Origin of the sequence: Synechococcus sp. W60.1, from assembly GCF_047461575.1 — a bacterium.
Lineage (GTDB): Bacteria > Cyanobacteriota > Cyanobacteriia > Thermostichales > Thermostichaceae > Thermostichus.
The window spans coordinates 57,077-114,747 of the sequence record NZ_JANSHL010000003.1; the positions used below are offsets into that span (position 1 = coordinate 57,077).

Genomic DNA, 57,671 nt, shown 5'->3' on the forward strand with positions numbered 1-57,671 from the left:
AAAGTGCTCCGCACCGCTGTCGCGACCGATTCTCCAAGTCGTGCAGAGCGCCGCGACACCCTGCACGGTGGGCAGTCCTTCGAGCTAACCCAGGAGCTGGCGGAGATTGCCCGCCGTTTTGCCGACCACTTCAACGGCAGCTTGGTGGATTTGGAAGGGGTGTTGGAGTCTGACGTGACGGGATCCACGGAAGAGCTCTCCTCAATAGAGGCTATAGAAGCCGAGGGATCCCCTGACCTGCTCTCCGGTGAGACCTACGGCTCGCCAACAGGAGCAGAGCCGTCCGCGTCAGCGGGGCGGAGTCCTCATCCCGTAGACTTTCCCAATGCAGTAAGGAATCCGTCCTACCGGCGTGAGCAGTCTTCTCAGCTTGCCGTTCGCCTCAGCGGGACGGAGTCCTCGGAGGAGGAGGTGCCTTTTTAAGCGCTATCTAGCGCTATCTTAAGTTTGATAAAGCCAGCCTCATCTTGCCGACGATGACCTTCCCCATCTCTCCCTTAATTCGCTGCGCTGTGCAGGCTCTGTACTGGGGACTGGTTCTGCCCCTACCCATCCTGCTGGCTCGGCAACAGGCAACACCTCTTGAGCTGGGATCCCTTTGGATTGCTCTGCTGCTGGGATGGGGGGTAGTCCTGGGATCCCTGAGCCAGCAGATTCAGTTGGACGAAGAGGGCATGCAGGCCACCTACCCCAGTTGGGTGCCGCCTTTTGTGCGGCAGGAGTGGCAGATCCGGTGGGCCGATATCGAGCGCATTGAGCCCCGCTCCACCAGCCAGGGTGGTATGGTGTATTACTTGGTCAGCCGAGGGGGGGATCGCGTACTTTTGCCGATGCGGGTGACCAGGTTCAAGCAGCTGTTGGCTGAGATTCGACGGCACGCTCAACTGGAGATTGGCGGGCTGCGCCCCTACGTTCAGCCTTGGATGTACGGGCTCCTAGGATGTTTTGCTCTGCTTCTGTTGCTCTGGGATGGGATGGTCGCCATCTGGGTCTGGGCAAGTCCGGTGGGAACCTAGCGCAACCACAGACGGTTCCGGGTCTAGCCATCCCGACAGGGATCCCAGCTCCAGCGGGCGGTTGCAGTCCAGATCCCGCCCACGCCCTTCTGCGCAAGCGTTGCGGAGCAGCAGGATGGAAATTTGGAGCAGGTTGGAAATGAGCTCCTCCGCTGGGCGACCCCTGGTGGCGGTGGGGGTATCCTGAGAGCAGTGGAACTTAGCCCCCTCTTGCCAGCTCTTCCCCTTCGCGACAGCGGTGCGGAGCACTTTGTCTGGGATCCCTGCTGCCCCTTCTCTGGAGAGGTTAAGTCTTGAGCAGGTCAACCTCTCCGCCTCTTCGCTGGCCCTGCTGGACCATTGCCCCCGCCTGTTTCGCTATGTGTACCTGGAGCGGTTGATCTGGCCCGCTGCCAGTGTTTTTGAGCACGAGCTGGAGCAGAGGCGCGGACGGCAGTTTCACCGTTTGGTGGAGTGGCACAGCCGCGGGCGGCAGGTGGAGCCGCGTTTGTCTGCCCTGGATGAAGTGGTGCAGCAGGGGTGGCAGGTGTTTTTGGCCAGTCCCCATGCCCATCCCCAGGGACGGGTGTTGGCGGAGTTGCCCCTGTGGCAACGGATTGAGGGCTTTAAGTTGATAGCCCGTTTGGATCGGCTGGTGATTATCCCCGGATCCCTGCACATCCTGGACTGGAAAACTGAGCGTCAACGTCCTCGCGATGAACAGTTGGCCCAAGACTGGCAGGTGCGCCTTTACCCTCTGCTGCTCTGCGAGGTGGCCCAGCAGCTGCCCCTGGAAGGCCCTTTTGAGCCGGAGCAGGTGCAACTGACCTTTTGGTATGTGCAACATCCGCAGCAGCCCTTCCACCGGTATTACAGCGCCGCCGCCTATGAGCAAGACCTGGCCCACCTAAGAGCCACTCTGAACCACCTGCGGCAACTGGAGGCGCAAGACTTTCCCATGACCCCCCACACTGAGCGCTGCAACAGTTGTCTGTTTCGCTCCCGCTGCCATGGGCTGCTACCGGAAGGGATCCCCTCTCAAGACCTCACGGATTGGGTCTGGCCAATGCAGGAGCCCGCGACACCTGCGGATCCCATCGCCGATACTTATTGGGAGCAGTAATGGGAGCAGTAAGGACTCCGCCCCGCTGACGCGATTAGATCCGATTAGATCAGGGTAGGGCGGGGCAGGATCTGTTTTGGCAGCAACCCATGCACACCTTTCATGGGGCTGTTCACCACCTGCGTGATGTGGAAGTGGACAGCAATGCTGCAAAGCACATAGGCTTCCTCTCGCCCAATGCCGACAAACCGATGCAGAAAATCGATCATCCGCCTTAGGGCAATCTCAAAGGCCGCATCCAGATCCTCGGCAAAGCCCATGGTAATGAAATCGGTCGGGGTTTCCGCCAGCGGTGCCTCGAGCGGCAGATCTTTGCGCAGGATCAACTGCAAAGTGCCATTCATGGAAGTTTCAATGGCCGTTACATCAACTTCTCCGTCCCCTTGAGCGGAGTGGCCATCCCCCACCGAAAAAAGGGCACCGGGCACAAAGACCGGCAAAAAAACTCGGGATCCCGCCTGCAATTGGCGGTTGTCGATGTTGCCACCATAGTTGCCGGGGGGGATAGAGCTGCGGCTGGTTTCCTCGGTCGCCACCCCCAAGATGCCAAAGAAGGGGCGAATGGGGACGCGGATGCCGCTGCCGGGAGGAAATTCCGCTACCCCCTGGTCTATATCTAGGTCGATGAAGCGCAGTCGCGGCTGATCAAATTCTCCGGGCAAAGCCCCCCATCCGGGACGGATGGCATTGAAACCGATGGGCAAGCGGGGGGTGATCGCTTGCAAGCGCACTTCCAGCACATCTCCAGGTTCAGCTCCCTCAACGTAGATCGGCCCGGTCAACAGATGGGGGCCCGGCCCCACTCGGCGCTCGGCAGGCAAGGTTTGGCAAATTTCGAGGAATTCGGGCGTGAAGAAACGGTCCGGCGCTTTGCCGTAGTGGGCGAACCCCGAGTAGGTTTCCACCTGCACCACATCGCCCGATTGCACATACAAGGCCGGGGGCAGTTGGGAAGAAAAGCCGCCCAAGTGGACGGTATGGGGAGTGGCTTTGAGGGTGTGAACGGGCACGGCCAGGGATCCCTTGCAAAAGACCCATTCAATCTAAAGAAAAATCCCCTCCAATCCTGAATTAGACTGTTCCTCAAGCCGGTATCTCTGGCTACTGTTTGCCCAGGGGTGGCGTGGCGACAATGTTCCCCACATTTGCTATCCTGAAGGGCTGTGGGCAGGGATCCCCGGTTGCAGGGCTTGGCCTGGAACTTGTGCACCGGGTGTGGAGGACAACTGCAATCTTCCCGGAGACCTGCATACTGAGTTCGATAGGTTTGTCAGCGCTGTCAACTGTGATCGCGGGTGTCATCTCCAGTATTTCTACCCTCCGGGATCCCGACTGGGATGTGGAAGTAACCGGCCTCCACAAGCGTTTTGGCGATTTTGTGGCTCTCAATGGCATTGAGCTGAACATCCGGCGGGGGGAGTTTTTCGGCCTGCTGGGCCCTTCCGGCTGCGGCAAGACCACCCTGCTGCGCATCCTGGCCGGCCTAGAGATGGCCGATGCTGGGGAAGTGGTGATTCGAGGTCGCCCGGTAGGCCACCTGCCCGCCCACAAGCGCAACGTCAACACGGTGTTTCAGAGCTATGCCCTTTTCCCTTTTATGACGGTGGAGGACAACATCGCCTTCGGCCTGCGCATGCGGGGTGTGCGGGGAGAAGCTCTGCGCAAGCGGGTAGCGGCTGCTATGGAATTGGTGGAGATTGCAGCTCTGGCCAAGCGGAAGCCCCATGAGCTGTCGGGGGGACAGCAGCAGCGGGTGGCCTTGGCTCGGGCTTTGGTGAACGAGCCGGAAGTGCTCTTGTTGGATGAGCCGCTGTCGGCGTTGGATGCCAAGTTGCGCAAGCAGCTTCAGGTGCAGTTGTGCGAGTTGCAGCGCCGCCTGGGCATGACCTTTATTTTCGTTACCCACGACCAAGAAGAGGCTTTGGTGACCAGCGACCGGGTGGCGGTGATGCGGGCGGGGCGCATTGAGCAAGTGGGCCTTATCGATGAGGTGTACGAGCGCCCGGCGACGGCCTTCGTAGCCGACTTTTTAGGGGCCAGCAACCTGATCGAGGGGATCGCCTGTGGGACGGACTGTGTGGATACGCCCTTGGGAAAGCTGAAGGTCTTGGGGATCCCGGCCAGCTCGGAACCGGTGCAATTGGCTATTCGCCCGGAAAAGATCCAGCTTTCTCGCAGCGGCTGGGATCTGCTGCCCAACCAGGTGCCGGTGCGGGTGGAAAACCTCATCTACACTGGGGCTGAGAACCAATACCTGTTGCGGACAAACCAAGGTCAGCAGCTCAAGGCCACGGCCCTCAACACCGATATTGAGGATGCAGGGTTTGAGATCGGCGCAGCGCTGGTGGCCCACCTACCCCCGAAAAGCCTGATTCGCTTGCGACCGGATCCCTGTCAGGAGGAGACTGGATGTTGAAGCTGCCATCTCCTGTGGGCAAGTGGATCCCTGGCCAAGCCCAGGTGCGATTTGGGGAGCTGCTCACCCCTTGGCAGGAGTTGGGGCGCAGCCTAATTTTTGCTGGGCCAGGGGTGCTGTGGGTGATGTTTTTTCTGGTGCTGCCGGGGCTGTTGCTGTTGGTGTGCAGCTTTCTCAGCCGCGGGGAGTTTGGCCAGATTCAACTGCCCCTGACCCTGGAGAACTATCTGCGCATTCTCGGCTTTGGCCCCTTGGGATGGACGCCCATCTACTGGCAGATCTTGGGCCGCAGCCTGCTGGTGGCGGGGGTGACCACCTTTTTTTGCGTGCTGCTGGCCTACCCATTGGCTTTCTTCATTGCCGCCCACCCACCCCGACAACGGGATCTGTTGCTCACCTTGGTGGTGGTGCCCTTTTGGACGAACCTGGTGATCCGCACCTATGCCTGGATGGTGGTGCTGGCCCCGGAAGGGTGGCCGGCTCGCTTGGCGGCCTGGCTGGGCTGGATCCCACCGCAAACGGCTCTGTATCCCAGTTGGCTGGCGGTTTATCTGGGCATGGTCTACACGTTTTTGCCCTACATGGTCTTGCCCCTGTACACGGCGGTGGAGCGCATCGATTGGCGGCTGGCGGAAGCGGCACGGGATCTGTATGCCAAGGGTTGGCAGGTCTTTTGGTGGGTGCTTCTGCCCCAGACCTTGCCGGGGTTGGCGGCGGGCCTCATTCTGGTGGGGATCCCGGCTTTCGGCATGTTCGTAGTGCCGGATCTGTTGGGGGGCAGCAAAACGCTGTTGATCGGGAATGTGATTCAGTTGCAGTTTGGCTCCAGCCTGGACTATCCTTTCGGGGCGGCCCTCAGCTTTTTGGTCACCGGCCTCACCCTGGGGTTGATCTACGCCTACAGCCGGTATGTTGGCACCCGCAGCCTAGAAAATCTGGTTTGAGGAGCTGCTGTGGGCCTTGAGCAAAGCCGCTAGTTGCTTGCGCATCAGGATCCCGGGCTTATCGGTGAGCATGTGCTGCTCGGCGCTGAGGGTGAGGGGCACGTCGGGATCCGTGGTCTCCAAAATGGCTTTGTCTTCCAAAGTTACAGCCCGGTCAAAGCGGATAACCTCGGCGGCTGGGGTATCGGCTTCGGTGTCGTTGCGCAAACAAAACTGCACCACTTGGGAGGCTCGGTCGTTGATGGGGGTGGGGATGTTGACGATGACATGGCTGCGGCCATTGGGGTAGCGGATGTGAAGGTGGTTGGTGAAGGGCAAATGCCAGGTGGAAGTGGTGGTGCGCTCGGTTTTGGCGGCAGCAATGCCCAGGTTTTTTTGTTGCAGCTCTGGGTTGGCTACACCGAGCACTGTGCGGGTGCGGATCCCGTAGTCCAGCTCCTCGACCTCGAAGTGGCTGGGTACCAAGTCTTCCATACTGCCAAAGGTGTTCTGGTGTACAAAGCTGATGTGGGCGGCATCGAACTCGTTCTCGCAGATGCGCAAGCTGGCACATTCCCAGCGTTCGTAGAACTCGTGGATGAGCCGGTAACTGGGATCCTCGGCTTCTGGGATGACCGGGATCCCCCGTAGAGGCTGGGGATGCAAGCACACCCAAGCATAGCCATAGCGGGCCTGGCAGAGATAGGCGGGAATGCGGTAGCTCTCCGGGATGCGGGCCTGATCCGGCAGTTGCGGCACCTTGACACAGGCTCCCGTGCCATCGAACTCCCACCCATGGTAGGGGCAGCGGATATGGTCATCACAGACGATTCCCTTGGACAATTGCGCCGACCGATGACAGCAGCGATCTGCGGCTGCCTGGGGCTGTCCGGCTTTGTCCAGCCAAAGGACGATCTTTTCCCCCAGCAGCTCGAAAGGTTGCGGGGATCCCTGCTCCAATCGGCTGAGGGGCATCACCGGGTACCAAAAGCGCCGAAAGACAGGATGCTGGGTCACCAACATGGCAAAACCATCTGTGTCGTGTGGCCGGATTCTGTATAGCAAATTCGTGAATTCGGTTCCGTAGCCCGCGCCACAATCTCTATTTGGGGATCTTGCAGATCTGGGCAAACTCATTCCCAGGGGAGCTCAACTCATGGGGAAACCCTAGAACCTCTGGTACGGTAAAGATACTGATCTTGCGTTTGAGTTTCCAGAGGGATCCCTTGACCTCAACTTTGCCTTCTCAGACCCTCTTGCAGGCTCTGTACACCCCTTCCCCTGCTTGGGATGCCATCGTCATCGGTGCTGGGATCGGGGGATTGGTCGCGGCCAGCCAGTTGGCTGCCAAAGGATACCGTGTGCTGGTGCTGGAAAAATACCTCATTCCAGGGGGCAGTGCCGGCTATTTTGAGCGTCCGGATCCCTTAGGCAAGGGGAGCTACCGCTTCGACGTGGGCGCTTCCATGATCTTTGGGTTGGGCACCCAGGGTACCACCAACTTGCTGACCCGCGCCTTGGCAGCCGTGGGCCAATCCCTGGAGTCCATCCCCGATCCGGTGCAGATTGCCTACCACCTGCCCAAGGGGCTGAATCCCCGAGTACACCGGGATTACGAGCAGTTTTTGCAGGAGCTATCCGGCTACTTTCCCCGGGAAGCCGCCGGCATTCGCCGGTTCTACGATAGCCTGTGGCCCATCTTCAACAGCCTCAACGCCATGGAGCTGCTCTCGTTGGAGGAGTGGGGCTATCTATTTCGTTCTTTTGTGAGCAATCCCCTCGGCTGCCTGACCTTGGCGCGCTATTTGCCGGTGAATGTGGGCCAGGTAGCGCGGCGCTGTCTGCGGGATCCGGATTTGCTGCGCTTTGTGGACATGGAGTGCTACTGCTGGTCGGTGGTGCCGGCGGATCGCACGCCCATCATCAATGCCGGGATGGTGTTTTGTGACCGACACTACGGCGGTATTAACTATCCCAAAGGGGGGGTGGGGCAGATCGCCCAAAAGTTGGCCCAGGGGCTAGAGGCCCATGGCGGGCAGATCCGCTACAAAGCACCTGTGCGGCGGATCCTGGAAGAAAGAGGTCGGGCGGTGGGCGTAGAACTGGCCAGCGGGGAAAAGCTCTTTGCCCGCACAATCATCTCCAATGCCACCCGCTGGGACACCTTTGAGCGCCTATGGCCGGGATCCCTGCCCAGGGCGGAGCGGCAGTGGCAAAAACGCTACCAGCAATCCCCTAGCTTTTTAAGCTTGCACCTGGGGGTGCGGGCCGAGGCCCTGGCCGGCGAATGCCATTGTCACCACATTCTCCTGGAAGACTGGGATCAGATGGAGGCTGAGCAGGGCACCCTTTTCGTCTCCGTCCCCACCCTGTTGGATCCCGACCTGGCTCCCCCGGGCCGCCACATTGTTCATGCCTTTACCCCCAGTTGGATGTCCACCTGGCAAGGGTTAAGCCCAAGCCAGTACCAGATCCAAAAACAGCAAGCCGCCGACCGCCTCATCCGCCGCCTGGAGGCCCTTTGGCCCCAACTGGGATCCCACATTGAACTGAAGGAGATAGGCACCCCCCGCACCCACCGCCGCTTTTTGAGCCGCAGCAACGGCACCTATGGGCCCATCCCCAGCCGGGATCCCTGGGGCTTGCTGGGCATGCCCTTCAATCGCACCGCCATCCCCAACTTGTACTGCGTGGGGGATAGCACCTTCCCCGGCCAAGGGCTCAATGCCGTTGCCTTCTCCGGCTTTGCCTGCGCCCACCGGGTGGCAGCGGATTTGGTTTAGGTTGCCCTTATCCTTGCTACTCCCTTCTCCCTCTGGGAGAGGGGCAGGGGATGAGGGTTGAGCGGCGCAGAGGGTTTGGGAGGCAGTTGATGGTCAATTCAAACAACAATGAGACGCTAGCCAGTAAGATAGCGTCCGTTCCCGAAAGCAGGCTGTAGGCCTTTGAATCAGGACATTGTCCAGAATCAACACAGATGTCCTCTTCAAACTCGGTATTCAGTATCTCTCCAGCCACCCCTCAAATCCTTATTGGCTATAGTTGCGGCTGTCCGGAAGTGATAGCAGCAGACTTGCTGGACTTGCCGCGGCTGGAGCTGTACGTGGAAGAGGGGTTTGGGGATCCCTGTGCCCTGCTGCAGCAGAAGGGAGTGCCCGAGCGAATTCACGAGGTGAGAGGGGAGCCAGCCAGTTGGCCTAGTTTTGATGCTGTGGTGTGCACAGCTGAGGACTTGCAGCGGCTGGGGCGGCCTGTGAGGGCTAACTTTGCTTTTGTCTTGGCAGAGGACCACCAACTTCTTTTGGCCAATGCCAGTAAGTTAATGGAAGCAGTGTTGACTGGCTTTGACTTTGGCAAACTCAGGTTTTCGGTAAAGCTCTACCCAGACACCGTTTTTTACGAGAGGACGTATCTTAACTTTCCTGTGTTTCTGTCTAGTCAGGTGCAGACGGTTATCGACATCGGAGCTGGGGTAGGCCTTGGTAGCGTTTGTTTTCGGGGTTTCTGCCCTGAGGCGGCCATTCATTGTTTTGAGGTGGATCCCTTGGCCTTGCACCTGCTGCAGCAGAATGCTCTTGGCCTGGGCAACTGCTTTGTGCATCCGGTGGGGCTGGCGGGGCAGGATAGTTGCAGAACCTGTCGCCTCTGGCCGGAGGATCCTCAAGCGAAGTGGGGAGTGGAGCAGCCGCTCCCTTTCCGGGAAGCTAGGGCAGCTCTCAAGGAGCTGGGTCTGGAGTTCATCGATGTGCTCAGGGTGGCTACAGGTGGAGAGGAGGTGGAGGTGTTGACCAGCTTGCAAGAGCAGCTCGAAGATATCAAGGTCATCTATGTGGAGTTTTGCTCAGAACAAGACCGCAAACAGATTGATCATAGGTATAACCAGCACTTGGCTCCTGACTTTGTCATTATGGATGCACGTAGGGCAGGATAGTGCAAAACTAGCCCTCTTTGTAGCCTGGGCAGAAGCTACACTTTGTCAGCAGCACTGATTAGAAGGACGAGCCATGGAAAATTCCAACAAAGAAACTCTGCAACCGCGAGTTCTCCTGAGCTGGCCAATTCCGCCAGACTACATCCCACCGCCGCAGCTTTCAGATCGGCAAGTAACTGTCTGTCCCAAAGAAAAAGTGGGGGGCTATGGACTAGGCTATGTCAACCGTCGTGAAGGCTTGGTGGAGTGTCCGGAAGGAGATTATGACCTCTATGACTTTGTCCAGCAGTCTGAGCAGATTGTGGATAAAGAGTTTGACTTGGTGATTGTACGAGCTTGCAGCTGCGAATACAGCAACCCCTTCAACACGAAAAAATTTGGCTGTCCAACCGTCTTACTAGCCGGAGATACGCATCATTGGCACTTCCCCATCGAACATCTTTTGGCCTACTGGGCCGTTGAAGCCTTTGATTATGTTGTTACTGCTCACAACCGCCAGCACCTGCACTGGTTTGCCGCGGCGGGCGCGGAAAACCTGGCCTGGCTACCTCTCATCTCCATGCATACGGTTGTCCACAAGTGGGTAGAAGCAAGAGAAAGCCAAGTTGTCTTTATTGGCCATCAGGGATCCGATCATCCCAGACGTTCCCGTCTGGTCGAAGCCATAAAGAGGGCACACTTGCCCATTCTTGCCAAAACTGCCAACCGTCAAGAGGCAGCCCGCCTATTTGCCGAATCGCTGATTTCGTTTAACTGCAGCCTGAACGGGGATCTGAACTTAAGGAACTTGGAAGTGATTTCCGCGGGGGGCTTTCTGCTCACCGACCAGCTCTCCTTCGCCTCAGGATTGGACGAACTTTTGGCGCCCGGCACCTACTGCGACACCTACAACTCCGAAGCCGAACTCCTGGAGAAAATCCGCTACTACCTAGACCATCCCCAGGAGGCCATTCAAATTGCCCGCCGCGCTTACCACACCTTTGATGAAAAGTGGCATCCCCGCCACCGCATCCAAAATCTCCTGGAGTGGGTGTTTGGAGGAGAACTGCCGGAGCCTTTTCGCTACTCCCCTTGCTCCGATGTTCGCTACTTTGTCAGCACCGCCAGCTCGGCTTGGATAGACACACGGCTGGGGATTTACGAGCCCATCCAAGAGCTGCATCGAGTGCAAGAGCGGCTGCAGGTGCTGGTTAGCCAAGGTTGTCCGGAAGTGATAGCAGCAGACTTGCTGGACCTGCCGCGGCTGGAGCTGTATGTGGAAGAGGGGTTTGGGGATCCCTGTGCCCTGCTGCAGCAGAAGGGAGTGCCCGAGCGAGTTCATGAGGTGAGAGGGGAGCCAGCCAGTCGGCCTAGTTTTGATGCTGTGGTGTGCACAGCTGAGGACTTGCAGCGGCTGGGGCGGCCTGTGAGGGCTAACTTTGCTTTTGTCTTGGCAGAGGACCACCAACTTCTTTTGGCCAATGCCAGTAAGTTAATGGAAGCAGTGTTGACTGGCTTTGACTTTGGCAAACTCAGGTTTTCGGTAAAGCTCTACCCAGACACCGTTTTTTACGAGAGGACGTATCTTAACTTTCCTGTGTTTCTGTCTAGTCAGGTGCAGACGGTTATCGACATCGGAGCTGGGGTAGGCCTTGGTAGCGTTTGTTTTCGGGGTTTCTGCCCTGAGGCGGCCATTCATTGTTTTGAGGTGGATCCCTTGGCCTTGCACCTGCTGCAGCAGAATGCTCTTGGCCTGGGCAACTGCTTTGTGCATTCGTTAGCTCTACACCTGCTGCGGCAGAATATTCTCAGCTTGCGCAACTGCTTTGTGCATTCGTTAGCTCTACACCTGCTGCAGCAGAATGCTCTTGGCCTGGGCAACTGCTTTGTGCATCCGGTGGGGCTGGCGGGGCAGAATAGCTGCAGAACTTGTCGGCTCTGGCCGGAGGATCCTCAAGCGAAGTGGGGAGTGGAGCAGCCGCTCCCTTTCCGGGAAGCTAGGGCAGCTCTCAAGGAGCTGGGTCTGGAGTTCATCGATGTGCTCAGGGTGGCTACAGGTGGAGAGGAGGTGGAGGTGTTGACCAGCTTGCAAGAGCAGCTCAAAGACATCAAGGTGATTTACGTGGAGTTTACTTCTGAGCAAGACCGCAAACAGATTGATCAGATGTTGGACCCTACCCATCTCCTCTGGCAGGGAGAAGTTGTAGCAGGCCAAAGAGGAGTCCTTTGCTATCTAAGCAGGGCTTGCTTTGTCGACAACAATTCAAGCCTTGGAGGAGAGACTTAAGGTTATGAACTCAACCATTATCGTTACGGCTGCTGACAGCAAGTTTTTTGAATTGGTTCAGGGGACCATTCTCTCCATCCGAGAGAAACCTCAGGGGCACTCTGTAGATATTGGATTCTTGGATGTAGGCTGTACACCGGAGCAGTTGCAATGGATAGGTCAGTACGTTGACCACATTGTTGAGCCAGATTGGAACTATGATATTCCCGACATTGATAGACAACCCAAGTATCTCAAGGCACTAGTTTGTAGGCCTTTCCTTCCTGAATACTTTCCAGGCTATGAAGTTTATATTTGGATTGATGCAGATGCTTGGGTGCAAGACTGGTCTGCAATTGAGCTTCTTACCCTGGGAGCAAGATACAAAAACCTTGCAGTTGTTCCTGAGTTGCTAAATACTCTCTTCGATCCCTATCCATTTTCGCATCAAGCTTTTCACCTCTCGGGATACATCAAGTACTTTGGAGATGTATATAACCACCTATACATAAGACCAATTCTAAATGATGGTGTATTCTCTGGAAGTAATTCCGGTATTCACTGGGTAGCATGGAAAAACAGACTGAGCCAAGCTATCTCTATGAGCCTCGATCTATCCTTCTCAGATCAGTGTTCTCTAAACCTGGCTATTTATAATGACTTAGGGATAGATAACGTTCAAATTTTACCATTGTTTTGTAACTGGACAGTTCATAGTAAACTACCTCTATGGGATCCAAAAAGAAAGCTCTGGGTTGAGCCTTGGAAGCCTTACATCCCTTTAGGGATTCTACACATTACTACCTATAAAGCTAAGGATAGAAAAACTCATGTAGCTCATACTACCGATGGCTTCAAAGTTGAAGCCAGTCTTTGGTATCCTAGAAGCCATTCTTCTCCAATCAGAAGGTATGACTATGTATCAGCTAATCAAAAGAAAATATATCTCGACTACAACTTCCCTCTAATGACTGCTATCGATCCAGGGCCTCATCCCTGGCCTTATCTACGGAAAGAAGTTCCTCACCTTTGGACTGCGGATTTGCGTCAACCTACTATCGGCTTTGTTAGTCGAGACGAGGCTCATATTCTGTACAATACTGCCCTTAAGCTACAAGGAAAAAACGCCCTAGAGATCGGCTGTTGGCTAGGTTGGTCAACTGCGCACCTGGCGGCAGGAGGAGTTATTCTCGATGTGGTAGATCCTGCTCTGGCCGATCCCCAGATTTATGGAAGTGCGGATCAATCTCTTCGCTCGGCTGGAGTTCGCTCTAATGTCAATCTCTACCCTGGCTATAGCCCAGGGAAGGTGGAGGAGATTGCCCAGCAAGAGGATTGTCGCTGGTCTCTGATTTTCATCGATGGGAATCATGACTCACCAGCCCCCTTGCAGGATGCTCAAGTGGCAGAGCGCTATGCTGCTGAGGATGCCTTGATTCTGTTTCATGATCTAGCCTCGCCGGATGTGGCTGAAGGTTTGAATTACTTGAGAGACAGGGGCTGGAACACGATGATTTACCAGACCATGCAAATCATGGGAGTGGCTTGGCGAGGCAAGGTCAAGCCCGTTGAGCATATTCCAGACCCTGCTGTGAATTGGACATTGCCAGAGCACCTCAAGGACTATCCGGTCTGTAACCTTGAGTTGTCTAGGGTGCTAGAGAAAGTTAAATCTTTTACCTTGCTGGGCTTTGAGCGTCTTTGGAGCCTTTATTCACTGGCTAAGCAGGTTTGTGAAGAAGACATTCCTGGGAACTTTGTAGAATGTGGTGTTTGCAGGGGTGGAAGCTCAGCTTTGCTGGCCTGGGTGATTAAGAACTACAGCCGTCGACCTCGCAGGCTATATGCTTTCGATACCTTCTCAGGTATGCCTGATCCAACAGAGGTGGATCGAGATTATCGAGGAGTTGCTGCCAACGATACGGGTTTTGGATCCGGTGCTTTAGCGGCACCCATTTCGGAGAACTTAGAGGTGATTGCCAGGGAACTAGGGGTCTGGGATCTAATTGTTCCTGTGCCGGGGCTGTTTGCCGACACCTTGCCTATCTATCGAGATCAAGTGAGCGAGGTTGCTCTGCTGCATGCAGATGCTGACTGGTATCAGTCAACGATGGATATTTTTCATCATTTCTATGATCAGGTTCATTCTCAAGGATTCATCCAAATCGATGATTACGGACACTGGCAGGGATGTCGGAAAGCTGTTCATGACTTCGAGCAGGAAATCGGAGCCTTTTTCAGGTTGCATAGCGTCGATTACTCAGGGGTTTGGCTGAGTCCTTCAGAAAACCTGGTAGTGATTAGAGTTAGAGATAGCCTAACAGAAACCTCCAAACCACAAGGGATCCGCCTGAGCAAGATCAACGTGGGCCTTTTCCCCTACTGGGAAATGGAGACAGAGCAGCTTATCCAAGAACTGGAGGGCTTGCTGGAGCCAATTCTGCGCAGTCCTCAGCCAGAAGACTATGCTCTGATCTTCCTAGGGGATCCGGATCCGCAACTGGCCAATCAAACTCTGGAGATAGCTGCAGGCAACATAGCTCTCAGGCTCATGGAAGAGGGGTTAGAGCTCAGTAGAGAGCCGTTCTGTTCAGTGGTAGCTGGCTTGAACCCCTATCAATGGGAGAGACTTATTCCCCAACTCAACTATCGCTATCCCTTGAAGCGGGAGCGCTTTCCCAAGGGATTACGGCCTGCTATTCAAAAGCTACCTGTGTTGCTGTTGGCCTCCTAGGGATCCATCTGTTGTCTTGAGTTACTTGGCTGTCTACAGGGCGTCTGGATCTACCCCTAGCTCTTGTAGCTTCTGGGCCAGGCGCTCTGCCCGTTGTTCGGCCTGCTCAGCCCTTTGCCGCTCCAGTTCGGCCTCGGTGGGTACCAGTTCCCCAGCAGCAGTGGCCCAGCGAATCCAGGTGGCCTCGATGTCCCGAAACCTGCCCTCCCACTTCACTAGGCACAATCCCAAAACCTCGCTCGGCAAGCAACCCTCGGCATCCTCTTGAATTGGCTCATAGCGGTCGCCCCTCAGCCGAAACCCTGCCCAGTCTTCTGGATCAAACGGGTCAAACCAAAAGTACTCCGGCACCCGGATAATCTGCTCATAAAGTTGCTTTTTGCTTGTTTTATCCTCCTGGGCAGTGCTGGGAGAAAGAAGCTCAATCACCACGTCCGGCCCTTTGCCCTGCTCCCAAATCACCCAGCTTTTGCGCTCGCCTTTAGGCACGCCCAACACCACAAAATAATCCGGCCCTTTGAAATTGCGGCCGCTGGTCTGCTCCAAGCTGTAGTAGAGAAACATATTGCCACCGACAAAGCCATCAGGGCGCTGCTGCAACCAGGTTTGGGTAGTGGAGATGAGCAAGTCCATCTGGCACCTGTGCCGCCAGCTTTCCATAGGTTCGCTGTCGTCGTAGGGGAGCTCGTCTTGGGTGGGGGGCAACTCGGGTAGATAAACCGGATCCAGCACCTCAGTAATTGGGTTCGGGTTAGTCATTGCCAGTTCTCCTCTCTTTACCCTTACAAGGTATCGGGATCCACCCCCAGCTCCCGCAGCTTCTGGGCCAGGCGCTCTGCTCGCTGTCGCTCTTGCTCAGCACGTTGGCGCTCGATTCTCTCAGCTTCTTCAGGAGTAGGCACCAGCTCCCCATTGGGGAAAAAGTAGCGCAGTTGTTGGTTATGGATCCCCAGATACAGCTCCAGCATCTCGCTCCAGCGCCAGCCCTGCTCCGTTGGCTCAATCTCCTCGTACTTCTCCCCCCTCAGTCGCAAACCCATAAACTCCTGCGTCTCCGGAGAATAGTAAAAGTACTCCGGTGTCCTGAAAATCCTTTCGTAAAGCTCCCGCTTCTCACCCCGATCCACTTTGGCAGTCGATTCCGAAAGCAGCTCGATGATCAAGTCCGGGTATTTGCCACCTTCTTCCCACACCACCCAAGAAGGGCGGGGGCGGTTTTCTACCCCTTTGACCAAAAACAGATCTGGCCCGCGGAAGTCTTTATTTTTGAGTTGCTCTCGGCTGTAGTAGACGGTGAGGTTCCAGGCGAGGAAGTAGTCGTTGCGGTCTTGCCAGAGGCGGGCGAGGCAGCTGACCAGAATCAAAAGCTGCAGGGCATGCAGGGAGTGTTCCATTTCGGGTTCATCGCTGAGCAGCCCCTGGGCCGAGGGCATGAGCTCCGCCAGTTGCTGGCGGGTGAGGGGAGTAATCTTTTCCTCGGCTTTCTCTTGGAGTTTTTCTTGGGCCAGCATTTTTGCACTCGGGGCAAGTGAATTAGCTGTAGGCTAACCCATCGATAGAACCGCCGGCAGGTGCTCTGCTTCAGGCTGACAGGGTGATAACAGGAGCGTTCTACTAACTGAAAGGCATAATAAGAGATGTAAACTTCTCCTTTTGTCCGCATGTCTTTCTGGAAACTTTTGGTGGTGATAGCGGTGCTGCTTTTCGGCTTGGCAAGCGGGATCCCCACCTTACAAGGGGCCACCCTGGGTGGATCCCCCTACAATCGCGCCCAACAGGAAGTTGTGATTGCAGCTAGCCCAGACCAGGTGTTAAAAGCGGCTGAGCAAGCCTTTCAAGTTTGGAAGCGGGGGGAACTGGTCTCTGTGGATGCTGAGGCGATGGAAGTGAAGGGGATCTCCCGCACCAACTTTTTTAAGTTCGTGGACGATCTAACGGTTTCGCTGTCGCCAATAGAAGGGGATCCTGGCCATACTCGTCTACACATTACTTCCGAAGGCCGTGTTGGGGAATATGATTTCGGCGGCAACCGGCGCAACATCAACGAGTACCTGAACACTTTGCGGTCGTTGCTGGAGCAGGGCTAGGGCCGACAGGACAAGGCGGGGGACTTATGGGGATCCGCATCTTTTTCCGTCTCTCATGATTCCCTGCTCTGTTCCAGCTTGGCCACACGAGCTTCCAGCTTGCGCAAGGTACGTTGCAGCTCAGGCAAGTGCCGCTGGACGGCCATGCTCTTGCGCCATTCGGCAATGGGTTGGTGGGGGTAGCCGGCCACCGTTTGACCAGCAGGGATATCGCTGGTTACACCTGTCTGGGCGGCCACACGCACGCCATCGCCGATGTGAAGATGCCCGGCCAAGCCACATTGCCCGGCCAAGATGACGTGGTGGCCCAACTGGGTGCTGCCGGCAATGCCCACCTGAGCCACGATCAAGCAGTGGGATCCCGTCCTCACGCTGTGGCCAATTTGCACCAGGTTGTCGATCTTGGTGCCCCGGCCAATACGGGTCTCGCCAACGGCGGCCCGGTCGATGGTGGTGTTGCTGCCTACCTCCACGTTGTCTTCCAGCACCACTCGGCCCGCTTGGAGCATGCGCCGCCAGGAGCCATCCGCCAGGGGAATGTGCCCAAAGCCGTCGTCGCCAATGACAGCGCCGCTGTGGATGAGGCAATCATCCCCAATCTCCGTGCGCTCGTGAATAACGCAGTTGGCGAAAAGCTGACACCGGGATCCAATCCGCACCTGGGGATAAATCGTGACATTGGGATGAATTTGGGTGTGGTCGCCGATCCTCACCCCTTCCATCACCACCGCGTGCGGCCCGATTGCCACCCCTTCCCCCAGTTGGACGCTGGCATCCACCACCGCTGTAGGATGGATCCCCACCGGTAGGCGGTAGGGCTGGTAAAACAGCTCGATGGCCTGGGCAAACAGCAGACGGGGATCCCTGCCGCGCAAACAGGGAATGGAACGGGGCAAAGGGGTCGATTCTTCCACAATCACCGCGCTGGCTTGGGTTTGCTCCAGCAGGGGCAAGTAGCGGGCCTCGCTGAGAAAGCTCAACTCTCCCGGACGCGCCTCCGCCAGGCTGGCGACGCCGTGAATTTCCAGGGTGGGATCCCCCTCGTAGGCACATCCCAACTTTTGGGCAATCTCCTGTAGCTGCATTGGAGTTGACATCCTCTACGATTGCAGCAGCCGCACGTCCATCACGGTGCCGCGCAAGTTGTAGCCAAAGGTCTCTAGCTCTAGGGGAACACCGATTTTGACGCGATTGTTGCCCAGGACGATGCCATTCTCCGTCCGCTGGCCGCGCCCTCGCAAGGTAAACACCAGATCGAGGCGATAGGCTTCGGGATCGGGCAAGTTCTGCACCCGCCCATCGGGGAAAACCACTGGCACCGTGCGGCTGACATTTTCCACTCGCACCACCTCCACCTGGCCGTAGGGCTGGTTGCGGATGATCAGGTCAGCCTTCTGCCCCGCCTGAAAAGGTTCCATAGAGCGGCTGCTGACCCCGCGCACAATCATGTCCACTTCCACCGGCAGCGTGGGGCCACCTCCCACCTGGACGACACTGCCCGCCTGCCGACCCGGAAAGAACAAGACGGCGACAATGGCCACCACCACAATTGCCAGAGCTCCCAGATCCAAGAGGCTGACCTTTCCCAAAAGCCGCCCCTGCTCGTCAATGAGCCGCATATCACCTCTCCTCGCACACCCTGTCTTGATTCTAGGCAGGTTTGTTCTCCAAGTGGCTTTCTCGCCCTAAGGGATCCAGGCTAGGGCGCTGCTGCCCAGCGGTAGGCGGCGTTCCCGCCAGCGGTGCGAACCACTTTGTCCATCAGGAATGGGCAGCCCGTCCTGCAAATCCACCAACCACACTTGCGAGGCCATGATGGCTTGCCCGCTACGGCTAAGGGGAGCCGAGGGATCCGGGATCCCTGGGAACGGTTCCAAGAGCGTGTAGGCCAGCATGCGTCCATCCGGGGAAATGCTGAAGTCCAGATCGATGGGATAGGTGGCTCGAGCTACCTCTACGACGTTGCCTGCTTCCCCCTGGGTGGTGTTGCCAGTGCCGAGGGTTATCGCCAGCAAGCGGGGTGACTCGGTGTAGCTGGGGAAGTCCATCGCGACCTCGCCAACAGAATCATGCTCCGCACCGCCAACGTGAGAGACCTCACTGACCAAGGCGTAGAAGATGGGCGCCCGCGGGGAAAAAGCCCCTTTCAGGATGGATCCCTGGGTTCTCAAAATCTCCTCGCTGTTGCCGGTATTGCTGACGATGGAGAGGCTGCGGGTGTAGTCGGGATTGAAGCGCAGCAAAGCCCCGAAAGCCCCATCGGGGCGGATGGCTAAGGTTTGGCCGAACTGGGCTAGAAAGCTCTCCGCTGCCGCCCGTGGATGCAAGGGTACGATCCCCACCCCCTGTCCCTGCGAGATGAGCAGGCTGCTCTCATCGGGGCTAATGAAAAAATCTCCCCCCACCGCCGTATCCAGCTCTAGACGTTCAAAGGGATCCCGGCTCGTTTTCTGGATCCACAGCTCCGTCTGGACGGCAGCCATGGGATCCCATTGCAGCGGGATCTGCTCTGCCACCACCAGTTCCCCCGTCGGCGAGACTTGGAAGCGCAGGTTTTGGTAACCCTGATGATCCAGCAGCAACCGCGAAGACAGATCCTCCAGATCCAGCCGGTACAGATCCTGGTGCTGTGGGTGGGTGGCCGTGGCGAAATAGTACACGAAGCGGCCATCAGCACTGGGCTGCATTTGGGTTACCTTGACCCCAGCTGGAGTCAGCAGAGTAGCGGCTCCCGTCTCCAGGTTGAACAGAAACATTCGCCCTCGCTGGGCAGGTTCGGTGCTGATCCCCAGCAACTGCCGATCCGGTGTGCGGAATTCTCCCTCGAAAGGCCGGGCCATGGGCTGGCCCCGTTCATCCACGGCTGCCTGCAGGCGCACCCGGTAGGTCTGGCCGTAGGGGGCTGGTTCTGTCAGCGTCCAAAAAAAGCGGCGACCCAGCTTGCGCATTCGGCCTGGCAGAGGGGGCTGGATCTCCAAATGCTCTTCAACACTGACGGGATCCATCGGGCGGTTGAAGGTGAGCACCATCTGCACTTCTTGCGCCCCCACCCGTTGCTGTTGCCAGTTAAAGTCCCGCACGTAAGGAGCTGTGTGGTTGCCCAACACCACCAGGATCACCCCGATGGCCAGGTTGCAGAGGGTGATCCCGGCCACCCAGCGATCCAGAGGCTGTGGGAACCACCGCGTCAGGGTTGCGCGCCAGTAAGATCCCGACCGGGCAGACATCTGACTCATAGGTTACAAACAACAGACAGGTATGGGCAGCCAGAACTTGGGGAGCTGCCTATTGCAGCATCAAAAAAAGAAAGTCTTCTAGGTTGGTTAGGAAGGTCAGCACCTCAGCGGTTGTTCGTTCTTCATCTGGGGATCCCAACTGGACGGCCTGTTGAATCAGCTCTCGAACCGGCGTTGGTCCTTGAAGCAGTGGCGCCAACCAGCTCACTTTCTCGGCAGGGATGCTGATCCGCCCGTGGGTGGCTCCTGTCCACTGCATTTCGTAGGGCCGCTTCTCTTGCAGGGCTTTGCTGTACTCCTGTCGAAAGCGGGGGTTGTCCATCAACAGGGGATTGAATTGTACGGATCCCGACAGCCAATCTTCGTCACTCCAAGGCAGCACCGGCGAAGAGCCGGCATGCTCCGCCCAAAAGTCGATGAGGCGATGGACAGGGCGAAGGAGTTCATACAGATGCAGCCGCTCCATGATGCTGAGGGTTGCCAACCGCTGCCGCACAAACTCAGGCACCTCTTTAAACAAAGACTCCACCGACCAGTCGGGCCTATCCACCAAGCTCAAAAAGCTCAACCCCGCCTGCTGCAACATGCGAAACAGGTCGGGGATCGTGAACCCCTTGTCGTTGGGGAGTAGGTAATTATTCATAATGGCCGCATCTTCGGCATAGTTGGCCGGGTTCCAGAACACCGCCTGGGCCACTTCTTCTCGCAGGGATCCCATAAACTCCCGCACATTTTGCGCCCCTACAGCCGGTGGAACGTCAAATTGGCCCACTTTTTGAAAGGCTTCCTGCAAGCGGAAAAACACCTGCCGTTGGCGGCGGCTGTGGAGATTGGCCCGGATGATGCCATCGGGCTTGAGGACATTTTTCATGGCCCGCAGGCCCTCGGTGGGATCCTCCAGGAAATACAAAACATCATTGAGGCTGATGAAATCGAATTGGATCCCCAGGCGATCCAGCTCCAGCAGATTGAGGACATAAAATTCGGCATCTGTGAAGCCGTGGTGGCGCAGGCGTTCCTCGGTAAGCTTGACCGAAGCCGGAGACAGATCACAGGCAACGATCTGGGCCCCTGGATTGGCCTCAGCCATCATCAACGTTTCCCAACCGGAGCCACAGCCGGCATTCAACAACACCTTGCCCTCTGGCGGGACGATAGCATGGGTGCGCAGGTACTGAGCCGTGGTGTAGCTCATCTTAAACATCTCCGGCAAGGCATTGCGAGCCGTCTGCGAGAGGGGCACATTAGGGTAGGGCAGAGCCTCGTAAAGGCTCAAGGTTCGTTCCGAAGCGGAGAGGGCAGAGCTGGCCATAGGCAGGGGAAAGGCTCAACGGTTCAATTTATGATTGAGTGTAGCCCTGGTCGCGACAGCCTCAGGGATCCGCAAAAAACTTGCCATGGCTACTGCTTCCTTGCCCCGTCGTCGCTCTCGCTTCTCCCTCATAGGCACCTTGGCCGCCGTTGGGGGGGCGTTTCTGTGTGGGATCCTGGTGGTGCGGCTGCAGTTGCCGATGCTGGAGCGGATCAATCTGGGAGAATTGGAAAATGCCGAGGCCCGCAAAAACCGCAACATTGCCCTGGCCAATACGCTGGGGTGGCTGGGCTACCGCAACTTGGGGGCTTCCTGGCTGTGGCTGGAGCTGATCCAGTACTACGGGGATGCACCGGCTCGCACCCTGACTGGCTATGGCCTGGCCTACGACTACTTCGATCACATGCTGCGGCTGGATCCCCGTTTCTTCTTGGGCTACCGGCTCTCCAGTTTGGTGTTGGCCTATCGGGCCGGCCAGCCGGAAAAAGCCGTCGAGATTTTGGATCGCGGCTTGCAGCAGTTCAACCCCCAAAACAACCCTGACGCCTGGCGACTCTACGTGGATCGTGCTCTACTTAACTTTATGTTTCTGGGGGATGCGGAAGCGGGCCGCAATGACTACTACCAAGCCGCTGCCTGGCGAGAGCAGGTGGGCCTGCCTGGAGATGAATTTCGCCAGTTGGGGGATAACATTGCCCGCAGCCCCCTCAGCCGCCGTTCCCAATTCGATGTTTGGCTGAGCGTGTTTAACTCCACCACCGACCGGGATACCCGCCTGTTTGTCTTGGAACAACTGGCCCAATTGGGTACGGTGCTGCAAACGCTGCCCACCGGAGCGATCGAGATCCTCCCGCCACGTCTGCCCGACTTCCCCGACGAGGAACCCTATCGCTTGCGCCTGTAACTCAGCTGGATAGACGAAGATTGCGCCTTAGGGCTGTGACGTTGCCCCAAAAGGTGAGCTAAACTCTAACCCAAATTAAGCCAACCCAACGGGCCGACTCTTCAAGAGCCGCAGCTTTCCGCTGGAAAAGTTTGCCTCTCTCACGTGGAGAGTAGCTGGCCCTGCTGACTTTGCAATGAGAAATTGCAATGCGAAAACAGTGGCCAGCCCCGTAGCAAGTCCTGGAGACGGTCTGGGGTTCCGGTTGGTTCCCGAAACTTCCCTATCTTATTATTTCTTAACTTTTGTTCTTGTTCTGCACAATAGGAGTGACCCCCATGACCTCAAGAACTTCCCTTCTGATGACTGTGGCTGTCCTTTCGGGCAGTTGGCTTGTTCTTCCGGCGGCAGCACAATCTTCCGGGACGGCACGGGTGCGGTCGGTGGTAGATGGGGACACCTTTTGGGCGGACTTGAACGGCAGGCCAACCCGTTTCCGTCTGGCCTACGTGGATGCGCCAGAGCTAACCCAAGGGCGCTGGGGGAAGCTATCCCAAGAGGCTTTGCAAAACTTGCTCCCGACGGGATCCCTGGTGCAGGTGGATACCCTCTATGTCACACCGGAAGGGCTTCACATTGCCCAGGTGTACAACGCCGATGGTTTGGTGAATTTGGAGATGTTGCGCCAGGGTCAGGCGGTGGTTTATGAGCGCTTTTTGCACGGGGCCAATCGGCAGCGCTACTTAGAAGCCCAAGAGGCGGCCCAAGCGGCGCGGTTAGGCTTCTGGCAGCAACGCAATCCGGTGATGCCTTGGGAGTTTCGGGAGACGGCCACGCAAACCTCGGCCTTTGCGGGGGTCAATGTTTTGGATGGTTCTTTGATTCGTGAAAATCCGGCGGCGGCTGCGGGTGTGGGGATTGCTACTGCGGTGGTGATGGTGGGTCTGAGCAAGGTGTTGTGGAGAAAGCCCAGCCGACAAAGGGTGAGCATCCGGCAGATGGAGCGGGATCTGAAACAATTGCAGCGCAGCCTCACCACAACCCTGGCCAGTCGCAAGCAACTGGAACGGCGGTACGACGAAATTTTGCAAAAGGCCGAAGATTGGTTTGTCAGAGCTGAGAAAGCCAGCCAACAGAACCAAGATGACCTTGCCCGCGAGGCTTTGGTCCGGCGCAACCAGCACATGAGCGCGGCAGAAGCGGTTCGCAAATCTTTGGATGAAGTTGAAGCGCAGGTGGCAACCCTTCGCGAAGGCATTTCCCGCCTGGAAAGCCAGATCTCGATGGCCAAACTGGAGCGGGAGATGAACAACTGACGCGAACGCAACCATGCCCAACTCCTCTTTTGCGTCTTTTGCGCTAGAGGAGGGGATCTGCGCACTTGGGCTAAGGCAAGGAGGGGGGCAGGTTTTGCAGGATGGTGCGGACAACTGCTGCTGAGTTGAGCGCTGCTGTTTGAAAAAAGCTCAAGAAATCCGTATCGTCCCCTGCATCGCTAACCGAGCGCACCAGCAAACAAGGGATCCCGGCTTCTTGCGCTACTCGCACCACGGCTGCCCCCTCCATCTCCACCACCAAAGCGCCGGTGCGTTCTCGGATTTGTCGGCGTAGGTCTGCGTCGGCCACAAACACATCGCCGGTGGCCACCAAGCCTTGATGAATGACGGGATCCCGGCCTTGTAGGGGGTGGAGAGGGATCCGCTCGGGATGGGCCACAATCAGGTCGTAGAGGGCGCTATCGGCCTCGGCCAGTGGGTGGCGCAGCTCTGGGATAAAGTCGATCCCCAAGACAAAGCCCTCGGGTCGTCCGGTGCCAAAGTCGTGCTCAATCGCCGCATGGGCCAGCACCACATCTCCCATGTGCAGGTGATCGGCCAAGGCCCCGGCCACACCGGTAAAAATGATCCCCTGCAAAGGGAAATGGGCCACCAACAGAGCCGCCGTGGTTGCCGCCCGCACCTTGCCCACCCCACCTTGTACCACCACCACCGGTTGCCCCGCCAGGGATCCCTGGTGGAACTGTCGCCCCAGATGGGTATGGATGGAGCAGGTTTCCATTGCTGCGGTGAGCATGGCCACTTCCTCGGGCAGGGCTCCAAGAATACCAATGGCTTTCTGGGGGAGATGAGATGGAGATTCCATAGAGCTTCCCTCAGGTTCTTCGAAAGACTTTTGAACAGGCTCTCTCTCCAGTTGGCGGGGGGGATCGCTTGCCCTCACCTGTCCGGCCACTTAGTGAACCATTGCCAACGGTTTCATTCTCGCCTGAGTTGAGGATCCCAAAGCGATGACCGGATAGGTCGGAGTCTTAGGCGGTATAGCGGTATAGTTGAGGTGGTTGGATAGGGAATAGGGGGAAGACCATGGTCTACAGTGAGCTGCTCATGAGCACCTTTAACCCTTCGCCAGAGGTTTTTCCAGAGCCCCTTCGCTGCGTTGAGGTTGTCTCGGCGGTGGTTTCCAGCCTCAAGGAGGATGCCGCCTACGAGAACCACGAGCAAGGTCACACCTGGAAATTTACCTACGGCACGGCAGAAGTGTTCGTCCATTTGAGCGGCGAATCCCCAGAAGACACCCTTTTGGTATGGTCTCCCGTTCTCTCTCTGCCGGTGGCAGAACCCGCCAAGCTGATGCAGAAGCTCCTGGAGAAGAATTGGAGCGACACCCTAGAGGCGCGCTTTTGCATCTGGAACAACCAGGTGGTGCTGAACCACTACCGCACCTTGGAAGGGATCACAGCGGGCGAAATTTCCCGGGCCATCACCATTGTGGCCAGCTTGGCCGATGAATATGATGAGCCCCTCCAGGCGGAGTTCCCCAAAGTTTAAGGTCTGGCTTTGCCGGGATGGGATCCCAGGGATACTGGCTCCCCTACCGCGTGGCCTCTGGGGCCCGGCAAATGGAGCAGGATGCCTGGCTTCTGCAGCGGCTGCGCCATGACCCTCACCCCTGCCTGCGCTTTTATGGCTGGGATCAGCTTACCCTCTCGCTGGGACGGCACCAGGTTTGGCCAGATCCCCTGCCAGGGATCCCGATTGTGCGCCGACCCACGGGGGGAAGGGCGGTGCTCCATCAGGCGGCTGAGGATGCAGCAGAGCTGACCTACAGCTTGGTGTTGCCCCTTTCTTACTTGCAAGCCAGGTTGCCCAGTTTGCAGCGGGCCTGGGTGTACGACTTCTGTTGCCGCTTTTGGGTGCAGGGGTTGGCGGAGCTGGGCATTGCCATAGATGAGCCCGCTTTTGCTCACGGCCGAAGCCACCGGGATCCCGGCTACCGCAACAAGACCAGTTGCTTTGCCTCCCGTACCCGTGCTGACTTGAGCTGGCAGGGCAAAAAGCTGATGGGCAACGCCCAACTGTGGCAACCTTGGGGGATCCTGCAACAGGGATCCCTCCTACTGCAACCCAATCTAGAGCTGTGGGAACGGTATCTGCCCGGCTCGCAGGTGATTGGTATCTACGACATTTGCCCCACGGCGCCAGGGATCCCTGCTTTGATCGAACATTTTCTCCAGGCCGCCCGGGAGTGCTTTGAAGTGGAATGGCAAGAAGAAGCCTGGCTCCCTTGGCCGGACTGAGGGCCGGTTGCTGTTAACAATTACTAGCAACAAGAAGCGGCTTGTCTCAACCGTTCCCCAACTCCCCTCTCTCCCTGGGAAAAGGAATGCCTCTAGCCGAGACAGCTGTGCTAGAACCTAGGCAGCGCTCAGCCAGGTAAGCCATGCCGAAAGTTTGGGCGGCAGTTTTGCTAGTTGTATCCCTGCTGCCGCAGCCCGCTTGGGCCATTACCCTTGAACAAGTGCCCAACCCCCGCCGTCAGTATGGAGGGTGGGTTTCCGATACCGCCAACATCCTCAGCAGCAGCACCGAAAACGAGCTCAACCGTCTTATCACTCAGCTTGAGCAGCGCACCAGTGCCGAGATGGCAGTGGTTACCGTGCCGAATACTCAGGGATATGCAACACCAAAAGACTTCACCACGCAGCTATTTAACTACTGGGGGATCGGCAAGGCAGGCCAAAACAACGGGGTTTTGTTTCTCATCTCGGTAGGGGATCGGCGGGTGGAAATCGAAACGGGCAGGGGCCTGGTCGCTATCCTCCCCGACAGCCGAGTCCAGCAGATTATCGACCAGCAGATCCTGCCTCGGTTTCGCAATGGGGATTTTGATGGCGGCACTCTGGCGGGGGTGCGGCAGTTGACCTCGGTGTTGCAGGGCCAGCCCGTTGCAAATGTTCCTGCGGCAGCTTCTGGAGTTACCACCTCAACGATTGCAACTTCTTCTGGGGCAGTGGCCCAGGGCATTGATTCTTCCCTGGTGGAAGGGATCCTGCTGCTGCTGGGGATCATCATTTTGGGACTGGGGTGGCAGCGCTCTCGCATGCCCGTCTCTCTAAGGGCTGAGCGAGGGGGAAGACAAGTCCTCTCCCTGACACGCAGAGATCCAAGAACAGGTGCTGTGCTCTCTTCGGTTCAGAGCGACCCCATTCGTCTCTTCCTCTATTCGGGATCCCTCTGCCTTGGCGTGTTCCTAGGATTGTCCAGCGGCAACTGGCTGGGGTTCGCTCTGCCGGTTGTGGCTGCTATGGCCACTGACGGCACCTTGGGCCGGAAGCGTGGGATCCCTTTTCAGCCAGTGGTCTGTCAAGCCTGTGGTCGACCCATGCGACTCATCCAGCCCCAGCTTCTGGATAAGTACCTTCCCCAAGAGCATCGCCTGGCCAGGAGCCGCGGCAGAGCTCGCTACTACGGCTGGTTTTGTCCGACCTGTCAAGGAATAGCTGTGGTTGTGCGCGAAGGCACGCTCTCCCGACACCTTTACTGCCCTCGGTGCCAAGCCCTCACCCTCGACCTCACCACACAGGTTCTCAGGGAAGCCACCTATTCCTCTAGCGGCTTGAAGCTGGAAATCCTGAGCTGTCCTATCTGCGGGTACCGCAGCGAGCGAGAGGTGGTCATCCCCGAGCTCAGCGACACAGACACAGATTCAGACTTCGGTGGAGATTCAGGTGGAGATTCAGACTTCGGTGGCGGTAGCAGCGGAGGTGGCGGAGCGGGCGGCAGTTGGTGAGACCCAACTCTAGAGATTTCTCTATCGATCTGAAAAAGGAGTCGGGCTTCTCTTAAATCCGCCAGGACAGTACAGTGGTAAGGGAGCAGCAATAGAAACTGGCTAAGGACGGATCTCTCATGACCCTCGGAGAAGGCGTACAACTGGTTACGTTTGTGGTGCTATCGGCGATGGCCATTGGCTTCGCGCTAGGCGTGGTTTGGGCCCCCAGCATTGTCTATTCCGGTTTTCTGCTCGGGGGCGTTTTCCTGAGCATGGCCGGGTTGTATCTCCTCTTGAATGCCGATTTTGTGGCCGCAGCCCAAGTTCTGATCTACGTCGGCGCGGTTAATGTGTTGATCCTGTTTGCCATCATGTTGGTGAATCGGCGCTACAACTTTGCTCCTCTGAAGCTGGGCTGGCTGCGCAACGGAGTGACGGCGGTGGTCTGTTTGGGTCTGTTTGCCCTTCTAGCCGCGATGGCTTTGAACACCCCTTGGCCGCTGCAGCCGATCCAACCTTTGAGCAGTGTGTTGGTGATCGGCGGCCACTTCTTCAGCGATTATCTTCTGCCTTTTGAGCTGGCTTCTGTTTTGCTGCTGATGGCGTTGATTGGAGCCATTGTCTTGGCGCGGCGGGAGTTTGTTCTTCCCCAAGCCGGAGAAGGGGATCTGAGCTTGCTGGAGCGGGCCCGACCCCAGCTGGAATCAGAGTCAGAACGACCGGCAGAGCTGGTGAGCACCCGCTAAAGCTGACTGCTCTCGGCCATAAAACCTAGAGCTTTCCCGAGGCCCCTGTCATTGTGTATCTACATGGAGCTCATCGCGATGTTGCAACTGCAGTTTTTCTTGGTGGTGGCAGCGATTCTTTTCTGCATTGGTATTTACGGATTGATTGTGAGCCGCAATGCGATTCGCGTCCTGATGTCGATTGAGCTGATGCTCAATGCGGTGAACCTGAACTTCATGGCTTTCTCCAACTTTGTCGATTCAGCGATGATTCGCGGCCAGGTGTTCTCGGTGTTTGTCATCACTGTGGCGGCTGCCGAGGCCGCAGTGGGCTTGGCCATCGTGCTGGGGATCTACCGCAACCGCGCCACTATCGATATGGAGAGCTTCAACTTGCTCAAGTGGTAGACTTTTTCGATTGTTTAGTTTGTATCAAGGCAAGGCTGGCTAATTCAAGTGAAGGCCAGAATGCCTGAGTAGAGCAAAGCTCCCAAAACAGGCAGGAAAACCAGCAGACCCAGCCAGCGGGATTTATTCAGGCGGGGTGGAATGGCAAAGATCACCCAGATACCGAAGATCAAGTTGACTAGGGGAATGAAGAAGAGGATCACCCACCAGCCGGGTTTACCAGCAGCTCGACACATCACCCAGATGTTAGCAATCGGGATCCAAGCTAACCAAGCATTCGGCACGTTTAGCTTCTCTCCAATCACCATTAAGGTGTAGCTAAAGAAGGCGTAAAGGGCAACGGCAATCAGCCCTGGTAAAAGCTCATCCATCGTGACCCTCCCACATATTTTTTTGATATTTGCGAATGTCAACTCACTTGTCTCCAGCGTCTCTTTGGTGTCAGAGACAACCCTCGAATCTATACAGCTATAAGGCCAAACCGCAAGAAAACCAACTTTCCAAAGCTGTTCAGGAGCTACTCTGATCCCGCCCACAAAGTTAGCCAAAAGGGATCCCGTTGTCCAGACTTATCTGTCAAGTTTCATCAAGAATTCTGTCAAGTTTCATCAAGAATACAGATCTGACGAATAATCTCTAAAAGCTGAGCTGGCACTTGTTCTCTCGTTCTCTCGTTTTAACAAGTTGGCCAGAAACTTCTTAAGCTTTCTCTACTCTGTAGGCACGCTCTTCTGGATCCAGCTGATCCAGCTAGACCAGGGCATGGGGTAAGACTACTCCAAGATCCTATTCTCCCTCGGGGGGTGCTGCCGCCTCAGAATCCAAAATGGCCCCTGCTCCGTAAGAGTCAATATCGATGGCCTGGGATCCACCGGCAGCCAACAGAGCCATCAGGGATCCCAACTGCCACCACACCAAGCCTGCCGTGCTCAACACTAGGATCCCACCGACGCAGGCGGCCAAGGCCATAGACAGGCCAAACACGTTCAGACACGCGGCCACAAACCCAGAGGTAAACAGGCAGCAGAGACTGTAGGTGAGGATCACCCCAGGAGTGCGGTAGCGAATTTGCGCTTGGCTATCCCGGTTGAGCTGCCAAAGGGCCACCTGGTATTCCAAATTGTCCTTGAAAATGATGCCAAAGATAACAGCAAAAAAGCTGAATAAGGCGATGGCAGAGTAAATGGGGGGATTGACGAAGGGATCAGAAAGGGATTCCATAGGGCTGACCTCGGTTTGGGATCCAAGTCCTTAGCTTAACACTTCTTAGCATCACAGAAGATGTCTAGCAGGTCAATGTCAACAACACAACCGATAACGCCAGACCCAGTTGGGGCATGATGAGAACTGGTCGGGTATCACCTCATCTGCAAAAGGGCTGTAATCTGAGATGGGGGCTAAGAGCAGTAGGATGTTCGACAAGGGGCTGTAGCTCAGATGGATAGAGCAAGCGCCTCCTAAGCGCTAGGTCGGCGGTTCAAGTCCGCCCAGTCCCGCTTCCTCAAGCCGCCAGACTCCTGCCTGGGCAGGTCAACGATAGAGGTTGCAGGAGTTGTGTAGGTTGTAGCCGGAGACCAAAACCTCTTGCTGGCGATCCCCAAGGCCGATGTCACAGCGCAGGGGATCCCCACCAGCAGCTGTGTAGGTGTGAGACTCCGTCATCCAACGCATGCCAGCTGGGCCAGGAGTGGGAGGAACAACTTCGGGGAGACGATAGTTGGGGGCTTGCCAGGGATCTTGCAGATAACGATCCCCGTGGATCCCTCCGAATTGAATATCGGCGTAGCTGGAAGGATAAACCGTAAAATCCATGCGGAAGATTTCTGAAGCGCGGCCAATGGTCGCCAAAGCTGTTTGGGCTTCAGCAACTCTGGAACGGCGAATGTGGTTAAGCAGGTTGGGAATGGCCACCGCGCAGAGAGTACCGACAATCACAATGACCACCAGCAACTCGATCAATGTCATGCCACGAGGAGCTGCAGTGGCCAGACGGAAAAGGATTCTCCTGAGATAGACTTCATGAAGGGAAAACCGATTCATGACAGCCTCAGCCCCACTTTGGGAGAAATCAGGCACCCGGCTAAACCCAAAGGAGCTTGCCCCAGTATTCCAGCCTTTCCTTGGTTTCAGGTTACCCTTTGCGGATCCAAAACTTTCCCTGTCAAATCACGCGAACTCCTGAATCCAAAACCTCACTGGCTATCAACTGTGGGTAAGTTTTTTATAAACTGGCCTCAAGTTTTAAGCTCAGATAAAGCTGGGTTCACTGTGAACTATTTTCGCGGTTGTCTGTGGGGTGGCACTTGCTGCCGCCGCGGACTCTCATGGGTCATTCGTTTTTGGGAGCTCAGCAGATGAATTTATCCTCTCTCATTTGGTCAGGGAGGTCAGGCTTACTCTCGGAGCAAGATTGCCAGACAGCGGCGAATCAATACCTCGCTCATGCGTTGGCGGTAAAGGGCGCTGGCCCGAAAATCCGCGATCCAGCCGTGGGCTTGCTCTGCCAAAAGTTGGGGAAGATGTTCTGGATCGGGCCGGAATCCCAGCCGCACCAGTTGTGGGGGTGAAAGGGCAGCATTGAGTCCGAAGCGATAATCGCCTGAGTCGGGATCGCGGGATCCAGCGACGATCACCAAGGCGGGATCCGTTTGGGTGATGCCGAGCCGCTGAAAGGTGCTGGGGCCGCGCAGCCGTTGGGCCGGGATCCAGATGGATCGCAAGGCTTCGCCCAGCTGCTGCAGAGTTTGTTGGGGGCCGATTTGAAAGTCCTGAGCGGGGATGTGGCGCAGGGATCCCTGCAGATCGATCAGCGTGTAGGTGGCCTCAAGGGCGATCAACACGGGTGCTACGACACCGACACTCAGGGCCAGGCAGAGATTTCCCCCTATCGTTGCCAAGTGGGCCACCTTAAAAGAGGCCAAAGACGCCATTCCCTCGCACAGGGCGCGGATCCCTGGCCAATGGGGTGGCCAAGGGTATTGCAGCAGTTGCTGGAAGGTACAGGTTGCCCCCAGTTTTAACCCTTCTGCACTGATTTCCAGCTCGTTCCAGTCCAGAGGTGCAAATCGACCAGTCCCCACAGGTGGGGTTGCGGCTGGGAGAAGAGCCAAGTCCCCCCGGCCAGCCAGTTCCAGCCGGGATCCCATGCGGTCAAGTCCTCAAGCTGTTGGGGACGAATGTAGGTGTGCAGATAGTGCAGATCCATGGGTTCTCTCAGGCAGGGATCCAGACTGCAGGCTTCAGGGGGCTAGAGAGCTTCCTGAAAGCATTGGGCGAGGGCCTGGCATAGCTCAGGGACAACATCAGCAGGCCAAAAACCTTCTCCGCGCCGGCCTTGATGCAATTGCACATAGAGGCCCCAGGCGGTGGCGCTGCCGCTGGCAATCAACGTCAAAGCAGGGCAAGTCTGCTCCAGCGTAATGCCCTCCTCCGCCATCAGTTGGGAGGCGATGGCCTCCATATCCTGCTGCAGGCGCTGCACCCCCTGCACAAACGCTTGCCACTCCTCCTGAGTGAGCTCCAGCGCCCAGGCTTCTCCCCCCACCAGCGCAACAAAAGGGGAACGGGTGGGATCCCAGCCCAGCCTCCAGCCGGATCCCTTGTGCAGAGAAGAACGAGCCAAGTAGGAACTCCGTCCCACTGTCGCGATTGGGAATCCATCACCGTTGTTGGCAACAGACAGGCAAGGAAAAGCATCCATGGTGCTCCCCACTGCTGACGCAACCGCTGCAGGTAGGCCAAAAAAGATGGGGGTAAAATCGACAGGGTGTGTTTTAGGATAAAGCGGCCATGGCCAGTTGTCAGGCTCTCACTGCCAAACCCCGTCGGTTTTTAAGGGCTCCGTCCCGCTGGCGCAAACAGAGCACCCTCATTTCCGGCTTGGGCCTGTTGCTGGCGGCCTTAGCGCTCCATGCCGCCGACGCAACCGGAGTTCGTGAAGAGACCTTGGCCACGGCAGCCACCCCCGAAAACCCAATCCTGCATATAGGCATTGTGCAACGCTTTGGCCGTTCTGAGACGGATCAGGTGGAGCTGGCGGCGCCGACGGGATCCCTTCTCACCCTGGAATTTGCCCAAGCAGACGGCAGCACCCAGACCCAGCGAACGCCTCGGGTCAGCATCGGCATTGTCAATCGCGCCCTGACCACCCCGGAAACCGTATACCGTCTAATCCTCAGCAGCCACAAAAGTTTTGAGAGTGCCGAGGCCAACGCCAACCATTGGCAGTCTCTGGGCATCAGCACCGAGATCGCCCAGCCGCAAGAATGGCAGGTGTGGGCCAACCGCGCCTACACCCCGCAACAACTGATCCAGATTCAGCAGTATGCCCAGAAGGAAGGGATCCCCCATGTGCGGCTCGAGGTGCAGGAGCGACGCGAACGGGCGGAGCTGAGCTGGATCCATGAACACTTTCGCTACCACCGCACCCGCCTCAGGGTGACCTCTGATGCCGGCTATCTACGGGTGAACGACCACTACTATGCCGGATCCATCACCTTTCAGCCCAATGCCTACGGCAGCTACACTGTGGTCAATGCCGTGCCTCTGGAAACCTATTTGCGGGGGGTAGTTCCCCACGAGGTGGGGCCAGGGGCCCCTTTTGCCGCGATGGCCGCCCAGGCGATTTTGGCGCGCACCTACGCCCTCAAGAACCTCCACCGCTTTCAGGTTGACGATTATCAGCTCTGCGCCAATACCCATTGCCAGGTTTACAAGGGGTTGACCGGAACTCACCCACGGGCAGACGAAGCCATTCGCCAAACCAGTGGCCTGGTGCTCACCTACAATGGCGAGCTGGTGGATGCTGTCTATTCCTCTACCAATGGCGGCATCTCGGCGGCCTTTGAAGATGTTTGGGACGGGGATCCGCGCCCCTACCTGCGCCGGCAAGCGGATATTGCCCATCAACCGGGTAAGCCCTTGGATTTGCGGCAGGAGAGCAGCTTCCAGGCGTTTTTGGCCCAACGAGAGGGCTTCAACGAAGCAGGGGTATCCCGCCTATTCCGCTGGGAGTTCTCCCTATCTTTGGAGGAGCTGAACACCCAGTTGCGGGCCGGCCAAGACTACCTAGGGATCCCGATGCCCACCTGGAGCAGCATCGCGGGGATGCAGATCCTGGAGCGCTCCGCCAGTGGCCGGGTGCAGGTGATGCAATTGGACTTGCAGACGGCAGAAGGGATCCGCTCGATTCTTTTGCGCAAGGATCAGGTACGCTTGGCTTTTCCTCGCCTGTACAGCACCCTGTTTCGGATAGAGCCTCTGAAACAAGGGGAGCGATTGGCAGGCTATCGCTTCATCGGTGGCGGCTTTGGCCATGGGGTGGGCCTGAGCCAGTATGGCTCCTATACCCTGGCTCGGCAGGGGTTTAACGCGGCACAAATCCTCGCTTTCTACTACCCCGGCACCACCTTGGCCCCGCTGGGATCCCTATCCTTGCAGTTGCCTGCCGCCTCAGCAGCCTACTCTATCCGCTAGAGGTTGGGTGAAAGTTATGGCCGTTCGCGACAGCGGGACAGAGCCTTTAGAAGAGCATGACTCTAGTCAATAATAAGCTCAACTATACTGAAAATAATGTATAATATGTTCAGTACGGATTACTACCAGTTGATCTTTCTGTTTACTTTCGAGTCTGCCAACATGGTAGCCAAAGCAAAGCAGAAAATTGGTAGTAAGACGACACGGAAACTGCGCTTTGGGTATTCTACTCAAAGCTTTGCGGGATACCGCCATTCTGGTTGGAAACAAACAGAATGCTATCGCTGCATAGTTGAACAGTGATGTTCAGCAGTGTTCAGCGTAAATGTATCAGCGCCGGACATCCCCATTCTCCTTCAGACGGGAGGGATCCCTCCCCTGAGGGACAGGGATCCATTGGCGACGGCGGGACAGAGTCCTCCGCTGCTGCAGCAGAAGGGGAATCGGCGCCCGGTCGTGTCAGCAGTGGGGAACTGTCTGCGATCCCGGCTGCCCCGCCAGGGTTTAAGTCGGGGTTTGTGGGGCTGATCGGGCGGCCCAATGTGGGCAAGTCCACCCTACTCAACGCCCTGGTGGGACAAAAGATTGCCATCACCTCTCCCGTGGCCCAGACCACCCGCAACCGCCTGCAGGGGATCCTCTCCCTACCCCAAGCCCAGATCATCTGGGTGGATACCCCTGGCATCCACAAACCCCACCACCGCCTGGGGGAAATCTTGGTACACAACGCCCAGGCAGCCATTGCCGCTGTGGACGTGATCCTCTTCGTGGTGGATGGATCGGTGCCGGCAGGACGCGGGGATGCTTTTATTGCCGAGCGGATCCCTGCTGCTTCCCCCTGCCTGATCGTCTGCAACAAAGCGGATCTGCTTCCTCGGGATGCTGCCGTGCGCCAAGCTCACCAAGAGAGCTACCAAGCCCTGCGCCCCGGCGCTCCTGTCGTTTGGGTGTCTGCCTTGGATCCCAGCAGTTTGACACCCCTGATCCAAGCCACCATCGATCTGCTGCCCACCGGCCCCTACTACTACCCGCCGGATCTGGTGACGGATCAGCCGGAGCGGTTCATCATGGCGGAGCTGATCCGAGAACAGGTGCTGCTGCAGACCCGCGAGGAAGTGCCCCATTCCGTGGCCGTGACCATCGACCAGGTGGAAGAAACCCCCAACGTCACCCGCATCTTGGCCACCCTCTATGTAGAGCGGGACTCGCAAAAGGGGATCCTCATCGGCAAAGGGGGGGAAAGGCTCAAGCGGATCGGCCAGGCAGCCCGCCTGCAGATTCAAAAGCTGATCCTGGGCAAGGTGTACCTGGAGCTGTTTGTCAAGGTGCGGCCCCACTGGCGGCGCTCTGAGCACCTTCTGCGCGACTTGGGCTATAGCGCTACGTCCCCCTAGCAGGAACAAGCCGTTTGCCTCAGCAGGACGGAGTTCTTATGCCCCCCTCTCCCCTTGTGGGTAGGAGACTGGGGTATTCGCGCAAGCAGCACGGCGTGCCTGGGGGGAATGCTGCAAAAATGCCCTAGACCTGCTTAGAACAGATACTGACTGGGATCCCTGCGTTAGCTTGGATAGCAAAGCCTCTGGAGTCCCACAGCAGTTTTTCTTATCGCTGCTTTGCCCCATGACCGCTTTCTATCCCGCTACTGTTCAACCGGGCGCCCGCACCCTGCCGGGCCACTACTACGTCTCCTCCAGCCGTTTTGAGGCGGAGATTGAGCAGATTTTTTATCGGCAGTGGTTCTGCGTGGGGCGCAGTGCCGATCTGGCCCAACCTGGAGACTTTTTGCAGGTGCAGGTGCTCAGAGAAAGCCTGATCCTGGTACGGGATCCCAAGGGGCAAGCCCATGCCTTCTTCAACCACTGTCGCCATCGAGGAACCCGACTCTGCAGCGAGCTCCAAGGCCATTTTGCCGATGGGATCCTTTGCCCCTACCACGCCTGGCGCTATGGGCTGGACGGGCAATTGTTGGCAGCTCCCCAGATGCACGAGGTGGAAGACTTTCGCCGTGAAGACTATCCCCTCCACTCAGCCGCTTTGGTGGAATGGGAAGGCTTTGTCTGGGTCAATCTCAGCCGCCATCCTCAGCCCTTCGACGAGGTTTTTGCCCCATTGCAAGGCCGCTTCCGAGAGTGGAACCTGTCCGCTCTGCGGCGAGGCCATCGTATTGAATACCACGTTCAAGCCAATTGGAAATTGCTGTTTGAAAACTACTCTGAGTGCTACCACTGCCCGCTCATTCACCCAGAATTGGCCCGCCTTTCGCCGGCTCGCAGTGGTCGCAACGACTTGATGGAAGGCCCCTTTTTGGGCGGCTACATGTTGCTCAATCCAGATGTGACCAGCCTAAACATGAGTGGCCAACGCAGCTTGCCCCTGATCTCCACCGTGCGCGGAGAAAACCAACGGCGAGCCTACTACTACACCCTTATGCCCAATCTATTCTTGAGCCTGCAGCCGGACTATGTCATGACCCACACCCTGTGGCCCCAGGGATCCGACCGGACGCGGGTCGTCTGCGATTGGCTGTTTGAGCCGGAGACCCTGGCGCTGGATGGTTTTGATCCCAGCGAGGTGGTGGAATTGTGGGATCGCACCAATCGACAGGATTGGCACCTGTGCGAGCTCACCCAGCAAGGGGTGGGATCCCGTGCCTATGAAGCAGGGCCTCTTTCCCATGCAGAAGGGTTGCTGCAAGCCTTTGGGCGGGAATACCGCCGGCAGATGCAGGAGTTGGAAGAACAAAGCTGCTAAAAAAGTGTTAGGGACAGAGGGTTTTTGTTGATTGGGTTGCCGTTGGCGTTGTTAGGACGAAGTTCTTTGTAAGGTGCTTTGGGCTGAGGTTAACCACAATGTTGCGACTGTACGGGATCCCAACCTCCGGAAATTGCTACAAAGTGGAATTGCTCCTCAAGCAATTGGGGATCCCCTATGAGACGGTTGAAGTCAACTCCAGGGCCGGAGAAAACCGCCGCCCCGAGTACCTGGCCAAAAACCCTCTGGGCCAGATCCCGGCTTTGGAACTGGAAGATGGAACGGTCTTGGCCGAGTCCGCCGCGATCTTGGTCTACCTGGCAGAAGACACCCCCCTCTACGGCCAAAACAAGTTGGAACGGGCCGAGATTTTGAAGTGGTTGCTTTTTGAACAAACCCGCATCGCCCGCTACATCGCCACCACTCGCTTCTGGGTGCGGGCCGGCCAAGCAGAGGCCCATGCTGACGTGATCGCCCAGAACTTGAAATCTGGAACAGAGGCGCTGGAGATCATGGAAGGCCATCTGCAGGGGAAGGTGTTTTTTGTGGGCAACCGCTACACCATCGCCGATCTCGCCCTTTTCACCTACACCCATGTGGCGGAGCAGGGTGGGTTTGACCTTAAGCCCTTTCCCCAGATCCGAGCCTGGTGTCAGCGGGTGAAAGCCACCGACCGCTTCTTCCCCCTCCCCGGAGCCTAGAACGCCTTCCGCTAGTTGCTGGCTCCCTCCATGCCCTGCAGCAACTGGCCCAGATACCAAATATCAACCTCGCTGGCCACTTCCCCCTCAGCCAAGAAGGGCGTGCCATCTTGGAAGTTGAGCGGCCCCTTGAAGAGCTGAATGCTGCCATTCCCCAAGCCAGCAATAAACTCCTCCAGCTTGGCCTTGTCTTCCGGCTTCAGGGCTTCTCCCATGATGAACCCCGCCGAAGACGTGTCCGGGTTGTTGATGTCTGACCAGTCGATGGGCGGACGCAGGAATTGGCTCTCGAAGGTGCCCGCGCGAGCTGCCTCGATCAATTGCTTGTATCCTGGCCCCCAGTTGTAGTAGGAAACCCCCAGGCAAATTTCGGGCGCAAAGTTACAACCGCTGGCCAGGCCGTAGTGGGTGTAGCGCACTCGCTTTCCGGCCTCAGCAGCCCGCTTGCCTTGTACCGCCGCCTCCGGCGTATCCAACCCCGACATCACCACATCAAAGCCGCTGTTGTAAAAGTCATCGGCAACCTTGCTTGGATCCAAAGTAACCCCTGGAATGTTGAACCAGAAGCCAATCCAGGTCACCCGGAACTGCAACTCTTCAGGACGATCTCGGTAAGTTTCCCAGCAGTATTTGGCCCCCAAGTAAGCAGCAGCAGCGTAACGGCGGGTTTCATCGTTGATCAGAGGTCCCAATAGGCCAATTTTGCCGGTTTCGGAGCCCAGGGCTGCAGCACAGCCAGCCACCATGCGCATCGCTTCCATCTGGGGCATGATGTTGGCCAAGTTGGGCAGATCGATGTAATTTTTCCCCTCCTTCCAGGCCATGTCCCCAGAAGCATGGATAACCGCAATCTCGGGATGCTTGCGGGCCGTTTCAATCGCGTCGTCTTTGTGGTCATCAGAAGTAAAGATGATAACCTTGGCCCCTCGGGCGATCATGTCATCCGCCACCTGGGAGGCGCGCACATTGGGCCGATCCGCTGGGTTCACCTTATCCAGGTAATCAAACTCGACACCGGGCAACTTGGCCTTGACATATTCGCTGCCCTCCACATGGGCCTGGCTCCAGCCGCCATCCTGCATCGGCCCCACCAGCACCATGCCCACTTTGAAGGTCTCTTGCGCTGTTGTGGGGGTGGATCCCAGTAGAGCGGCGACTGCCAGGCCAATAGCCCAGCCTCTCGAGGGAGAAAAAGCGCGGGTAAGATTCCAGTTCACAGGCAGCTCCAACAGAACAGGGATCCAAAGCCGGAAGACTACATCCATCATCGGGATCCCGCTGCAGATCGCTGTATCTGAGAATACAAAAAGGCGCTTGGCAAACGACGTGGAAGCCAGCAGGGGCTCAGGGAGAAATTTATCGTTCCTTCAGTTCCCGCTGAATCTCCCGCTGGGTTTGCCGCTCTTTGATTGCCTGCCGCTTGTCGTGGAGCTTTTTGCCGCGGGCCACGCCCAGATGGGCTTTGATCCAGCCGCGGTTGAGCACCAGCTTGAGGGGAACCACGGTCAGGCCCTTTTGTTCCACCAAGCCCCGTAGGCGGTCGATCTCGCGGCGGTGCAGCAGCAACTTGCGGCGGCGGGTAGGGTCGTGGTTAAACACTTTGCTGGCGGTGTCATGGGGGGAGATGTGCAGATTGTGCAGCCATGCTTCCCCATCCCGAAAGAGGGCAAAAGCGTCTTGCAGGTTGGCTTTGCCCGCTCGTATCGATTTCACCTCTGTGCCGGTCAGTTGGATCCCGGCCTCATAGGTCTCCAAGATGTCGTACTCGAAGCGGGCGCGACGGTTGTCAACCAGGGTTTTGACGTTGGGATCCACAGCCATAGGCTTTCAGTAGACCAGAGGGCCTAACGAGAGGTCAGGGATCTCTCCAATTTTCGCACCGCCCGCCCAACCAAGCGCTCGGATTTGCCGCGCCAGAGAAAGCGAATGGGGGTACCGGTAAAGTCCAGGTTTTGCCGGAAGTGCTTTTCCAGGAAGCGGCGGTAGTTATCCTTAAACAAATCGGGATCGTTGACAAACAGAACAAAGGTGGGGGGCCGATCCGCCACCTGGGTGCCGTAGTAAATTCTGCCCTGCTTGCCCTGGCGGTTGGTGGGGGGCGATTGCCAGGCAAGAGCATCCTGGAGCACTTCGTTGACCACAGCGGTGGGAACCCGTTTGCGGTGGGCGGCCACCACGGTATTCACCTGCTCAAAGATTTTGTGGGTGCGTTGCCCGGTGAGGGCGCTGACAAACAGGAGCGGCGCCCATTCAATAAAGTAAAGCCTGTCGCGAATCTCGCGGGTGAACTCGTTGATGGTGTGGGTATCTTTGTTTTCTACTGCATCCCACTTGTTGACGACGACAACGCAGGCGCGGCCCTCTTCTTCGATGCGCCCGGCCAGCCTCTGATCCTGTTCGGTAACCCCCTCCAAAGCATCGATCACCAGCAGCACTGCATCCGAGCGCTGGATGGCCTTGAAGGCCCGGTTGATGCTGAAGAACTCAATGCCGTACTCCACGCGTTTTTTTTTGCGGATCCCGGCGGTATCGATGAGGCGATAGGGCTGCCCTTCCCAGGTGACCACGGTGTCGATGGCATCACGGGTGGTGCCGGAAATGGGGCTGACGATGGCCCGCTCGGATCCCACCAGGCGGTTGAGCAGGCTGGATTTGCCCACGTTGGGCCGCCCCACAATCGAGACGGCGATGGGATCTGGCTCGCCTGCGGCTTCTGCGGTCACTTCGGGCAAGTGAGCCAGCACCGCCTCCAACAGCTCGGCTACCCCATTGCCATGGATGCCGGAACAGGGGATCGGATCCCCCAGCCCCAGCTCCCAAAAGGCTGCTGCCTGAGCCAGGCCCATCTGCCCCGACTCGCACTTGTTTACGGCCACCACCACCGGTAGGGGTTGTTTGCGCAGCCAATCGGCCACTTCTGCATCGGCGGGTGTCAGTCCCTCTCGGCCATCCACTACAAAGATCACGGCCTGCGCCTCGGCCATGGCTGCCATCGCTTGCTGGCGAATGTGGGGCAGAAATTCGCTGTCATCCCCAAAAACCAGGCCGCCGGTGTCCACCACCCGCAAGCGGCGCCCGTTCCATTCCACCTCCTGGTACAGACGATCCCGGGTCACGCCGGGCTCATCGTGCACAATGGCCGAACGCACCCCCGCCATGCGGTTGACGAGGGTAGATTTGCCCACGTTGGGGCGGCCCACAATGGCCACAAGAGGTAGGGGCACTGTTGGCTCGTCGATAACTTGGGATATCTATCCTAGCTGTTCGGGATCCCGGATGCCCAAAGCCGCCAATCTCGATCATTGCTTTGGATGCAGGTCTGGCGGTAAGTTAGGTACCTATCCTCCCATCAGGCACCGGCTGTGCCCCTTCCCCATTCTTGCCATGAACCGCGCTCTCGTTCCCGCCCAGCGGCTGAACAAGCTGCCCGCCTATGTCTTCGCCCGCTTGGATGAGCTGAAGGCCCGCGCCCGCCAGCAGGGGTTGGATTTGATCGATCTGGGCATGGGCAACCCCGATGGCCCCACCCCACAGCCGGTGGTGGAGGCAGCCCAGGCGGCCATTGCGGATCCCGCCCACCATGGCTACCCGCCCTTTGAGGGCACGGCCAGCTTCCGCCAGGCGATCACGGATTGGTACTGGCGCCGCTACGGGGTGGAGCTGGATCCCAATGGAGAGGCGCTGCCTTTGCTGGGATCCAAAGAGGGGCTGACCCACCTGGCTCTGGCCTATGTGGATCCCGGAGATCTGGTGTTGGTGCCCAGCCCTGCCTATCCAGCCCATTTTCGCGGCCCCATGATTGCCGGCGGGCAGATCTACCCGATGATGCTGCGCCCGCAGAAGGGGTGGTTGATCGATCTGCAAGAAATACCGCCGGAAGTGGCCCAGCAAGCGCGGGTGCTCTACTTTAACTACCCCAACAACCCGACGGCGGCAGTTGCGCCCCGCTCTTTTTTTGAGGAGGTGGTGGAGTTTGCCCGCCGCTACGATCTCATCCTGGTGCACGACCTGTGCTATGCCGAGTTGGCTTTTGACGGCTACCGGCCCACCAGCCTGCTGCAGATCCCAGGCGCCAAGGACTTGGCAGTGGAGTTCCACACCCTCTCCAAAACCTACAACATGGCCGGCTGGCGGGTGGGATTTGTGGTGGGCAATCGCCAGATCATCCAGAGCTTGCGCACCCTGAAAACCAATCTCGACTACGGCATTTTTGCCGCCATCCAAAAGGCCGCCGAAACTGCCCTGCGCCTGCCGGATAGCTACCTGGAGCAGGTACAAGAGCGCTACCGCCGCCGGCGCGACTATCTGATCGGCCGCCTAGCGGAGTTGGGCTGGCGGATCGAGCCGCCACGGGCGACGATGTATCTCTGGATCCCTACCCCCCGCGCTGCCGACGGCACCCCTGAGGGATCGACGGAGTTTGCCCTGCGGGTGCTGGAATCTACAGGCGTGGTCGTAACCCCCGGCAGCGCTTTTGGAGAGGGAGGAGAGGGCTACGTGCGGATTAGCCTAATTGCCGATTGCGAGCGCATAGGTCAGGCTATCGATCGCTGGGCGGAAGCTGGGATCCGCTACTGCTGAGCCTCAGTCTTGCGGGAGTTGGTACTGCTCCACAATCCGCCGGGCAAAGGGGGGCACGTGCTGCTCCAACTTCTGGGGATAGTGGCGGCGCACGTAGAGGTAGTTGCGGGTGAAGTGGGAATCGATGGAGAAGCGGGCATATTCCAGGCCGCGCGGCCCAAAGCGCTGGATTGCCGCCCCCAAGAGGCGAGCCAGCCACATTGGCAAACTCAGGGCTTGGTCGTAGGCAGGGATCCCCTGCTGCACTGCCGCCCTCCGGGATCCCTGCGAGATCACCGGTTGGGTTTCCAGCTCCTCCCAGACTAAGTCCAACAGCTCTTGCCCCCGCTGATTGCGCACCAGCAGCCACTGCCAGCCCAAGGGGGATCCCATGTAGCCCACCACCAGATCTGCCAGAGCATTCACATAGTCAAAACAACTGAGGCAGGAGGGGGCAAACACGTCCTTGAGTTCTTTGGTCTTGAGGCCGAAGAAGGGCACCTTTTCCACCGAGCCATCTTCGTGTTTGAAGTGGATGTGGAAGTCTTGCATAAACTCGTAGTGCACCACCGTCTGTGGGGAGCGGCTGGTGGTTTCTAGAAACTTTTGCAGCCCGGCACGGCTGACATTGTCCACACAGGGCGTGCCCAACACGTACAGCTTCTCCAGGCCCAGTTTTTTTTCCACCGCCCGCAAAGCCTGAATTTGGCAGCCCACCCCGATCACCAATAGGCGCTTGAGGCCGCTTTGCTCCACCTGCTCCAACACAGACAAGTTGGGAGAAAGAGTTGGCTTGTTAACTCGCGCCGCCCAGACCGCTTCGGGGGTACGGGCCAGGATGGGCCGTGGCTGAAAGCGATCCCGCTCATCCGCCTGCACGCACACCACCCCTTCCACCAAGCCAGTGGTGAGGGCCTTCATGCCAATGCTGCTGACAATGCCCGTCCACTGGGCCCCCGGGATCGGATCCCGCTTGCGGGCTGTGTACATCGCCTCGTAGACACCGAAGTAATCGGTATCAGTGACGGCAAGGGATCCTGAGCGCAGCGATTCCCGGGATCGCCCGTGGGTCTGTTCTTCCAACTGGGTCAGTTGCTGGTCCAAGAAGGCACAGGCTTCTTTGACGTGGGCCACGTAGCGGGTATCGCAGAGGCCGCACTGGCTGCACAGCTCTTTGGCCGGATAGCGGCCGGAACGGATGGGCTGGGCTGGACGCGGTGAACGGGATCCCATGATTTCTAGTGTTTGCGTAAGCGGAATGGAGTCCAATGGATCTTTTGAGCTTTGCTATTTAAGCTTTCTTTGAGATCTAAAGACACAGGCACCTCAGGCGTTCGCAGCAACGGCAACCAAGGTGCTCTCTTCAGTTTGCGGCCAAAACGGCAGATAGCGGCAAAGAACTTCGAGGGATCCCTGCTAAAGGAGCGCAAAATTTCAGAGCCTCTATAGATTGCTGTAGCGTTCTTCGGCCCAGGGTTCACCGCCCATGTAGTAGCCGTTGCTCCCCCAAAAGCCCAGCTGATCTTAGGGGGGAAACTCCAGGCATATGGGTGAGGGATCAAAGTGCGCACCGGCCCTACCGGGAGCGGTTGTCCTTCCAGGGTATGAACCAGGTAGTTTTCGGGGCGGATGAACTCCTCCAGAGTCAGGTTGGTGGTGTAGCCGCCATAACAGTGTTGCATCACCGCCTTGGCCTCAGGAGCAATGGATACCAACTGCAACCCATCCGGGATCCACACCCCTGTCCAGTTGACATCCTCCATCTCCTTTCGGTACAACGCAAAGACTGGAGACACGGCACAGCTTGCCCACTGCTGTCGCCCCCATCCAGCCCCACCACTTGGCCGGTGTACTCCGTCATCCAAGGCTTGGTACTGCGCTGGAGTGGCCTTGAGGAGTTTGGCATCTCCGACCAGCGTGGGTGTATCTTAATTGCAGGTCTAACAGGGCAAAAGCCGTCCTGGAAGGGCGGGGCTTTGGACCTAGCTTTTTGGTAAAGGTATGCGCTCTAGGGTGGAATCTTGTCCGTGACGGGCCTGTAGGATCGGGTCAACCGGGAACGAGGACTGGCGCTGCTTCAGGATCGGGGAGAATGGATCCCTGTTGGAGCCTGTGAATGGCTGCCGGGGATAGGGGAGAAGAGCCCGGAAGGAACTCCGTCCCGCTAACCCAAGCGGGTGAGGTTGATAAGGCCGACTGGTGGAACTGAGTTGAGCAATTTTGGGGTGCAGAGCGTGTTGTCGATGAACCTATGGAGTGCAGGGCTGTTGGGCCTTACCTTCAGCTCACCGGGAGAATTTGTCTTCCGCTTTCCCCCCGGCACCCCGCTGGTGGGAGGGCTGGGCCTACGCTGGTATGGCCTATTGATGGCAGTGGCCGTGTTGGTCGGCTTGATCTTGACCAAAGCGTTGGCAGAATCTCGTCATCTAGAGAAAGAGCCTGGCAAAGCCAGTGAACGAGTGGAGCTACTGGCCCTGTGGTTGGTAATATCTGGGTTTCTGGGCGCCCGCCTCTACTACGTCCTCACCCACTGGTCAGAGTTCCAAGACAACCCCCTCTCGGCCTTTGCCATTTGGCAGGGGGGTCTCATCATCCACGGTGGGGTGTTGGCCGGCGCGCTTGCCCTTTACCTCTATTGCCGCACCACCGGGATCAACGGCTGGAAGTACGCCGATGTGCTCACGCCGGGGTTGATTTTGGGCCAAGCCATCGGGCGCTGGGGTAACTTTTTCAACTCTGAGGCCTACGGTGCCCCTATTCCTCCCGACAGCCCTTGGCCGCTGCGGGTGTACATTCCTCCCCAAGCCCGCGAGCCGGAATACAGCCAATTTGAGTTTTTTCACCCCATCTTTTTTTACGAAAGCGTCCTCAACCTGCTTCTATTTGCCCTCTTGATGGGAATGTTCTGGCGCTTTCCCAAACTCAAAGATGGCACTTGGGTTTGGACCTATGTTGTCGGCTATAGCCTGATCCGCATCCCCTACGAAATCTTGCGCGTGTCGGCGGTGGCCTATCTGCCGGGAACTGCCATCAAGGCTGCCTACGTGGCCAGCGCCTTGGGCCTAGTGCTTGGGATCGGCATGCTGATCTACATGTACCGGCTGCGCTATGATCCCGACCTAGAACGATTAGCAGCTTGGTTGGCCGAGCAGGCAGGGCTGGAGCTGGAAACAGCTTCAGACCTTGTGCAGCGGGCTTGGGCCATCCAGCAACAACACCGCCGCGCCGACCTGTTGGATCGTGTTACCCTAGCCATGCCCCACTTTCCCAGCGCCCTTGCCCCCCACCTCTCTCTGGCTCGACGGGAGCTGCTGATGCGGCAACTGTTCTGCGGTCTGGAAGGGCGGGATCCCACTGAGGAAGGGCTGGCCCAAGCAAGCTAGCGCCGGGGCCTCAGGCTATGTCAGGTTATACCCAAACTACCCCCTCAGGTCTTTAGACTTTGCAACCACTTTTCCAGAGCGCGGATGGGGGTCCGATCTCGGTAGACGCGCTCCTGGCGCCTCTTCACCTGTTGGCCCATTTGCTCTCGCCACTCTGGATCCAAGCCCAACTGACTGGCAATCTGGACGTATTCATCGAGGGTGTGGGCGATGGTATCCAGGATCCCCATCTGCTGCAGGATGGCGTAGGTGTGGCGGCCCCGCAGCAGGGATCCGGGCAAGGTGACGATGGGCAGGCCGTGGGGCAGGGCTTCCAGGGTGGTGTTGCCCCCTGACCAGCCGAGGCTATCCAGGTAAATATCCCCCAGGGCGTTGTAGGCGGCATATTCTGCAGGCGAGAGTTCCGGTAGGAGCACCACATACTCTTCGGCAGCTAGGTCATAGGCCTGAAAGGCTCGTCGCAGCCGCTGCCAAAAGCGCTCGCGGATCCCTTGGGAGAGGCGGCCCCGCAAAAATAGAAATTGACACTTCCCCACTTCCCGGGCGATGCGGGGGAACACCTCGTCGTACTGAGGTAAGTACTTGAATAGGGATTGGGCGCAGAGGTAAAGCACCCTGTCGGGATCCACCCCCCAAGCTTGCCAGTCCACAGGGGCGGGGTCAACTTCTAGGGGAATATAGTAGGTGCCGATGCCAGGCAGGGGCAGGAGCTGCTCGGTGTAATGGCCGGCCCCGTCCGGCGGCTCCATCAGCTCGCTGCTGAGGAAAACGTCTATTGTCGGCAGGCCAGAAGTTTGCGGGTGGCCCCAGGCCATCGCCTGTACCGGCGCCAAGCGGAGGGCGGCCAGTTGGGCACAGACCGGGTCAATGCCCACTTCCGGGTAGAGGAGCACATCCAGCTGTGCCTCTCGAATAGCCGCTTGCCATTCTTCTATGCTGCGGGATCCGGCCACAAAGTGCTCAAAACGAGGGGGCAGGGAGCACGTGACCTCATCTTGGATGACCGAGGTGTGGAAGCCGTAGAGGGCCACTTGAGCACGATCCAGGGCTTCTACCCAGCCGCGAGTCAGGATCTTCCAAACGGAGTGATCCCGAAACAGGCCGGAGACAATGCCCACCCGCACTCGGCCAGGATGTCGCTGCCAGAGGACGGAGGGCTGGGGATAGCGGGCCGCCATCACGTCCCTCACCAAGGATCCGTAGAGCTGCTGCAGATCGCGGTCGTTCTGGCCTTGGTAGGGCAAAAAGAAGGGTTGGACGGAGCCGATCCCGGCAGCTGCTCGCTCCAGGGTTTCGGGATCCCGCGGCAGGTGTTCCCAGCGGCCCTTCACCTGTTGTAGGGCTTGGCGGTAGCGCTCCCGAGCCACGGAAACTTGGTCTGCCGAGGCGTACAGCAAGGGCAACTGGCTAACACACCAGCCCAGGGCCGCGGCCAAGTCGGCGGGATCCGCTTGCCAGAGTTGGTAGAACAGCTCCGCCGCTTCCTCCTCCCGGCCACAATCCCGCAGCAGGATGGCCAGGGTGTAGGCGGCATCGGCAAAGTCCGGCTGCAGCTCCAGGGCCTGTCCCAAGGGGACAAGGGCCGCCTCCAAATCCCCCTGCTGCCGCAGCACCAGCCCCAGCTGGTACAAAACTTCCGCGTCCGGCCCCCCCTGCTCTAGGGCCAGTTGCAGGTGAGTTTTCGCCTCCGCCAGCTGCCCCGCCTGCTTGAGAACAATTCCCAAATTAAAGTGGGCGTCGGGAAACCATGGCTGGTGGGCAAGGGCCTGCCGGATCAGGGCAATCGCGTCGTCCAGGGATCCCTGTTGCTGCCGACAGACCCCCAAGAGGTGCAGTGCCTCGGGGTGGGTGGGCTGGGCTTGCAGCACCTGCTGGTAAAGTGAGACAGCCTGTGGCCATTGCCCTGCCTGGTGATGGCGAACGGCTTGGGCCAACAGACGCTGCAGGTGCTCTCCTCTGTCCTTTCCAGCTCTGCCTAGGCCAAAGCCTTTCCCCGGTCCAGACACAGTGAGCTCCTCTCGCCGGCGGATCCTGGGCCTCTACCCCATCAGCCGTTGGGGAAATTGAGAAAGCCCGCCAAGGCCGGAGCAATCGGCAACAGGGTCATGACCATCAAAAAGAGGGCCAGCAATGCCAAAGCATCCCGCTGACCGTCGGTTTCAGTAATCTCATCCTGCGGTGGACGCTCTGGCTCGCGGGCGATGAACAGGATCAGCAGCGCCCAGTAGAGGGCCAAGACGTTGCTGATGGCCGCCACCGCCAAGGCAATCAGGGTGATGAAGGTGGCGCGGGCCGCCGTCTTCCGCCCGTACACCGCCTGCACAATGCGACCCCCGTCCAGCTGCCCTGCCGGCAGCAGGCTCAAGGCGGTGATTGCCAGGCCAATCCAGCCCACGGCAACAAAAGGATGAATGGGAACCAGCTCCGCCTGCAACTGGGATCCCAGCACCAGCCGCGCTAGGGTGCCTACCAGGATGGAGCTGCGGAAGATCTCCGTGGGCACATACAGACCCTCGGAGCCGGAGAGCTTCAGGCCAGCCAAGAGCACCAGCAGCGACAGGATCCCGCTCGCTGCCGGGCCGGCAAAGGCAATGTCGAAGAGGGCCTTGCGGCTGGGCACTGGCGATTGGATGCGGTTTAGGGATCCCAGCGTGCCGATCCCCAAGCTGGGGATAACAAAAGCAGGGCTGAGGCGCACGCCGTACTTGCCCGCCATCCAGCGGTGTCCGGTCTCATGCACCAGCAAGATGGCGAAGATCCCGGCCGCCACCGGCAGGGCTTCCACCCAGCGCCCTGGCGCATCCAACAGCCGGAAGCCCAAGAGATTGGCTCCCACCTCCAGGGTGGCAAGAAAGCTAGCCAGCAGCAAGCCGGCTGCCAGGATCTGCGCCCCTCTTGAGGCGCGGTAGTTGACAATCTCATCCGGCAAGACCACCACCGCCGGCTTTTCGGAGGCATCTTCCACCAAAAACAGTTGGTAGCGGCTGCCCAGCCGCTCCTTTAGCCTTCCCAAAAGCAGCGGCACCACTACCTCCGCCTCCCCGCGCAGGTTGCCCTTGAAGATTGCCCCCTCTCCGTAGGGTATGGTCTCGGTAACGAAGAAGGTGTCCAGGCTGAAGATGGACTGAATGGCCTGCAGATCCTCAGCGGAGATCCTGCGCAGAACCACCGTTGGCTCCGCCGAAGCCTGCGCCGGCGATTCTGCTGCAACTTCTGGCTGCTCCTCCAACTGGGCCAGCTGCTGCCGCCGCGCCTGCAGCTCCTGCTGGGCCAACTGGCGGGTCTTGCGCCCCACGGCAATGTAGAGCCCCGTAAACACCAGCAACAGCAGCAGGAAACCGGCAAAGTTGAGGTAGATTCCCAGCAGCAACAGCCCTAGGAAGACCACCCAGGGCAGCAGCAGCAGGGATCCCTGTAACCACACCCAGACGGCCAAGGATCCCCGTCGGCGAGCCCGCCAAAATCCCCAACCCAAAAAGGCCAGCGTTCCCAGCAAAAAGAGCGGCGTAATCTCAGCGGCAATGTTCATGGCTGACCTATGAGGCTGTACGGGTACCAAGCTGAGGGCAAGACGGCTCAAGCAGAAACAGCCGTTCCTTCAAAACGGGGCTCCGGCTGCTCCCACAGGTAGAAGCCAGCTTTCCGAGGTTTCAGGAGGAACAGCCGCAAAAACTGATAGAAGTTATCCAAGTAGAGGGGCATCTTGCGCAAACCCTTGAAGGGGCCGGCTCCCCGGGCAATCTCCCTCAGCTTGGCGTTGTTGGCCACACACTTCTGCAGCCGCCGCACAAACTCAGGGTTTTCCACATCCAACACCACCGGGAACACCTTGGCCGCCTCGCGGTTGGTCTTGTAGATTACCTCCATGTCATAAGTATGGGGATCCAGCCCGATGAGGCGGTAGAAATCCGGGCGCTCTCCCACATCGTTGAGGTACATAGTGGCGAACACCGACAGCAAGAAGAAACGGCACCACAGCTTGGCCACCCATCCCTTGAGCAGCCGCGGCTGGCTTAGGAGCATGAGCGCGAAGAAATCGCCGTGGCGGTTCTCGTCCTGGCACCAGTTCTTGAAGAAGTTGAAGATGGGGTAGATGCGGTCTTCGGGATGGGCCTCCAGGTGGCGGTAGATGAGGATGTAGCGCCAGTAGCCAATCTTCTCCGAGAGATAGGTGGCATAGAAGATGAAACGCGGCGCGAAATAGGTATAGGACTTGTGCTTGGTCAAAAAGCTCAGGTCGAAGGCCATGTTGAAGTCGCCCATGGCGCGGTTCAGAAAGCCGGCATGGCGGGCCTCATCGCGGCTCATCAGGGCAAAGCACTCGGCCAAAACGGGGTTGGTCTCTTTTAGCTTGCGCGACAGCTCCTTGTAGAGGAGAAAACCGGAGAACTCGGCTGTACAGGAGCGCTCCAAGAACTCCACAAACAACCGGCGCGCCTGCGGATCCAGGCGGCTTTCCCAGTCTTGGTTGAACTCCTCACCCCGGACGAAGTGATGGCGGTTGTAGTCGGCGCGAAACTCCTGCAGGATGGCCCGGAAATCGGCCTCTCGATCCCCTAAGCCCATTTTGCCGATGGCCTCGAAATCGGTGGTGTAGAAGCGCGGCGTTAGGATGGTCTCGGTGGGCACTCGCGCTTGAGTTTGAGCAGCTTGCAAACTGGGACTCATAGTGATTTAAAGCGGATGAAAAGGCCAGGTATACTCTCGCAGTTTACCAGCCTCTCTGGCCGTCGTGGGGATAAGAAGTGTTACCGGCAGGCTCTGAGAGATCCTTAAGACTCCACTGCCAGCGGCTGGGATCGCAAGGGATCCGTCAGCTCGCTGCCCTCCTCCGAAGGCGGGATCACCTGCCAAAACAGAGGCAAGCAGGATTCCCAATTTTGCAGAATGCGCTCCGCTTTGGGGGAATGGGTGCGGCGATAGTGCTCTTGGATCAGGCTCTTCAGTTGTGCCTCTGCTGCTGCTGTCTGCACCCGCTGAATGCGCACGATCTCCCCGTTGACCTTGGCGGGGAAGTTGCCCTCCTCATCCAGCACATAGGCCAGGCCGCCGGTCATCCCAGCCCCCAAGTTGCGGCCCACCCGCCCCAGCACCACCACCACCCCACCGGTCATGTACTCGCAGCAGTGGTCGCCGGATCCCTCGATCACCGCCTGCGCTCCCGAGTTGCGCACCGCAAAGCGTTCCCCCGCCTGGCCGTTGGCAAACAGGGATCCGCCCGTGGCCCCGTACAAACAGGTGTTGCCCAGGATTACATTTTCCGCCGGATCGCGGGGCGCCTCAGGGGGAGCCAGGATGACGATCTCGCCGCCACACATGCTCTTGCCCACGTAGTCATTCGCTTCTCCTGTCAGGGTCAGGCGCATCCCCGCCAGTGTAAAAGCGCCAAAGCTCTGGCCGGCGCTGCCGACAAAGCGCAGATCCAACTGCCCCCCCTGTTGGGCGAAGCCGGTATCTCCGTACAAGCGGGCCAAGGTTCCGGCAATGCGCCCGCCCACACAGCGGTCGGTGTTGGCGATAGGGATCTCCACCGTGGCCGTGCCGCAGGTTTCCACCGCCTTCTGCACCTCCGGCTGAGCCAGGATCTGCTCATCCAGCACCGGGCCGTTGGAATGCACCGGCTCATGCTCCAACCAGTCGGGCAGGGTGTTGGGATCAAAACCGGGGGGAGTTCGCAGCAGACACTCCAAGTTCAAGGATGGGGTTTTCTGGAGAACGGCATCGGCCCGCGGACAGAGCAGATCCACCCGTCCAATCACCTCCTTCAGAGAGCGGTAGCCCAGTTGCGCTAAGACTTGGCGCACCTCCTCCGCCACAAAGGTGAAGAAGGTCACCACGTGATCTGGCGTGCCGGGGAAGCGCTTGCGCAACTCCTCCTTCTGGCTGGTCACTCCCACAGGGCAGTTGTTGGTGTGGCACACCCGCGCCATGATGCACCCCTCCGCAATCATGGCCACCGTGCCAAAGCCAAACTCTTCTGCCCCCAGCATGGCCGCCATCACCACTTCCCAACCCGTGCGAATGCCGCCATCCACCCGCAGGATGGAGCGCTGCCGTAGGCCGTTTTCCAGCAGGGTATGATGCACCTCCACCAGGCCCAACTCCCAAGGTGCCCCGGCATGTTTGATGGAGCTCAGGGGGGAAGCCCCGGTGCCCCCTTCATGGCCGGAGATTTGGATGATGTCGGCGTTGGCCTTGGCTACTCCTGCCGCCACCGTGCCGATGCCCACCTCCGCCACCAGCTTCACCGACACCTGGGCCTGGGGGTTGACCTGGTGCAAGTCGAAGATCAACTGCGCCAGATCTTCAATGGAGTAGATGTCGTGGTGGGGCGGCGGCGAGATCAAGGTCACCCCCGGCTTGGAGCGGCGCAGCTTGGCGATGTAGGGACTCACCTTTTTGCCCGGCAGTTGCCCCCCCTCGCCCGGCTTGGCCCCCTGGGCAATTTTGATCTCAATTTGCCGCGCGTTGAGCAAATACTCCGGTGTCACGCCAAAGCGGCCCGAGGCCACCTGCTTCACCGCCGAGCTGGCGTTGTCCCCCATGCGCAGCCCCTTCAGGTGGGGAAAGCGGGCCGAGGTGCCATCTGGGCCTACATCGGTGATGGGGAGGTATCGTTCCGGATCTTCCCCGCCTTCACCGGAGTTGGACTTGCCGCCGATGCGGTTCATGGCAATGGCCAGGGTCTCGTGGGCCTCGCGGCTGAGGGCCCCCAAGGACATCCCACCTGTGGCAAAGCGTTTGAAAATCTCCGACACCGGTTCCACTTCCTCCAAGGGAATGGGATCCCGGTCGCTGCGGAAATCCAGCAGGTCTCGCAACGCGGTGGGGGTGCGGCTGCGCAGGTGCGCCCTGTAGATCTCATAGTGGGCAGGCTGACCCGATTCGATGGCCTTGTGCAGCAGTTTGGCCATTTCTGGGCTGTTGATGTGGTATTCGCCTTTGGGCCGCGCCTGGATAAAGCCAAAGTTCTCCAGCTTTTTCGAGGTGAGTTCGGGAAAGGCCCGCTGGTGATTCACCATGCCCTCGCGGGCCAGATCCGCCAGCGTCATGCCTCCCACCCGCGACACCGTGCCGCGGAAGGCCAGATCGATCACCTCTTGGCTCAGGCCAATGGCCTCGAAAATCTGCGCTCCGTGGTAGCTGGAGAGCAGAGAAATGCCCATTTTGGAAAGAATCTTGAGCAGCCCTGCCTCAATGGCGGCGCGGTACTTCAGTTGCACCTCGGCCAGGGAAAGCTGGGGCAACTTGCCGGCAGCCATCTGGGTTTGCGTCTTGGGCTTGTGCCACCACTGCCGCACAGCTTCATAGGCCAGATAAGGACAAACGGCGCTGGCCCCGTAGCCGATCAAGCAGGCAAAGTGGTGGGTGCTCCAGCATTGGGCAGTCTCCACCACCAGGGAAGCGCGTAGGCGCAGCCCCTCCTGGATGAGGTGATGGTGGATGGCGCCCACCGCCAACAGAGGTGGGATCAGAGCCTGCTCGGCATCAAGGCCGCGATCCGAGAGGATTAAAATCTCAGCTCCCCCCCGCACTGCCTGAGCCGCCTGCTGGCAGAGGGCCCGTACCTGGACCTCCAGTCCTTCTGGGCCGGCAGCCACCGGATAGAGAATCGGGAGCGTGTGGCAGGGAAAAGGGGTATGCTGCAGAGCGGCCAGCTCCGCTTCGTTGAGCACCGGGCTGCGCAACTGCAACAGGCGGGCATGCTCAGGGCGGATCTCCAGCAGGTTGCCCTTGGATCCCAGATACACATCCAAAGACATCACCAGGCTCTCCCGCAGGGGATCGATGGCAGGGTTGGTGACCTGGGCAAAGCGCTGCTTGAAATAGTCGTAGAGGGGATGAGGCTGGGTGGACAGCACAGCCAGCGGCGCATCATCCCCCATGCTGAAGGTGGGCTCCTTGCCCGTAGCCGCCATCTCCTCGATGATCATCTCCACATCTTCTGAGGAGTACCCGAAGGCGGTTTGGGCTTGTAACAGTTGTTCTTCCGAGAGGTGAGGGGTATTTTCAAAGCCTTGGGTGCTGAGCTGAACGCGATGGGCTTTGAGCCATTCGCCGTAGGGGTGCTGGGCTGCCACCTGGGTTTTGATCTCCCAGTTTTTGCAGATTTGCCCGCTCTGCAGATCCACCGTCAGCATCTGCCCCGGGCCTAGCCGCCCTTTTTCCAAAATGTCGGTCTCCGGCAGAGGAACCACGCCAGCTTCCGAGGCCACCACCAGCAGACCATCGCGGCTGCGAGCGTAGCGGGCTGGGCGCAGGCCATTGCGATCCAACGTGGCCCCGATGGTTTTGCCGTCGCAGAAAACCACCATCGCCGGGCCATCCCAAGGCTCCTGCAGGCCGCCGAAGAACTCGTAGAAATCCACCACTTCCGGGTGATTCTGCAGTTCTGGCTGGTTGCGATAGGCTTCCGGGATCAGCACCATCATCGCCTGCTGAGTGGAGTAGCCCGACTGAATCAACAGCTCAAACACAGCGTCCAGACCTGCTGAGTCGCTGGTGCCCGGGTCAATAATCGGCTTCAGATCCTCGACCGCTGTACCCCAGCGGGGATGGGAAAGGGTTTGTTCGCGGGCGGCCATCCAGTTGACATTGCCCAGGTAGGTGTTGATCTCGCCGTTGTGGCAGAGGTAGCGGAAAGGCTGAGCCAGCGACCAACGCGGCAGGGTATTGGTGCTGAAGCGGCGGTGGTAGGTGGCGTAGGTGGTGGTGTAGAGGGGGTTTTGCAGATCTCGATAAAACTGGCCCAGAACCGACGATTGCACCATGCCTTTGTAAACGACAACCCGGCAGGACAAAGAGGCAAAATACAGAGCATAAAAGCCAAACCGAGCCTCTACCCGCCGCCGAATGCGCCGCCGCAACAGATAGAGCTGCTGCTCTAGCTCGTCTCCTTCCAGCGTGGGATGGGTGAGGAGCATCTGCCAAATGGAGGGCATGGTCTGCCGCGCCATCGGCCCCAGGCAATTGGGATTGACCGGTACCTGCCGCCAAACCACCCGCTGCCAGTCGGTGGTGGTCAAGTACTCATCGATCACCTGCTGCACCGCCTGACACTCAGCAGGATCCTGAGGCAAAAAGACCATCCCCACCGCGCTGTGAGTGGGATCCCAAGCTCGAATTTCTTCCCTCTCTGCCTGCAACAGCGACCAGGGGATTGCCGTTGCAATGCCCGCCCCATCACCGCTCTGGCCGTCGCCGCCACAGCCACCCCGATGTTCCATACAGGTGAGGGCCTGAAGGGTTTTCTGCAAGAGGTCGTGGCTGGCTCTCCCCTGCTGACTCACCAAAAAGCCGACCCCGCAAGCATCCCGCTCTTGAAAGTGCCAGTTTTCCTGCAGGATAGGGGCCGAGACCTGAGAGGGATGGGGATTCATAGGAGTAAAAACAGTTTGGAATAAATCACGCTTTCAGAGGTGGAAAACCAGCATATCGCACTCCAATCCGACAGGAAAAGGGGGGCAGTCTCAAGTCACGGCTGGCTCTTGCCAACAGGGCAACCGTTGGGGCAATCGGCTCAGCGAAGTAAAGACAAAAAAGCTCGCCATGAACAGATTTTTCGAGTTTCTTCTGCAGCTTTCCCCGACGGACTGCGGACGATCTGAGAAAGCTAGGGCGAATGCGCCAGCTCACACCGGCTCCGCTCGCTGGCAACTGGCCCTGTGGAGAACTGCGGTAGGGAGACAGCCGTAGGGTATGTCCAGGAAGAGGGCAACCCCACAGATGTACAACAGATGTACAAAGTCAGGCGTGCAACGGTCTATCGCTGGCTGAACCTAGAAGACCTCAGGCCGACAAAAGTCAAGACCCAGAAGCCAAAGGTAGACTTGGCCGCCCTGCAGCAAGACATAGGCCAGGATCCAGGAGCTCAATTGTAAGGATAGAGCTCAGAGATTCGGGTCGCGCCAGCGGGACGGAGCCCTTGCCCTATTGACTATACTGGTGGTGCTCTGGGAGCAATGATACTATTACCCTAGATTTTTCGTGTTTCTGAGTAAGCTCATGCTGACTTGCCCAAGCCGTCATTCTTTTAACTTAGATACGACAAGATCCATAATGGAAAGCAGCATTATCGATGCCAGGATTGTCACAGGCAACTTATACCTGAATCTACTCAAAAGATTGTCTCAGAAGTCAATATATCCCTAGTTAATAAACTTAAGCGACTTTCCATTGCTGCTATACCTTATGTAAATGAACTACCAGAACTCTGGACAAAATTATGTTAATCACAAATCAACTTATCCTTCCCAAATCATGGAGGTCTACCCGTCAAAAGAGGTACTTTGATCCTGCGATGCGACGAGCTATTGCCATTTGTGCTAGCAGGTTGGAGCTTGAAAGCAGGACGAGCTTCCCAAACTTGTTCAGAATGATTGTTCAGAATGACTGTGTCTCCACATGGGTTGGAGTCAGTGTTGCCGAGAAAAGCCATATCCTTGCTAGATTGAAGTCATGGGATCCCTGACTCTACCCGGTAGAACTGAACTTTATGACCGTCCCTCTGATTCACAGCCGTGACGTTCTAGAGAGCCGTCTCAAGGAGATTCCTGCTGAACCCGGCGTATATTTAATGCGAGATGCCACGGATCAGATCCTCTATGTAGGCAAGTCCAAGAAATTGCGCTCTCGAGTGCGATCTTATTTCCGCTTCACCGGCGACCTGTCCCCTCGCATTCAGCGCATGGTAGCTCAGGTTTGCGAGATCGAGTTTATCGTAACCGACAATGAAAGTGAAGCCCTAGCCCTAGAAGACAATCTGATTAAGACCCATCAGCCCCCTTATAATGTTCTCCTTAAGGACGATAAAAAGTATCCCTATTTGTGTATTACCTGGTCGGAGCCTTATCCCCAGCTTTACATCACCCGCCATCGTCGCCTTGATCGGAATCAAGATAAATATTACGGCCCCTACACGGATGTTGGTCTATTGCGCCACACCCTTGGACTGGTCAAACGGATTTTTCCCTTGCGCCAACGGCCCAAACCTCTGTACAAAGATCGCACCTGTTTGAACTACGACATTGGGCGCTGCCCCGGGGTATGCCAAGGCTTGATCAGCCCAGAAGAGTATCGCAAAACGCTGACTCAAGTGGCCATGATCTTCCAAGGCCAGACAGATGAGCTGATCCGAGAGCTGCAGGAGAAGATGATCCAGGCCGCCGAACAGGAAAATTATGAGGCAGCCGCACGATATCGGGATCAAATTCGTGGTCTGGAACAATTGGGAGAATCCCAGAAGGTCTCTTTGCCTAACTCTACCGTCAGCCGTGATGCTCTGGCCTTGGCCATGAATGATTCACGAGCCTGCATTCAATTGTTTCAGGTGCGGGCAGGCAAGTTGGTGGGGCGGCTGGGGTTTGTGGCCGAAAACCGCGGTGACGACCCAGGCCTTATCTTGCAGCGGGCTTTACAAGAGCATTATCAATACTGCGATCCGGTGGAAATTCCCTCTGAGATTTTGACCCAGTATGAATTGCCCGATCACGATTTTCTGGAGTCTTGGCTGAGTCAGAAAAAAGGCCGCAAGGTCAGCCTTGTTGCCCCCCAACGGCAGAGCAAAGCCGAGCTGATCGAGTTGGTTGAGCGGAATGCACAACTGGAGCTAACCCGCACTCAGCGCTTGGCGGATCGGGATGCCGCGGCCTTGGAGCGCTTGGCAGAAGTCTTGGATTTGCCGGATGTGCCCCGCCGTCTAGAAGCCTACGATATTTCCCACATCCAGGGATCCGATGCTGTGGCCAGTCAGGTGGTGTTTATCGATGGCCTGCCTGCCAAACAGCACTACCGCCGCTACAAGATTCGCAACCCTGAGGTGCGCCCCGGTCGTTCTGATGATTTTGCCAGCCATGCGGAAGTGGTCCGGCGTCGCTTCAGCAAAATGACCCCTGAGGATCAGCCGGATTTGGTGCTCATCGACGGGGGCAAGGGGCAGTTGTCGGCAGTCATGGCCGTCTTGGCAGATTTAGGGCTGGATCACCTGCCGGTAATTGCCTTGGCCAAACGAGAAGAAGAGATCTTTCTGCCGGGGGATCCTGTGCCCTTGCGGTTGCCGGCCCAAGATCCGGCTCGCTTGTTGTTGCAACGCCTGCGAGATGAGGCCCACCGATTTGCCCTCGCCTTTCATCGCCAGCAACGGAAAGCGCGTCAACATGCCTCTACGCTGGACGAGATCCCCGGCTTGGGCAAGTATCGGCAAAAGCTGCTGATGGAAGAATTTCGGTCGATTGCCCGCATTCAGGTGGCCTCAGAAGACCAGTTGGCTCAAGTGCCCGGCATTGGCCCGAAGATTGCCCGGCAGATTTACCGCTACTTTCACCCGGAAACTCAGGCGGAATCCCCGGAGACAGCGCAGGTGGAGTAGTTGAGAATCCGCGCAGGGATCCCTGCTCCCCCAGCACTCGGTGGGGTGATATCCACAGAAGCCTGAGCACCCTTCCTCGCCCGTGATTTTACGAGATCACGGGGGAACTTGTAGTGCGGAAAACATCGCTCAAAGCAAAAATGATACATAATCTCAGGGGCAGGCGTTCTTAGTGCCCTAGTACTGCTTGCGAAAACATAGGGGATCCTGATGCTGGCCGAACTTGATGTGCTCCTGGAGAATGCTCCCATCGGGATCTTTCGTGCGGATCTGCAGGGACGGTACCGGTTTGCCAATGCCAAGCTTGCCGATGGAACGCAGTCTGCAGTTTGAATCGATTCTGCGCCGCCTTACCCATCAGATA

50 protein-coding genes, 1 tRNA gene and 1 pseudogene (2 of these 52 running past the window's edge) are annotated in these 57,671 nt (G+C 58.0%); 29 read left to right on the forward strand and 23 right to left on the reverse strand.

The annotated features are described in order from the left end of the window. From NW805_RS04180 to NW805_RS04190, 3 genes are all read left to right on the forward strand, one after another. Positions 1-423, forward strand: partial view of a DNA polymerase III subunit gamma/tau gene (locus tag NW805_RS04180; protein ID WP_414421738.1) — the 3' portion only. It extends 1,917 nt beyond the left edge of the window; 423 of the gene's 2,340 nt are visible here — the last part of the coding sequence; its start codon lies off the left edge, out of view; the stop codon is at positions 421-423. A gap of 53 nt (positions 424-476) precedes the next feature. Continuing rightward, positions 477-1,016 (forward strand): hypothetical protein, encoded by a 540-nt coding sequence (locus tag NW805_RS04185; protein ID WP_414331790.1) that lies wholly within the window; start codon positions 477-479, stop codon positions 1,014-1,016. Positions 1,017-1,254: 238 nt separating this feature from the next. Further along, positions 1,255-2,118: a PD-(D/E)XK nuclease family protein gene (locus NW805_RS04190; protein WP_414351746.1), complete on the forward strand. Its 864-nt coding sequence runs from the start codon at positions 1,255-1,257 to the stop codon at positions 2,116-2,118. A gap of 44 nt (positions 2,119-2,162) precedes the next feature. On the opposite strand, the gene NW805_RS04195 is transcribed toward NW805_RS04190, so the two are convergent. After that, a complete protein-coding gene (locus NW805_RS04195; protein WP_414357635.1) occupies positions 2,163-3,128 on the reverse strand; it encodes an acetamidase/formamidase family protein in 966 nt (321 codons plus the stop codon). A 275-nt stretch (positions 3,129-3,403) separates the two neighbouring features. Here NW805_RS04195 and NW805_RS04200 point away from each other — a divergent pair, with 275 nt between their 5' ends. After that, positions 3,404-4,534 (forward strand): ABC transporter ATP-binding protein, encoded by a 1,131-nt coding sequence (locus NW805_RS04200; protein ID WP_414421739.1) that lies wholly within the window; start codon positions 3,404-3,406, stop codon positions 4,532-4,534. After that, on the forward strand, positions 4,528-5,478 hold the full coding sequence (locus NW805_RS04205) for an ABC transporter permease (RefSeq protein ID WP_414421740.1): 951 nt from the start codon (positions 4,528-4,530) through the stop codon (positions 5,476-5,478). The genes NW805_RS04200 and NW805_RS04205 overlap by 7 nt, the downstream gene beginning before the upstream one ends. On the opposite strand, the gene NW805_RS04210 is transcribed toward NW805_RS04205, so the two are convergent. Continuing rightward, complete coding sequence (locus tag NW805_RS04210) at positions 5,461-6,480, reverse strand: Rieske 2Fe-2S domain-containing protein (protein ID WP_414421741.1); 1,020 nt, start codon at positions 6,478-6,480, stop codon at positions 5,461-5,463. The two genes, NW805_RS04205 and NW805_RS04210, sit on opposite strands and share 18 nt — an antisense overlap. A 203-nt stretch (positions 6,481-6,683) precedes the next feature. Between NW805_RS04210 and crtH the strand changes: the two genes are divergently transcribed. The 4 genes from crtH to NW805_RS04230 all read left to right on the forward strand — a co-directional run bounded on the left by crtH (position 6,684) and on the right by NW805_RS04230 (position 14,367). Beyond that, positions 6,684-8,240, forward strand: coding sequence for a carotenoid isomerase (gene crtH, locus NW805_RS04215; RefSeq protein ID WP_414421742.1), 1,557 nt, complete (start codon positions 6,684-6,686; stop codon positions 8,238-8,240). 290 nt (positions 8,241-8,530) lie between these two features. After that, positions 8,531-9,388, forward strand: coding sequence for a hypothetical protein (locus NW805_RS04220; RefSeq protein WP_414421743.1), 858 nt, complete (start codon positions 8,531-8,533; stop codon positions 9,386-9,388). 73 nt (positions 9,389-9,461) lie between these two features. Continuing rightward, complete coding sequence (locus NW805_RS04225) at positions 9,462-11,654, forward strand: glycosyltransferase (RefSeq protein WP_414421744.1); 2,193 nt, start codon at positions 9,462-9,464, stop codon at positions 11,652-11,654. Positions 11,655-11,658: 4 nt separating this feature from the next. Next, the gene (locus NW805_RS04230) at positions 11,659-14,367 is read left to right on the forward strand and encodes a TylF/MycF/NovP-related O-methyltransferase (protein WP_414421745.1); all 2,709 of its coding nucleotides are present in this window, start codon (positions 11,659-11,661) and stop codon (positions 14,365-14,367) included. A gap of 33 nt (positions 14,368-14,400) precedes the next feature. On the opposite strand, the gene NW805_RS04235 is transcribed toward NW805_RS04230, so the two are convergent. Further along, a complete protein-coding gene (locus tag NW805_RS04235; RefSeq protein ID WP_414421746.1) occupies positions 14,401-15,126 on the reverse strand; it encodes a Uma2 family endonuclease in 726 nt (241 codons plus the stop codon). 23 nt (positions 15,127-15,149) lie between these two features. Beyond that, positions 15,150-15,836: a Uma2 family endonuclease gene (locus tag NW805_RS04240; protein ID WP_414342578.1), complete on the reverse strand. Its 687-nt coding sequence runs from the start codon at positions 15,834-15,836 to the stop codon at positions 15,150-15,152. 192 nt (positions 15,837-16,028) lie between these two features. Here NW805_RS04240 and NW805_RS04245 point away from each other — a divergent pair, with 192 nt between their 5' ends. Next, positions 16,029-16,454 (forward strand): DUF1499 domain-containing protein, encoded by a 426-nt coding sequence (locus tag NW805_RS04245; RefSeq protein ID WP_414421747.1) that lies wholly within the window; start codon positions 16,029-16,031, stop codon positions 16,452-16,454. Positions 16,455-16,507: 53 nt separating this feature from the next. Here NW805_RS04245 and lpxD read toward each other — a convergent pair whose 3' ends face one another. The 4 genes from lpxD to NW805_RS04265 form a co-directional block, all read right to left on the reverse strand. Then, a complete protein-coding gene (gene lpxD / locus NW805_RS04250) occupies positions 16,508-17,539 on the reverse strand; it encodes a UDP-3-O-(3-hydroxymyristoyl)glucosamine N-acyltransferase (RefSeq protein WP_414421901.1) in 1,032 nt (343 codons plus the stop codon). Between the two features lie 15 nt (positions 17,540-17,554). Further along, positions 17,555-18,073 (reverse strand): DUF4330 domain-containing protein, encoded by a 519-nt coding sequence (locus tag NW805_RS04255; protein WP_414421748.1) that lies wholly within the window; start codon positions 18,071-18,073, stop codon positions 17,555-17,557. Positions 18,074-18,139: 66 nt separating this feature from the next. Further along, positions 18,140-19,681 (reverse strand): hypothetical protein, encoded by a 1,542-nt coding sequence (locus NW805_RS04260; protein ID WP_414421749.1) that lies wholly within the window; start codon positions 19,679-19,681, stop codon positions 18,140-18,142. Positions 19,682-19,739: 58 nt separating this feature from the next. Continuing rightward, entirely contained in the window at positions 19,740-21,002 is a 1,263-nt protein-coding gene (locus NW805_RS04265; RefSeq protein ID WP_414421750.1) for a class I SAM-dependent methyltransferase, read from the reverse strand. A gap of 34 nt (positions 21,003-21,036) precedes the next feature. Between NW805_RS04265 and NW805_RS04270 the strand changes: the two genes are divergently transcribed. Both NW805_RS04270 and NW805_RS04275 read left to right on the forward strand, forming a co-directional pair. Further along, on the forward strand, positions 21,037-21,906 hold the full coding sequence (locus tag NW805_RS04270) for a hypothetical protein (protein WP_414421751.1): 870 nt from the start codon (positions 21,037-21,039) through the stop codon (positions 21,904-21,906). 341 nt (positions 21,907-22,247) lie between these two features. Continuing rightward, positions 22,248-23,201 (forward strand): PspA/IM30 family protein, encoded by a 954-nt coding sequence (locus tag NW805_RS04275; protein ID WP_414421752.1) that lies wholly within the window; start codon positions 22,248-22,250, stop codon positions 23,199-23,201. A gap of 70 nt (positions 23,202-23,271) precedes the next feature. Here NW805_RS04275 and NW805_RS04280 read toward each other — a convergent pair whose 3' ends face one another. Next, positions 23,272-24,027 carry a 5'-methylthioadenosine/adenosylhomocysteine nucleosidase gene (locus tag NW805_RS04280; RefSeq protein WP_414382819.1) on the reverse strand — a complete coding sequence of 252 codons (756 nt, stop codon included), beginning with the start codon at positions 24,025-24,027 and terminating at the stop codon, positions 23,272-23,274. 221 nt (positions 24,028-24,248) lie between these two features. Between NW805_RS04280 and NW805_RS04285 the strand changes: the two genes are divergently transcribed. From NW805_RS04285 to nuoK, 5 genes are all read left to right on the forward strand, one after another. After that, positions 24,249-24,713, forward strand: coding sequence for a YbjN domain-containing protein (locus tag NW805_RS04285; protein WP_414421753.1), 465 nt, complete (start codon positions 24,249-24,251; stop codon positions 24,711-24,713). 17 nt (positions 24,714-24,730) lie between these two features. Further along, positions 24,731-25,462 (forward strand): lipoyl protein ligase domain-containing protein, encoded by a 732-nt coding sequence (locus tag NW805_RS04290; RefSeq protein WP_011432905.1) that lies wholly within the window; start codon positions 24,731-24,733, stop codon positions 25,460-25,462. 143 nt (positions 25,463-25,605) lie between these two features. Beyond that, positions 25,606-26,955: a TPM domain-containing protein gene (locus tag NW805_RS04295; RefSeq protein WP_414328807.1), complete on the forward strand. Its 1,350-nt coding sequence runs from the start codon at positions 25,606-25,608 to the stop codon at positions 26,953-26,955. A 119-nt stretch (positions 26,956-27,074) separates the two neighbouring features. Then, positions 27,075-27,683 (forward strand): NADH-quinone oxidoreductase subunit J, encoded by a 609-nt coding sequence (locus tag NW805_RS04300; protein WP_011432903.1) that lies wholly within the window; start codon positions 27,075-27,077, stop codon positions 27,681-27,683. An 81-nt stretch (positions 27,684-27,764) separates the two neighbouring features. Continuing rightward, the gene (gene nuoK, locus NW805_RS04305; protein ID WP_414328814.1) at positions 27,765-28,070 is read left to right on the forward strand and encodes an NADH-quinone oxidoreductase subunit NuoK; all 306 of its coding nucleotides are present in this window, start codon (positions 27,765-27,767) and stop codon (positions 28,068-28,070) included. A 44-nt stretch (positions 28,071-28,114) separates the two neighbouring features. On the opposite strand, the gene NW805_RS04310 is transcribed toward nuoK, so the two are convergent. Both NW805_RS04310 and NW805_RS04315 read right to left on the reverse strand, forming a co-directional pair. Beyond that, positions 28,115-28,441, reverse strand: coding sequence for a DUF5684 domain-containing protein (locus NW805_RS04310; RefSeq protein ID WP_011432901.1), 327 nt, complete (start codon positions 28,439-28,441; stop codon positions 28,115-28,117). A 415-nt stretch (positions 28,442-28,856) separates the two neighbouring features. Continuing rightward, positions 28,857-29,291, reverse strand: a complete 435-nt coding sequence (locus tag NW805_RS04315) for a hypothetical protein (RefSeq protein WP_011432900.1) — start codon at positions 29,289-29,291, stop codon at positions 28,857-28,859. Between the two features lie 201 nt (positions 29,292-29,492). On the opposite strand from NW805_RS04315, the gene NW805_RS04320 reads away from it, so the two are divergent. Then, positions 29,493-29,566: transfer RNA gene (locus NW805_RS04320), tRNA-Arg, on the forward strand. Between the two features lie 34 nt (positions 29,567-29,600). Here the strand turns inward: NW805_RS04320 and NW805_RS04325 are convergent. The 3 genes from NW805_RS04325 to NW805_RS04335 all read right to left on the reverse strand — a co-directional run bounded on the left by NW805_RS04325 (position 29,601) and on the right by NW805_RS04335 (position 31,692). Further along, a complete protein-coding gene (locus tag NW805_RS04325) occupies positions 29,601-30,035 on the reverse strand; it encodes a type IV pilin protein (protein ID WP_414421754.1) in 435 nt (144 codons plus the stop codon). A 428-nt stretch (positions 30,036-30,463) separates the two neighbouring features. Beyond that, positions 30,464-31,216, reverse strand: a complete 753-nt coding sequence (locus NW805_RS04330) for an FAD binding domain-containing protein (protein WP_414421755.1) — start codon at positions 31,214-31,216, stop codon at positions 30,464-30,466. Between the two features lie 101 nt (positions 31,217-31,317). Next, positions 31,318-31,692 (reverse strand): DUF1818 family protein, encoded by a 375-nt coding sequence (locus NW805_RS04335; protein ID WP_414421756.1) that lies wholly within the window; start codon positions 31,690-31,692, stop codon positions 31,318-31,320. 167 nt (positions 31,693-31,859) lie between these two features. On the opposite strand from NW805_RS04335, the gene NW805_RS04340 reads away from it, so the two are divergent. The 5 genes and pseudogenes from NW805_RS04340 (at position 31,860) to NW805_RS04360 (ending at position 36,997) form a co-directional block, all read left to right on the forward strand. After that, on the forward strand, positions 31,860-33,545 hold the full coding sequence (locus NW805_RS04340; RefSeq protein ID WP_414421757.1) for a SpoIID/LytB domain-containing protein: 1,686 nt from the start codon (positions 31,860-31,862) through the stop codon (positions 33,543-33,545). Between the two features lie 108 nt (positions 33,546-33,653). Next, positions 33,654-33,837, forward strand: a pseudogene (locus NW805_RS04345) (hypothetical protein); the annotation flags it as partial. Positions 33,838-33,847: 10 nt separating this feature from the next. Further along, positions 33,848-34,939 (forward strand): GTPase Era, encoded by a 1,092-nt coding sequence (era, locus tag NW805_RS04350; protein ID WP_414342728.1) that lies wholly within the window; start codon positions 33,848-33,850, stop codon positions 34,937-34,939. Positions 34,940-35,165: 226 nt separating this feature from the next. Further along, a complete protein-coding gene (locus NW805_RS04355) occupies positions 35,166-36,296 on the forward strand; it encodes an aromatic ring-hydroxylating oxygenase subunit alpha (RefSeq protein WP_414421758.1) in 1,131 nt (376 codons plus the stop codon). A gap of 98 nt (positions 36,297-36,394) precedes the next feature. Beyond that, the gene (locus NW805_RS04360) at positions 36,395-36,997 is read left to right on the forward strand and encodes a glutathione S-transferase family protein (protein WP_414421759.1); all 603 of its coding nucleotides are present in this window, start codon (positions 36,395-36,397) and stop codon (positions 36,995-36,997) included. Positions 36,998-37,008: 11 nt separating this feature from the next. Here NW805_RS04360 and NW805_RS04365 read toward each other — a convergent pair whose 3' ends face one another. From NW805_RS04365 to der, 3 genes are all read right to left on the reverse strand, one after another. Next, positions 37,009-38,262: a BMP family lipoprotein gene (locus NW805_RS04365; RefSeq protein ID WP_414421760.1), complete on the reverse strand. Its 1,254-nt coding sequence runs from the start codon at positions 38,260-38,262 to the stop codon at positions 37,009-37,011. Positions 38,263-38,353: 91 nt separating this feature from the next. Then, a complete protein-coding gene (smpB, locus tag NW805_RS04370) occupies positions 38,354-38,818 on the reverse strand; it encodes an SsrA-binding protein SmpB (protein ID WP_011432891.1) in 465 nt (154 codons plus the stop codon). A gap of 23 nt (positions 38,819-38,841) precedes the next feature. Then, positions 38,842-40,221 (reverse strand): ribosome biogenesis GTPase Der, encoded by a 1,380-nt coding sequence (gene der / locus NW805_RS04375; RefSeq protein WP_414421761.1) that lies wholly within the window; start codon positions 40,219-40,221, stop codon positions 38,842-38,844. A gap of 160 nt (positions 40,222-40,381) precedes the next feature. Here der and NW805_RS04380 point away from each other — a divergent pair, with 160 nt between their 5' ends. Beyond that, positions 40,382-41,578, forward strand: a complete 1,197-nt coding sequence (locus NW805_RS04380) for an aspartate aminotransferase (RefSeq protein ID WP_414415961.1) — start codon at positions 40,382-40,384, stop codon at positions 41,576-41,578. A 3-nt stretch (positions 41,579-41,581) separates the two neighbouring features. Here the strand turns inward: NW805_RS04380 and NW805_RS04385 are convergent, their stop codons facing one another. Both NW805_RS04385 and NW805_RS04390 read right to left on the reverse strand, forming a co-directional pair. Further along, entirely contained in the window at positions 41,582-42,790 is a 1,209-nt protein-coding gene (locus NW805_RS04385) for a Coenzyme F420 hydrogenase/dehydrogenase, beta subunit C-terminal domain (protein ID WP_414421762.1), read from the reverse strand. Positions 42,791-42,795: 5 nt separating this feature from the next. Then, complete coding sequence (locus tag NW805_RS04390; RefSeq protein ID WP_414406991.1) at positions 42,796-43,353, reverse strand: molybdopterin-dependent oxidoreductase; 558 nt, start codon at positions 43,351-43,353, stop codon at positions 42,796-42,798. 447 nt (positions 43,354-43,800) lie between these two features. Here NW805_RS04390 and lgt point away from each other — a divergent pair, with 447 nt between their 5' ends. Continuing rightward, positions 43,801-44,940 (forward strand): prolipoprotein diacylglyceryl transferase, encoded by a 1,140-nt coding sequence (gene lgt, locus NW805_RS04395; protein ID WP_414421763.1) that lies wholly within the window; start codon positions 43,801-43,803, stop codon positions 44,938-44,940. Positions 44,941-44,984: 44 nt separating this feature from the next. Here the strand turns inward: lgt and NW805_RS04400 are convergent, their stop codons facing one another. The 4 genes from NW805_RS04400 to NW805_RS04415 all read right to left on the reverse strand — a co-directional run bounded on the left by NW805_RS04400 (position 44,985) and on the right by NW805_RS04415 (position 54,320). Then, positions 44,985-46,946, reverse strand: coding sequence for a tetratricopeptide repeat protein (locus NW805_RS04400; protein WP_414421764.1), 1,962 nt, complete (start codon positions 46,944-46,946; stop codon positions 44,985-44,987). Positions 46,947-46,987: 41 nt separating this feature from the next. Next, positions 46,988-48,469, reverse strand: coding sequence for a site-2 protease family protein (locus NW805_RS04405; RefSeq protein ID WP_414421765.1), 1,482 nt, complete (start codon positions 48,467-48,469; stop codon positions 46,988-46,990). Positions 48,470-48,516: 47 nt separating this feature from the next. Continuing rightward, positions 48,517-49,608 (reverse strand): magnesium-protoporphyrin IX monomethyl ester (oxidative) cyclase, encoded by a 1,092-nt coding sequence (gene acsF, locus NW805_RS04410; protein ID WP_414421766.1) that lies wholly within the window; start codon positions 49,606-49,608, stop codon positions 48,517-48,519. 104 nt (positions 49,609-49,712) lie between these two features. Next, positions 49,713-54,320, reverse strand: a complete 4,608-nt coding sequence (locus NW805_RS04415; RefSeq protein ID WP_414421767.1) for a glutamate synthase-related protein — start codon at positions 54,318-54,320, stop codon at positions 49,713-49,715. A 285-nt stretch (positions 54,321-54,605) separates the two neighbouring features. Here NW805_RS04415 and NW805_RS04420 point away from each other — a divergent pair, with 285 nt between their 5' ends. The 4 genes from NW805_RS04420 to NW805_RS04435 all read left to right on the forward strand — a co-directional run. After that, positions 54,606-54,821, forward strand: coding sequence for an IS630 transposase-related protein (locus tag NW805_RS04420; RefSeq protein ID WP_414421768.1), 216 nt, complete (start codon positions 54,606-54,608; stop codon positions 54,819-54,821). 614 nt (positions 54,822-55,435) lie between these two features. Next, on the forward strand, positions 55,436-57,307 hold the full coding sequence (gene uvrC, locus NW805_RS04425; RefSeq protein WP_414421769.1) for an excinuclease ABC subunit UvrC: 1,872 nt from the start codon (positions 55,436-55,438) through the stop codon (positions 57,305-57,307). 210 nt (positions 57,308-57,517) lie between these two features. Beyond that, positions 57,518-57,640, forward strand: a complete 123-nt coding sequence (locus tag NW805_RS04430; protein ID WP_414421770.1) for a hypothetical protein — start codon at positions 57,518-57,520, stop codon at positions 57,638-57,640. Then, a protein-coding gene (locus NW805_RS04435; RefSeq protein WP_414421771.1) for an ATP-binding protein crosses the window boundary here: on the forward strand, positions 57,618-57,671 show its 5' portion. 1,170 nt of this gene lie beyond the right edge of the window; 54 of the gene's 1,224 nt are visible here — the first part of the coding sequence; it begins with the start codon at positions 57,618-57,620; its stop codon lies beyond the right edge, outside the window. Before NW805_RS04430 ends, NW805_RS04435 begins: the two co-directional genes overlap by 23 nt.

Coding starts and splice junctions, on each gene's coding strand:
- NW805_RS04300 (WP_011432903.1), top strand. CDS start 27,075: ATGACCCTCGGAGAAGGCGTACAACTGGTTACGTTTGTGGTGCTATCG.
- NW805_RS04245 (WP_414421747.1), top strand. CDS start 16,029: ATGTCTTTCTGGAAACTTTTGGTGGTGATAGCGGTGCTGCTTTTCGGC.
- NW805_RS04340 (WP_414421757.1), top strand. CDS start 31,860: ATGGCCAGTTGTCAGGCTCTCACTGCCAAACCCCGTCGGTTTTTAAGG.
- NW805_RS04380 (WP_414415961.1), top strand. CDS start 40,382: ATGAACCGCGCTCTCGTTCCCGCCCAGCGGCTGAACAAGCTGCCCGCC.
- NW805_RS04285 (WP_414421753.1), top strand. CDS start 24,249: ATGGTCTACAGTGAGCTGCTCATGAGCACCTTTAACCCTTCGCCAGAG.
- NW805_RS04360 (WP_414421759.1), top strand. CDS start 36,395: ATGTTGCGACTGTACGGGATCCCAACCTCCGGAAATTGCTACAAAGTG.
- NW805_RS04205 (WP_414421740.1), top strand. CDS start 4,528: ATGTTGAAGCTGCCATCTCCTGTGGGCAAGTGGATCCCTGGCCAAGCC.
- NW805_RS04235 (WP_414421746.1), bottom strand. CDS start 15,126: ATGACTAACCCGAACCCAATTACTGAGGTGCTGGATCCGGTTTATCTA.
- NW805_RS04290 (WP_011432905.1), top strand. CDS start 24,731: ATGGGATCCCAGGGATACTGGCTCCCCTACCGCGTGGCCTCTGGGGCC.
- NW805_RS04385 (WP_414421762.1), bottom strand. CDS start 42,790: ATGGGATCCCGTTCACCGCGTCCAGCCCAGCCCATCCGTTCCGGCCGC.
- NW805_RS04225 (WP_414421744.1), top strand. CDS start 9,462: ATGGAAAATTCCAACAAAGAAACTCTGCAACCGCGAGTTCTCCTGAGC.
- NW805_RS04310 (WP_011432901.1), bottom strand. CDS start 28,441: ATGGATGAGCTTTTACCAGGGCTGATTGCCGTTGCCCTTTACGCCTTC.
- NW805_RS04355 (WP_414421758.1), top strand. CDS start 35,166: ATGACCGCTTTCTATCCCGCTACTGTTCAACCGGGCGCCCGCACCCTG.
- NW805_RS04415 (WP_414421767.1), bottom strand. CDS start 54,320: ATGAATCCCCATCCCTCTCAGGTCTCGGCCCCTATCCTGCAGGAAAAC.
- NW805_RS04295 (WP_414328807.1), top strand. CDS start 25,606: ATGCCGAAAGTTTGGGCGGCAGTTTTGCTAGTTGTATCCCTGCTGCCG.
- NW805_RS04325 (WP_414421754.1), bottom strand. CDS start 30,035: ATGACATTGATCGAGTTGCTGGTGGTCATTGTGATTGTCGGTACTCTC.
- NW805_RS04365 (WP_414421760.1), bottom strand. CDS start 38,262: ATGGATGTAGTCTTCCGGCTTTGGATCCCTGTTCTGTTGGAGCTGCCT.
- uvrC (WP_414421769.1), top strand. CDS start 55,436: ATGACCGTCCCTCTGATTCACAGCCGTGACGTTCTAGAGAGCCGTCTC.
- lpxD (WP_414421901.1), bottom strand. CDS start 17,539: ATGCAGCTACAGGAGATTGCCCAAAAGTTGGGATGTGCCTACGAGGGG.
- NW805_RS04280 (WP_414382819.1), bottom strand. CDS start 24,027: ATGGAATCTCCATCTCATCTCCCCCAGAAAGCCATTGGTATTCTTGGA.
- NW805_RS04265 (WP_414421750.1), bottom strand. CDS start 21,002: ATGGCCAGCTCTGCCCTCTCCGCTTCGGAACGAACCTTGAGCCTTTAC.
- NW805_RS04275 (WP_414421752.1), top strand. CDS start 22,248: ATGACTGTGGCTGTCCTTTCGGGCAGTTGGCTTGTTCTTCCGGCGGCA.
- NW805_RS04185 (WP_414331790.1), top strand. CDS start 477: ATGACCTTCCCCATCTCTCCCTTAATTCGCTGCGCTGTGCAGGCTCTG.
- NW805_RS04255 (WP_414421748.1), bottom strand. CDS start 18,073: ATGCGGCTCATTGACGAGCAGGGGCGGCTTTTGGGAAAGGTCAGCCTC.
- NW805_RS04330 (WP_414421755.1), bottom strand. CDS start 31,216: ATGGGATCCCGGCTGGAACTGGCTGGCCGGGGGGACTTGGCTCTTCTC.
- acsF (WP_414421766.1), bottom strand. CDS start 49,608: ATGAGTCCCAGTTTGCAAGCTGCTCAAACTCAAGCGCGAGTGCCCACC.
- NW805_RS04260 (WP_414421749.1), bottom strand. CDS start 19,681: ATGTCTGCCCGGTCGGGATCTTACTGGCGCGCAACCCTGACGCGGTGG.
- NW805_RS04405 (WP_414421765.1), bottom strand. CDS start 48,469: ATGAACATTGCCGCTGAGATTACGCCGCTCTTTTTGCTGGGAACGCTG.
- NW805_RS04430 (WP_414421770.1), top strand. CDS start 57,518: ATGCTGGCCGAACTTGATGTGCTCCTGGAGAATGCTCCCATCGGGATC.
- smpB (WP_011432891.1), bottom strand. CDS start 38,818: ATGGCTGTGGATCCCAACGTCAAAACCCTGGTTGACAACCGTCGCGCC.
- era (WP_414342728.1), top strand. CDS start 33,848: ATGTTCAGCAGTGTTCAGCGTAAATGTATCAGCGCCGGACATCCCCAT.
- NW805_RS04315 (WP_011432900.1), bottom strand. CDS start 29,291: ATGGAATCCCTTTCTGATCCCTTCGTCAATCCCCCCATTTACTCTGCC.
- lgt (WP_414421763.1), top strand. CDS start 43,801: ATGAACCTATGGAGTGCAGGGCTGTTGGGCCTTACCTTCAGCTCACCG.
- NW805_RS04230 (WP_414421745.1), top strand. CDS start 11,659: ATGAACTCAACCATTATCGTTACGGCTGCTGACAGCAAGTTTTTTGAA.
- NW805_RS04210 (WP_414421741.1), bottom strand. CDS start 6,480: ATGTTGGTGACCCAGCATCCTGTCTTTCGGCGCTTTTGGTACCCGGTG.